At 33.0% G+C, this 57,671-nt stretch carries 54 protein-coding genes (1 of these 54 running past the window's edge); 3 read left to right on the top strand and 51 right to left on the bottom strand.

All coding sequences use genetic code 11. From position 1 onward, the window contains the following. Positions 1-723 carry the 5' end (the start) of a fatty acid kinase catalytic subunit FakA gene (gene fakA, locus HMPREF2586_RS08855; protein ID WP_070658409.1) on the bottom strand. It extends 939 nt beyond the left edge of the window, so only the first 723 of its 1,662 coding nucleotides appear in the window; its start codon is at positions 721-723; its stop codon lies off the left edge, out of view. Positions 724-737: 14 nt separating this feature from the next. After that, positions 738-1,109, bottom strand: a complete 372-nt coding sequence (locus HMPREF2586_RS08850; RefSeq protein ID WP_019467949.1) for an Asp23/Gls24 family envelope stress response protein — start codon at positions 1,107-1,109, stop codon at positions 738-740. A 239-nt stretch (positions 1,110-1,348) separates the two neighbouring features. Between HMPREF2586_RS08850 and rpmB the strand changes: the two genes are divergently transcribed. Continuing rightward, positions 1,349-1,537: a 50S ribosomal protein L28 gene (rpmB, locus tag HMPREF2586_RS08845; RefSeq protein WP_002483503.1), complete on the top strand. Its 189-nt coding sequence runs from the start codon at positions 1,349-1,351 to the stop codon at positions 1,535-1,537. Between the two features lie 81 nt (positions 1,538-1,618). Here rpmB and HMPREF2586_RS08840 read toward each other — a convergent pair whose 3' ends face one another. The 15 genes from HMPREF2586_RS08840 to gmk form a co-directional block, all read right to left on the bottom strand. Then, a complete protein-coding gene (locus tag HMPREF2586_RS08840) occupies positions 1,619-2,254 on the bottom strand; it encodes a thiamine diphosphokinase (protein WP_064209050.1) in 636 nt (211 codons plus the stop codon). A gap of 5 nt (positions 2,255-2,259) precedes the next feature. Further along, the gene (gene rpe / locus HMPREF2586_RS08835) at positions 2,260-2,904 is read right to left on the bottom strand and encodes a ribulose-phosphate 3-epimerase (RefSeq protein WP_046208671.1); all 645 of its coding nucleotides are present in this window, start codon (positions 2,902-2,904) and stop codon (positions 2,260-2,262) included. Continuing rightward, complete coding sequence (gene rsgA / locus HMPREF2586_RS08830) at positions 2,905-3,780, bottom strand: ribosome small subunit-dependent GTPase A (RefSeq protein ID WP_064209051.1); 876 nt, start codon at positions 3,778-3,780, stop codon at positions 2,905-2,907. Positions 3,781-4,009: 229 nt separating this feature from the next. After that, entirely contained in the window at positions 4,010-6,055 is a 2,046-nt protein-coding gene (gene pknB, locus HMPREF2586_RS08825; protein WP_070658407.1) for a Stk1 family PASTA domain-containing Ser/Thr kinase, read from the bottom strand. Continuing rightward, on the bottom strand, positions 6,052-6,795 hold the full coding sequence (locus tag HMPREF2586_RS08820; RefSeq protein ID WP_046208674.1) for a Stp1/IreP family PP2C-type Ser/Thr phosphatase: 744 nt from the start codon (positions 6,793-6,795) through the stop codon (positions 6,052-6,054). The genes pknB and HMPREF2586_RS08820 overlap by 4 nt, the downstream gene beginning before the upstream one ends. A 4-nt stretch (positions 6,796-6,799) precedes the next feature. Then, complete coding sequence (gene rlmN, locus HMPREF2586_RS08815) at positions 6,800-7,894, bottom strand: dual-specificity RNA methyltransferase RlmN (RefSeq protein WP_046208675.1); 1,095 nt, start codon at positions 7,892-7,894, stop codon at positions 6,800-6,802. Between the two features lie 3 nt (positions 7,895-7,897). Further along, positions 7,898-9,205 (bottom strand): 16S rRNA (cytosine(967)-C(5))-methyltransferase RsmB, encoded by a 1,308-nt coding sequence (gene rsmB / locus HMPREF2586_RS08810; RefSeq protein ID WP_225792175.1) that lies wholly within the window; start codon positions 9,203-9,205, stop codon positions 7,898-7,900. 2 nt (positions 9,206-9,207) lie between these two features. After that, the gene (gene fmt / locus HMPREF2586_RS08805; protein WP_070812749.1) at positions 9,208-10,140 is read right to left on the bottom strand and encodes a methionyl-tRNA formyltransferase; all 933 of its coding nucleotides are present in this window, start codon (positions 10,138-10,140) and stop codon (positions 9,208-9,210) included. Further along, positions 10,133-10,621 (bottom strand): peptide deformylase, encoded by a 489-nt coding sequence (locus HMPREF2586_RS08800; RefSeq protein ID WP_046208677.1) that lies wholly within the window; start codon positions 10,619-10,621, stop codon positions 10,133-10,135. Before HMPREF2586_RS08800 ends, fmt begins: the two co-directional genes overlap by 8 nt. Before the next feature lie 200 nt (positions 10,622-10,821). After that, the gene (locus tag HMPREF2586_RS08795) at positions 10,822-11,511 is read right to left on the bottom strand and encodes a GNAT family N-acetyltransferase (RefSeq protein WP_070658405.1); all 690 of its coding nucleotides are present in this window, start codon (positions 11,509-11,511) and stop codon (positions 10,822-10,824) included. A 438-nt stretch (positions 11,512-11,949) separates the two neighbouring features. Then, the gene (locus HMPREF2586_RS08790) at positions 11,950-12,417 is read right to left on the bottom strand and encodes a GNAT family N-acetyltransferase (RefSeq protein WP_046208679.1); all 468 of its coding nucleotides are present in this window, start codon (positions 12,415-12,417) and stop codon (positions 11,950-11,952) included. Positions 12,418-12,586: 169 nt separating this feature from the next. Continuing rightward, complete coding sequence (gene priA / locus HMPREF2586_RS08785) at positions 12,587-14,995, bottom strand: primosomal protein N' (RefSeq protein ID WP_070658403.1); 2,409 nt, start codon at positions 14,993-14,995, stop codon at positions 12,587-12,589. A 1-nt stretch (position 14,996) separates the two neighbouring features. Continuing rightward, positions 14,997-16,199: a bifunctional phosphopantothenoylcysteine decarboxylase/phosphopantothenate--cysteine ligase CoaBC gene (coaBC, locus tag HMPREF2586_RS08780; RefSeq protein ID WP_070658785.1), complete on the bottom strand. Its 1,203-nt coding sequence runs from the start codon at positions 16,197-16,199 to the stop codon at positions 14,997-14,999. A 369-nt stretch (positions 16,200-16,568) separates the two neighbouring features. Continuing rightward, entirely contained in the window at positions 16,569-16,769 is a 201-nt protein-coding gene (rpoZ, locus tag HMPREF2586_RS08775; RefSeq protein WP_046208682.1) for a DNA-directed RNA polymerase subunit omega, read from the bottom strand. Then, on the bottom strand, positions 16,769-17,392 hold the full coding sequence (gene gmk, locus HMPREF2586_RS08770) for a guanylate kinase (RefSeq protein WP_046208683.1): 624 nt from the start codon (positions 17,390-17,392) through the stop codon (positions 16,769-16,771). The genes rpoZ and gmk overlap by 1 nt, the downstream gene beginning before the upstream one ends. 159 nt (positions 17,393-17,551) lie before the next feature. Here gmk and HMPREF2586_RS08765 point away from each other — a divergent pair, with 159 nt between their 5' ends. Further along, positions 17,552-19,249 carry an Rqc2 family fibronectin-binding protein gene (locus HMPREF2586_RS08765; protein WP_070658401.1) on the top strand — a complete coding sequence of 566 codons (1,698 nt, stop codon included), beginning with the start codon at positions 17,552-17,554 and terminating at the stop codon, positions 19,247-19,249. A gap of 118 nt (positions 19,250-19,367) precedes the next feature. Here the strand turns inward: HMPREF2586_RS08765 and HMPREF2586_RS08760 are convergent, their stop codons facing one another. The 32 genes from HMPREF2586_RS08760 to bshC form a co-directional block, all read right to left on the bottom strand. Then, the gene (locus HMPREF2586_RS08760; protein WP_046208685.1) at positions 19,368-19,775 is read right to left on the bottom strand and encodes a VOC family protein; all 408 of its coding nucleotides are present in this window, start codon (positions 19,773-19,775) and stop codon (positions 19,368-19,370) included. Between the two features lie 118 nt (positions 19,776-19,893). Next, positions 19,894-20,748: a YitT family protein gene (locus HMPREF2586_RS08755; protein ID WP_046208686.1), complete on the bottom strand. Its 855-nt coding sequence runs from the start codon at positions 20,746-20,748 to the stop codon at positions 19,894-19,896. A gap of 628 nt (positions 20,749-21,376) precedes the next feature. Beyond that, positions 21,377-22,936 (bottom strand): MFS transporter, encoded by a 1,560-nt coding sequence (locus HMPREF2586_RS08750; protein WP_239991584.1) that lies wholly within the window; start codon positions 22,934-22,936, stop codon positions 21,377-21,379. Between the two features lie 211 nt (positions 22,937-23,147). Continuing rightward, the gene (locus tag HMPREF2586_RS08745; protein WP_070658399.1) at positions 23,148-23,333 is read right to left on the bottom strand and encodes a hypothetical protein; all 186 of its coding nucleotides are present in this window, start codon (positions 23,331-23,333) and stop codon (positions 23,148-23,150) included. Positions 23,334-23,355: 22 nt separating this feature from the next. Continuing rightward, positions 23,356-23,967: an orotate phosphoribosyltransferase gene (pyrE, locus tag HMPREF2586_RS08740; protein ID WP_070037932.1), complete on the bottom strand. Its 612-nt coding sequence runs from the start codon at positions 23,965-23,967 to the stop codon at positions 23,356-23,358. Next, positions 23,960-24,664, bottom strand: a complete 705-nt coding sequence (pyrF, locus tag HMPREF2586_RS08735) for an orotidine-5'-phosphate decarboxylase (RefSeq protein WP_046208690.1) — start codon at positions 24,662-24,664, stop codon at positions 23,960-23,962. Before pyrF ends, pyrE begins: the two co-directional genes overlap by 8 nt. Positions 24,665-24,872: 208 nt before the next feature. Continuing rightward, entirely contained in the window at positions 24,873-28,046 is a 3,174-nt protein-coding gene (gene carB, locus HMPREF2586_RS08730) for a carbamoyl-phosphate synthase large subunit (protein ID WP_070812717.1), read from the bottom strand. Next, the gene (locus tag HMPREF2586_RS08725) at positions 28,039-29,139 is read right to left on the bottom strand and encodes a carbamoyl phosphate synthase small subunit (RefSeq protein ID WP_046208692.1); all 1,101 of its coding nucleotides are present in this window, start codon (positions 29,137-29,139) and stop codon (positions 28,039-28,041) included. The genes carB and HMPREF2586_RS08725 overlap by 8 nt, the downstream gene beginning before the upstream one ends. Then, positions 29,139-30,413 carry a dihydroorotase gene (locus HMPREF2586_RS08720; RefSeq protein ID WP_070658394.1) on the bottom strand — a complete coding sequence of 425 codons (1,275 nt, stop codon included), beginning with the start codon at positions 30,411-30,413 and terminating at the stop codon, positions 29,139-29,141. Before HMPREF2586_RS08720 ends, HMPREF2586_RS08725 begins: the two co-directional genes overlap by 1 nt. Beyond that, positions 30,397-31,311 carry an aspartate carbamoyltransferase catalytic subunit gene (locus HMPREF2586_RS08715; protein WP_046208694.1) on the bottom strand — a complete coding sequence of 305 codons (915 nt, stop codon included), beginning with the start codon at positions 31,309-31,311 and terminating at the stop codon, positions 30,397-30,399. The genes HMPREF2586_RS08720 and HMPREF2586_RS08715 overlap by 17 nt, the downstream gene beginning before the upstream one ends. A gap of 31 nt (positions 31,312-31,342) precedes the next feature. Continuing rightward, the gene (locus tag HMPREF2586_RS08710; RefSeq protein WP_046208695.1) at positions 31,343-32,650 is read right to left on the bottom strand and encodes a uracil-xanthine permease family protein; all 1,308 of its coding nucleotides are present in this window, start codon (positions 32,648-32,650) and stop codon (positions 31,343-31,345) included. Between the two features lie 301 nt (positions 32,651-32,951). Next, positions 32,952-33,479, bottom strand: a complete 528-nt coding sequence (gene pyrR / locus HMPREF2586_RS08705) for a bifunctional pyr operon transcriptional regulator/uracil phosphoribosyltransferase PyrR (RefSeq protein ID WP_064209064.1) — start codon at positions 33,477-33,479, stop codon at positions 32,952-32,954. 518 nt (positions 33,480-33,997) lie between these two features. Continuing rightward, positions 33,998-34,915, bottom strand: a complete 918-nt coding sequence (locus tag HMPREF2586_RS08700) for an RluA family pseudouridine synthase (protein ID WP_070658392.1) — start codon at positions 34,913-34,915, stop codon at positions 33,998-34,000. A 12-nt stretch (positions 34,916-34,927) separates the two neighbouring features. Then, positions 34,928-35,404 (bottom strand): signal peptidase II, encoded by a 477-nt coding sequence (lspA, locus tag HMPREF2586_RS08695; protein WP_064209066.1) that lies wholly within the window; start codon positions 35,402-35,404, stop codon positions 34,928-34,930. 136 nt (positions 35,405-35,540) lie between these two features. After that, a complete protein-coding gene (locus HMPREF2586_RS08690) occupies positions 35,541-36,335 on the bottom strand; it encodes a VOC family protein (protein WP_070812716.1) in 795 nt (264 codons plus the stop codon). Between the two features lie 311 nt (positions 36,336-36,646). Further along, complete coding sequence (gene ileS, locus HMPREF2586_RS08685; protein ID WP_046208700.1) at positions 36,647-39,397, bottom strand: isoleucine--tRNA ligase; 2,751 nt, start codon at positions 39,395-39,397, stop codon at positions 36,647-36,649. Positions 39,398-39,636: 239 nt separating this feature from the next. Continuing rightward, entirely contained in the window at positions 39,637-40,272 is a 636-nt protein-coding gene (locus HMPREF2586_RS08680; protein ID WP_070658388.1) for a DivIVA domain-containing protein, read from the bottom strand. 134 nt (positions 40,273-40,406) lie between these two features. Next, positions 40,407-41,177, bottom strand: a complete 771-nt coding sequence (locus tag HMPREF2586_RS08675) for a YlmH family RNA-binding protein (RefSeq protein ID WP_070658386.1) — start codon at positions 41,175-41,177, stop codon at positions 40,407-40,409. A 106-nt stretch (positions 41,178-41,283) separates the two neighbouring features. Continuing rightward, entirely contained in the window at positions 41,284-41,574 is a 291-nt protein-coding gene (locus HMPREF2586_RS08670) for a YggT family protein (protein WP_070658384.1), read from the bottom strand. Between the two features lie 12 nt (positions 41,575-41,586). Beyond that, a complete protein-coding gene (locus HMPREF2586_RS08665; RefSeq protein ID WP_046208704.1) occupies positions 41,587-42,168 on the bottom strand; it encodes a cell division protein SepF in 582 nt (193 codons plus the stop codon). A 5-nt stretch (positions 42,169-42,173) separates the two neighbouring features. Continuing rightward, positions 42,174-42,848 carry a YggS family pyridoxal phosphate-dependent enzyme gene (locus tag HMPREF2586_RS08660; protein WP_070658382.1) on the bottom strand — a complete coding sequence of 225 codons (675 nt, stop codon included), beginning with the start codon at positions 42,846-42,848 and terminating at the stop codon, positions 42,174-42,176. A gap of 18 nt (positions 42,849-42,866) precedes the next feature. Further along, positions 42,867-43,655: a peptidoglycan editing factor PgeF gene (pgeF, locus tag HMPREF2586_RS08655; RefSeq protein WP_070658380.1), complete on the bottom strand. Its 789-nt coding sequence runs from the start codon at positions 43,653-43,655 to the stop codon at positions 42,867-42,869. A 238-nt stretch (positions 43,656-43,893) separates the two neighbouring features. Beyond that, positions 43,894-45,060 carry a cell division protein FtsZ gene (gene ftsZ, locus HMPREF2586_RS08650; RefSeq protein ID WP_046208707.1) on the bottom strand — a complete coding sequence of 389 codons (1,167 nt, stop codon included), beginning with the start codon at positions 45,058-45,060 and terminating at the stop codon, positions 43,894-43,896. 29 nt (positions 45,061-45,089) lie between these two features. Beyond that, positions 45,090-46,496, bottom strand: a complete 1,407-nt coding sequence (gene ftsA, locus HMPREF2586_RS08645; RefSeq protein WP_070658378.1) for a cell division protein FtsA — start codon at positions 46,494-46,496, stop codon at positions 45,090-45,092. Between the two features lie 105 nt (positions 46,497-46,601). Next, a complete protein-coding gene (locus tag HMPREF2586_RS08640) occupies positions 46,602-47,492 on the bottom strand; it encodes a cell division protein FtsQ/DivIB (RefSeq protein ID WP_070658376.1) in 891 nt (296 codons plus the stop codon). 14 nt (positions 47,493-47,506) lie between these two features. Then, positions 47,507-48,856, bottom strand: coding sequence for a UDP-N-acetylmuramoyl-L-alanine--D-glutamate ligase (murD, locus tag HMPREF2586_RS08635; RefSeq protein WP_064209076.1), 1,350 nt, complete (start codon positions 48,854-48,856; stop codon positions 47,507-47,509). A 1-nt stretch (position 48,857) separates the two neighbouring features. Then, on the bottom strand, positions 48,858-49,823 hold the full coding sequence (gene mraY, locus HMPREF2586_RS08630) for a phospho-N-acetylmuramoyl-pentapeptide-transferase (RefSeq protein WP_046208710.1): 966 nt from the start codon (positions 49,821-49,823) through the stop codon (positions 48,858-48,860). A 201-nt stretch (positions 49,824-50,024) separates the two neighbouring features. After that, positions 50,025-52,307: a penicillin-binding protein gene (locus tag HMPREF2586_RS08625; protein ID WP_070658374.1), complete on the bottom strand. Its 2,283-nt coding sequence runs from the start codon at positions 52,305-52,307 to the stop codon at positions 50,025-50,027. Continuing rightward, the gene (gene ftsL / locus HMPREF2586_RS08620; RefSeq protein ID WP_046208712.1) at positions 52,288-52,692 is read right to left on the bottom strand and encodes a cell division protein FtsL; all 405 of its coding nucleotides are present in this window, start codon (positions 52,690-52,692) and stop codon (positions 52,288-52,290) included. The genes HMPREF2586_RS08625 and ftsL overlap by 20 nt, the downstream gene beginning before the upstream one ends. Before the next feature lie 14 nt (positions 52,693-52,706). Further along, a complete protein-coding gene (rsmH, locus tag HMPREF2586_RS08615) occupies positions 52,707-53,642 on the bottom strand; it encodes a 16S rRNA (cytosine(1402)-N(4))-methyltransferase RsmH (protein ID WP_046208713.1) in 936 nt (311 codons plus the stop codon). Positions 53,643-53,656: 14 nt separating this feature from the next. Continuing rightward, positions 53,657-54,088 carry a division/cell wall cluster transcriptional repressor MraZ gene (mraZ, locus tag HMPREF2586_RS08610; RefSeq protein ID WP_046208714.1) on the bottom strand — a complete coding sequence of 144 codons (432 nt, stop codon included), beginning with the start codon at positions 54,086-54,088 and terminating at the stop codon, positions 53,657-53,659. 149 nt (positions 54,089-54,237) lie between these two features. Further along, entirely contained in the window at positions 54,238-55,851 is a 1,614-nt protein-coding gene (gene bshC / locus HMPREF2586_RS08605; RefSeq protein WP_070812715.1) for a bacillithiol biosynthesis cysteine-adding enzyme BshC, read from the bottom strand. A gap of 275 nt (positions 55,852-56,126) precedes the next feature. Between bshC and HMPREF2586_RS08600 the strand changes: the two genes are divergently transcribed. After that, on the top strand, positions 56,127-56,567 hold the full coding sequence (locus tag HMPREF2586_RS08600) for an N-acetyltransferase (RefSeq protein ID WP_046208716.1): 441 nt from the start codon (positions 56,127-56,129) through the stop codon (positions 56,565-56,567). 156 nt (positions 56,568-56,723) lie between these two features. Here HMPREF2586_RS08600 and HMPREF2586_RS08595 read toward each other — a convergent pair whose 3' ends face one another. Both HMPREF2586_RS08595 and HMPREF2586_RS08590 read right to left on the bottom strand, forming a co-directional pair. Further along, positions 56,724-57,410, bottom strand: a complete 687-nt coding sequence (locus HMPREF2586_RS08595; protein WP_070037968.1) for a YjjG family noncanonical pyrimidine nucleotidase — start codon at positions 57,408-57,410, stop codon at positions 56,724-56,726. 166 nt (positions 57,411-57,576) lie between these two features. After that, the coding region (locus HMPREF2586_RS08590; protein ID WP_070812714.1) for a beta-class phenol-soluble modulin at positions 57,577-57,671 on the bottom strand (95 nt) is incomplete at its 5' end.

Genomic DNA, 57,671 nt, shown 5'->3' with positions numbered 1-57,671 from the left:
GGTACAATATCCATAAACAATATCTTCAGTATTAATCACACCGTGGAAGTCATGTTCTTCATTCACTAAAGTTTCTGTATCTAATTTCGGAGTTTCTGCAGTTACAGTTTCACCTTTTAAAGCTTTTAGAAAACCTTCATAAACGATAACTAATCCTTTACCACCACTATCAACTACACCAACTTCTTTTAATACAGGTAATAAATTAGGCGTATTCTCTAAAGAAATTTGGGCTTGTTCTATAATATATGTCACAAGTTCAATGCAATCTTCTGTTTCTTGTGCCTTTTGTATACCTGCATCCGCAGCATCTCTAGCAACAGTTAAAATTGTGCCTTCTACGGGTTTCATAATTGCTTTATATGCAGTGTTAACACCAGCTTTAAAACTTTCTGCTAATTGCTCTGCATTAATTTCGCTAAAACTTTCTAAATTTTTGCTAAATCCTCTAAAAAGCTGTGATAAGATAACGCCAGAATTTCCACGTGCCCCCATTAATAAGCCTTTTGAAAATGTTTTACCTAACTCGCCAATATGCTGTGATAAATTCTCTTCTACTGCTTCTCTGCCTGATGTCATTGTTAAGTTCATATTTGTCCCTGTATCCCCATCTGGCACCGGGTATACATTTAATGAATCTACTAAATCTGAATGATTAGATAAATTTTGTGCCCCTTGAATAATCATTTCGGCAAATAATTTACCATTTATTTTACTAACCATCTCGTTATGTCCTCCTAGTTTTTCTTGCCATTATCCACTCGTACGCCTTGTACAAATATATTAATTGAATTTACTTTAACTTTTAATGTTTGTTCTAATGTATATTTGACAGTTGATTGAACATTGCTTGCAACTTCTGATATCTTTGTACCGTAACTTACAATGATATACATATCAACATCCAACACACTATTTTCTTCTCTCACAACAATGCCTTTTGCATAATTTTCATAACCTAAAATTTCAGCAATTCCGTCTCTTACTTGTTGTCTAGAAGCCATTCCTACAATGCCATAACATTCTACCGCTTTACTACCCACAACTGAAGCTATTACTTCGTTTGAAATGTCTATGCTACCATAATCATTTGTAATTTCTAATGTCATTTTATTGGGCCTCCTAGTTTATGGTTCTCACTTTATTTTGATACTTTAAAACTTTATATTAAGATTAAAAAATACAATATTATCCATAGTTTACAATTATATCATAAAATGAGTGTAACAAAAGTAGAAGCTATGTAAAGAAATTTTTTTCATTTTATTGCCATTATTTTTTTTATGTGGTACATTATTCAAGTATGTAGTAGATATGTGTATTTATATTTATTAAAGGAGGTACTTTCATGGGCAAACAATGTTTCGTAACAGGTCGCAAAGCTTCAACTGGAAACAATCGTTCACACGCTTTAAATTCTTCTAAAAGAAGATGGAATGCTAACCTTCAAAAAGTTAGAATTCTTGTAGACGGAAAACCTAAAAAAGTTTGGGTTTCTGCACGTGCTTTAAAATCTGGTAAAGTAACTAGAGTTTAATAAATATAATGCACGAAAAAGACCAATCCTTATGTGGAGGATTGGTCTTTTTTTGTTTATAATTAATTTTGCTACGATTTATCAATCTTTACTTTTAATCATTAATACGCTACCTGAATAAATAGAAACAGTACCTCGTGGTTTTATTAATTCATTAGATATTGTCAGCGTAGAACCGAGCTGTAAAGATGCTTGCTTCAATTCATATTTAAAATTGGCTAATGAAATAACTGTAGGATATGTAATTGGGATGAATGATATATATGGATAATTGAAGTCTCTTTCAACACAATGATCTTTAGCAGATAAATATGAAATTTCATTTTGTTGATCAATGATTTTAATATTAATTTTCTTTTTTGTATATTCTGGCTTCTCTAAAATTTGCAATGCACCCATAAAATGGTCTAAACGCCCACCGGTTGCTCCATAAACACATATTTCACTATAGCCTGAATGGATTGCTTGATCGATACCCAATGCTAAATCAGTGTCATCTTTTTCAGAATGATATGGATTAATTGCTAGTTTTTCAGCCAAATAATCCTTTTCTTCTTTAGTTATTGAATCAAAATCACCGACTGCAAATTGAGGCATAATACCTGATTCAATCAAAATTAATGCACCTCGGTCAATCCCTATCCATGACTCATTTGCCTTATTTTGTAAAATATTTTCTGGTAAATTTCTTGCACCACATAATAAATTGACTTTCATTGACTTCAACCTTTCAATGTTTGCGTCACTTGTTTATAATCTTTTTGTTTAAAGAAATATGAACCAGCTACCAACATAGTGGCACCATGTTCGATAACAGTTGCAACTGTTTCATCGTTAATGCCACCATCAACTTCGATTTCAAATGATAAGTTTAATGCTTTTTTTATCTTAACTAGTTCGTCCAATTTACTAATGCTATCTTGAATGAATGTTTGACCGCCAAATCCAGGATTAACTGTCATGACAAGTACATAATCCACCATTTTTAGCACTGGCATAATCGTATTCACCGATGTACCTGGGTTAATGACTACACCAGCTTTTACATTAGTATTTTTAATTTGTTGTATTACTCTATGAATATGCGGTGTTGCTTCCACATGTACTGAAATCATGTCTGCACCCTGTGCTGCAAAAAGCTCCACATATTTTTCTGGTTCTTCTATCATTAAATGCACATCTATTGGTAAATCAGTACCCTTTCTAACGGCTTCTAATATAGGCAATCCAATTGAAATATTTGGAACAAATTGACCGTCCATCACATCAAAGTGCACACCATCAACACCTGCATCTTCTAATGCTTTTAATTCCTTTTGTAATTGTAAAAAATCAGCTGATAATAATGATGGATATAATTTTGCCACTTAATATCTTTCCTTTCTGTTTGCAATTTCATTAAATAATTGTAAATAATGTTCATATCTAAAGTGAGCTATATTCCCTTTTTCTATTTCATGCTTAACGTTACACTTGGGTTCGTTTATATGGTTGCAATCTCTAAATTTACAAAGTTCACCATATTCATTGATTTCCATGAAATAATGTTTCACTTCATCTTTTTGAATATGATTAAAATCTAATGCGCTAAATCCAGGTGTGTCAGCTATAAAGCCATTATTCCGTTCAAATAATTCAACATGCCTTGTAGTATGTCTCCCTCTATTTAACGCTCTAGATATATGTTGTGTTTCAATATTCAATTCAGGAAAATATCGATTTAATAACGTAGATTTCCCAACACCTGATTGACCGCTTAATACTACTAGTCCTTCTCCCCATTGCATGAAAACTTCATCGATATGATCTTCAACACTTATAAATTGTGTATAATATCCCATATCTTCATAAACTTTTAGTGTCTGTAATATTTTGTTTTCCATGCTAGGTGGAGTAATATCACGTTTAGTTACTAATATGCGAGGTCTCATATGATACGAGTGTGCTATGACTAAAAATCTATCCAATAACTGAGTTGAAAATTCAGGTTCTACCGCACTCATCACTAATACTAGATGATCAACATTGCTAACTGGTGGTCTTTTTAATTCATTTTTTCGTTCGTGAACATGGTGAATATAACCTTCTGTAATATTTTCAACTTCAAAATCTACAACATCACCAACAATAGGTGAAAATTTATTTTTTCTAAATAATCCACGTGGTTTTGTGTCGTACATTTCGCCATTTACATCTACGCGATATACACCACTTAATGATTTTATGATGCGTCCTGTTTTCACTTAGGCACCCCTCTTTTAAAAGCTTTACATACTATATTATAGCAAAGGCTTTTTAATTTAAATACGATTTGAGACTATTTCAGTTAAAAATAAATAACAGAGCATTATTACTACATGGAATGATAGCAATAATACTCTGTTATAGTCATTTTTTATAAGCAGTTCGCAGAAGCCTTTGGCTTCTGCATAAGCGCAACTAAACTCCCTTCACTTTGTTCGTTAAGTTGCGCTAAAAATCATAAGGAATATCTTTATCAGCTACAATCTTGCCATCAACTCGAATCGTATAACCCGCCGTCTCTCCTTTTTCAATCGTCATTGGAATAGTAACGGTTTTATCATCTTTAATTTTGAAGCTTTGTGCAGCTGATGATCCTTTGTCATCCTTGTCTCTCACATATACTTTCACTTCTTGGCTTTCATCATCATCACCCGTATAGGGAACTTGATAGGTTTCTGTATATGTTTTAGTTTGAGGTTTATCATCTTCTTTAGATGACTTATCTTCTTGCTCCTCAGAATCTTTATCTTCTTTTTTCTCTGATGCTTTCGGTTTACCTGTAGATACTACGAATTCTACGGTAGAACCTTCATCTACTTCTTCGTCTTTAGGTGATTGACTAATGACATTGTCCTTTTTAACTGTTTTATCAGAGCGTTTTTCTACAGTAACTACTTTAAATCCTTTAGATTCTAGTTCAGATTTAGCTGTCTTGAATGATTTTTTCTCATAATCATCCACATAAACTTGTTTAACACCTAATGATTCAGTCAATTTAATGTCACTATCATTTATTTTCACTCTATCACCTGGCGAAACACTCTGTGCTTCAATTAAGCCTTTAGCTACATTTTGTTTCGTATAAGATTGATCTACTTTTGCATCATCAATTCCTAATTTTTTTAATTTATTTAATGCTTCTGCTTTTGGTAATCCATATAAATTTGGCATTTCTGCAGTTTTAGGTCCTTTTGATAATACAATGTCCACTTTACTTTGTTGTTCTAAACGTTCACCTTTACCAGGTGATGTTTTAATAATTTTATTCTCAGGATATTTATCACTATAAGCTCTTGTAGTTTTGCCTAATTCTAGTTTGTTATCCTTTAAAATACCTTCAGCTTCTTTTTCAGTCTTACCTATTAAATTAGGTGTTTCCAAATATTTATTACCAAACATTCCCATGGCCATAAAACCAAATAATCCAAACAACAGTAATACAATGATTAAACCATAGAAAAACTTTTTCTTTTTTGATCTTTTTTTCGGAGGCATTGTATATAATTGTTCCTCATTTGATTGAAAATATTGTTGATTAACAATTGGAATTTGCATGGTTTGATTCATGCTTTTTGCTTTATCTTCATCACGAGTCTGATTAGCAATCTCTGCTTTATCAATAGGCACTGTTTTAGTGTCAGCGTCAACAGAATGATAGGGTGATTCATTTTCACGCTCTTTTGTCAGGACAGTAGACAAGTCATCTTGCATTTCCTGAACCGATTGATAGCGATCTTTCTTATCTTTTTCAGTCGCTTTAAGCACGACGTTGCTCAATGATTGTGGGACTTCAGAACGTTTGCTAGAAACATTAGGCATCGGATCTTGGATATGTTTTATAGCGATGCTTACTGCTGTTTCACCGGAAAAAGGAGGTTGTCCTACTAACATTTCATACAGTACAACACCAATAGAATATATATCAGTGCCGTTATCTGTTACATCACCGCGCGCTTGTTCAGGAGAAAGGTATTGAACCGTCCCTAAAACATGATTTGTTTGGGTCATCGTCGTTTCGCTTAATGCTTTTGCAATACCAAAATCTAATATTTTTAGTGTTTGATCACGACTCACCAAAATATTTTGAGGTTTTACATCACGATGAACAATCTTTGTATCATGTGCATGCTTTATTCCTTCAATAATTTGTTCAGTAAATTTGATTACGGTTTTGATGTCTAGAGGTCGATGTTGTTGAATATATTCTGATAAAGTGGGACCTTCTATGTACTCCATCACTAAAAAGAAATTTTCATCATTTTCAGTGACATCAAAAACATTAACGATATTTTTATGTGAAAGTTGTGTTAAATTGTGGACTTCACGTTCAAAACGCTTAATTGTTTCTTCTTTTTCACCAGAAGGTATCCTAATAGCTTTAATTGCTACATTGCGATTTAAAATTGTGTCATCAGCCAAATATACTGTGCTCATGCCACCGCCGCCAAGCTTTTTTATCACTTTATAACGTTCGCTTATTAATTTTCCAATCATACCTTATCTCCTTCAATTTCTGCTAAAACAATACTCACATTATCATTCGTTTCTTGAGATATTGCTAATTCAATAAGATTCCGGCCGTGTGTTTCTAAATCATTTTCTTGCATTAATTCTTCTTGAATCATATGATTTCTCGCAAAATCTGTTAATCCATCCGAGTTAAGTAATAGAAAATCATAAAAATTAGTTCTTTTTACAAAAATATCTGGTGTTACTACCTTATCCGTACCCATAACTTTTGTAATAATATTTTTTTGTGGATGATTGAATGCTTCTTCAGCACTAATTTGACCAATCATCACTAAATGATTAACGAAAGAATGATCGTTTGTAATTTGTTCAATCTCTCTACTATTAACCAAATATCCTCTTGAATCACCAATATTTGCGACCACTACATAATCATCAAATACTAACGCACAAACACAAGTTGTTCCCATGCCATAATAGTCTGTATTATCAACAGAGAGTTGATATAATTCACGATTAATCGCTTTTAGTGTAGTTCTCAGCCAATCCTCGGCTTGGTTAGGTTCAATTAAATTTTCTTCTTCAAAACGACGTTGCAATTCATCTGTTACAAATTGACTTGCTACTTCTCCTGCTAAATGTCCACCCATACCATCACAGAGTACAAGTAATTGTTGTTCTGTTTTATTATAGAACACACCACCTGCATCTTCGTTCTTATCACGATATTGACCTGTGTCAGTAAAAAATTGTGCTTTTAGCATACTATTACCTCGTTTCTACTTTTCGTTCCTTAGCTCTTAATTGCCCACATGCTGCATCTATATCAGCACCTTGTTCTCTTCTTATAGTTGCATTAATACCTAGTCTCTTTAATTCTTTTTCAAATTTAAAGATATCTTCTTTAGGCGTCTTGACGTAATTTCTTTCTGGTACATGGTTCACAGGTATTAAATTTACATGACAGTTTAATTTTTGAATTAAATGTGCTAACTCTCTCGCATGCTCAACTTGGTCGTTGACGCCTCCAAATAGACCATATTCAAATGTAACACGTCTATTTGTTGTTTCTTGATAATATTTAATGGCTTCCATTAATTTTTCAACATTATACGCTCGGTTAATAGGCATTAATCGAGAACGAATTTCGTCATTAGCCCCATGTAAGCTTACTGCAAAATTGATTTGAATATCTTCGTCAGCAAAATCATAAATTCTAGGTATAATACCAGAAGTAGAAACAGTAATATGACGCGCACCTATATTTAAACCATTGTCATGATTAACAATCTTCAAAAAGTCCATCATTTCATCATAGTTTTCAAATGGCTCACCAATACCCATGATGACGATTTGAGATACACGTTCTTCGGTTTCATCTAATGCTTTTTGGACAGTAAGCACTTGAGATACAATTTCTCCCGCTTCTAAATTACGCTTTAAGCCACCTAGTGTAGATGCACAGAATGTACAACCTATACGGCAACCCACTTGAGTAGTAACACATACGGAATTACCATATTCATGTCTCATTAATACTGTTTCGATTGTGTACCCATCTTGTAATTCAAATAAGAATTTGATTGTACCATCTTTGCTTTCTTGTTTAACTACTGTCGTCATCACTGTCATTGCAAAATGATCTTTCAATAGTGCTCTTAACTCTTTAGACAAATTTGTCATTTCATCAATGCTGTCTACTCGTTTTTCATATAACCATTCAAAGATTTGTTTCGCTCTGAATTTTTGTTGCCCATTTTCCTTTAACCAATTTTCCATTTCATCATATCTTAAAGAGTATATAGATTGCTTTTCAAAATTGGGAAGAAATTTATTCTTTTTCTTCTTTTCTGCAGTTATCATTATTTATTGGTCCTTTCTTTTTATCCTAGTAATGAAAAAGCCATCAGAATTAAAATGCTGAGGTAACACTTGTAAAGTTTTTACCTTTTCTCCACTGATTGGATGTTCAAATAAATCAAATTCAAAATCTTTATTTTCTTTTAAAAATGTATATATTACATTTTCATTTTCTAACTGTTCTATTGTACAAGTTGAATAAACTAAAGTGCCTCCTGGACGTAAATGATGTTTCACATTATTTAAAATTTCTAGTTGAATATTCACTAAAGATTGAATACTTTGCTGACTTTGTTCGTATTTGATTTCTGGCTTATGTCTAAGTACACCTAAGCCACTACAAGGTGCATCTACTAAAATCTTATCATACACTTTATCATAATTTTCCGTCGCATCGTGACTAAAAGCGGAAATGTTAGATAATCGTAATTTTCGAATGTTAAAATCAATCAAATCAATTTTATGTTCATGGATGTCTGTCGCATCTACATGTCCAGTACCATGTAGCCTTTCTGCTATATGACATGCTTTTCCGCCAGGTGCACTACAAGCATCTAATACAAGGTCGCCATCTTGAAGATTCATCACGTCAGCTACAAACATAGAACTTTTATCTTGGATAGATACTAAACCATCTTTAAATACGCGTGACTCTATAATCGGTTTACCACTAATATGTAAACAAATTGTAATGTCATTATCTTGCGTTACAGTGTAACCTTCTTCTTCTAAACGTTGCATCACATGTTCAACTGAAATTCTTGTCAAATTAACCCTTACAGTTGTTGTCACTTTTGTTAAAAATGATTGTGCAATTGCTTCAGTTTCTTCTATTCCAAAGTGTGTCACCCAGTGATCAACAAGCCATTTGGGCAAACTATACTGAATAGCAATTCGCTTCTTATCGTCCGAAATTTCATTGAAATTTGGTAACTCACTGCGCATAAGAGTTCTCAAGATTCCATTAACCACATTACCGTTATGTGGGCCGCCTTTATATTTTGCTATATTAACAGCTTCATTAATAATCGCATGTTCAGGAACTTTATCCAAATACATATACTGATAGATACTCATCCATAGTAACTGTCTGACCCAACCTTTAAGTTTAGTTTGTACAAATGGTTTCAAATAATAATCTAGTGTATATTTTCTTTTTAACGTACCATATACTAATTCGGTTAATAAATTCTTATCAGCTCGATTTAACTCATTATTTGTTAATACCTCATTAATAATAATATTACTATAAGCTTTATCATTAATAATATCTTGTAGTGTTTCAAAAGCTAATAACCTTACATTAGTTTCAATTGTCATTTTAATACCTTCCCAACGAGTGTTGATTGTACACCACTTAAGTAATTAGCTGTAGGCATTCTCTTTTTACCAGCAACTTGAATCTCTGTTAATGCAATCGCATCACTAGAACCTGTAGCCACAATAATTGCTTTCTTAGTTGTCTCTATTATTGTACCTGGCTCACCGTTTTTATCTTTTTCAATGCGTGAAGCATAGACTTTTAAGTTTTCTCCATCCATAATTGTGTAGGCAACCGGCCATGGAGATAGACCTCTAATATGGTTATAAACTACTCCAGCAGGTTCTGACCAATCAATTTTTTCATCTTCTCGACGAATGTTAGATGCAAATGTTGCTTCGTCTTCATTTTGAACAATGCTTTCATTCGTACCATTAATGATAGAAGGAAGCGTTTCTTTTAATAATTCAGCACCTAAAAAGCTTAATTTATCATGCATTACACCAACGTCATCTTGTGGTTCAATATCGATCGCTTTTTGAGCTATAATATTTCCAGCATCCAATTTCTTAGCCATATACATGATAGAAATACCAGTTTGTGTTTCTCCATCTATAATCGCTTGATGTATCGGGGCTCCACCTCTATATTTAGGTAATAATGATGCATGCACATTGATAGCACCTAACTTTGGTGAATCCAATAAACGTTGTGGTAATAATTGGCCAAATGCCGCAGTAACAATTAAATCCGCGTTTAAATCAATCAACATCTCTAATTCTTCAGATTTTGACAGTTTTTCAGGCTGATATACAGGAATCGCATGTTCTATTGCAACTTGTTTCACTGGTGGTGGTGTTAATTTTCGTTTTCTGCCAACTGGTCGATCAGGTTGAGTAACGACTGCGATCACGTTATGTTCTGCAATTAACATTTCTAACACTTTTGTTGAAAAATCTGGTGTCCCCATAAAAATAATTTTACTCATTTTCAAAATACGCCTCCACTTCTGCTTCAGTCAAAATTTTATCTGCACGTTCTGTAAAAAGTTTACCTTCAAAATGATCAATCATATGCAATATCATGCGTGCAATATCATCATATGCAGTCATTTCTACTTCGTTTCCATTTTTATCGTTACTTTTAACAACAATCATTTTACTTCTTTCAACTTCACCATAAATGTCAGGTAATGAAATAGAGCCCTCTAACTCAGTTACTTTTTGGTCAGATTCTCGAATGATTTTTGGATTAATAAGTTGTAACAATCCATCTATTTCCATATCTATAATAGCTACCTTTTGTAAAATGCCAATTTGCGGGGCACATATAGCAGAAGCCTCAACTTCATACATTGTGTCTTCTAAATCGAGCAATAATTGAGCTAAGTTTTCGTCAAATCGTGATACATCCGGCACGTGCTTTTGCAAAATTGGATTTTCTGCTGTAACAAGTTGCTTTATTGTCATACAAATTACTCCTCATAAAAATTCATCATATCATTATAACTTATTTTAGTTAAATTTGCACCAAGCTTTGATGAAATACACGAACTGAAATCACATATATTTTCACTTTAATTTTATTCCGTCATCACAAATATAACCGTAAGCCTCCTATACAAGCTTACGGTTTACAAAATATTTATTATCCAGTTAATGTTGTAATATCATAATGATAACTTATTTATTTGATTGCCAGATTCATCAAAATTATATTCGTTCAACCAATTCTCAAACTTAGTTTTATATACTGACCACTCATCATCTAACATAGCGAGCCAGTATGTATCTCTACTTCTTTGTTTATAAATAGTATGATTTTTAAACAAACCTTCATATTTAAAGCCAAGTCGTTTGGCTGCTTTTATAGAAGGCTCATTGAATGCATCACATTTCCATTCATACCTTCTATATCCCAAAGTGTCAAAGATATATTTTGCTAATAAGTAGTGTGTTTCTGTAGCAATACGTGTTCGTTTCATTTTATTAGCATAATGAATATGACCAACTTCAATTGTTGCATTTGGTTCATTTATTCTAAGTAATGATAAAATACCTACTACATCATTATCAAATTGATCTATTATAGCAAAAAAATATGGATCCTTTGTTTGTACTTTATTTTTTATATAGGTTGCAAAATCATCATAACTTTTAGGCTGCGCGTCTGGTAAATACGTCCAATTAGGTGCATCTTCTTGCTCCTTAAAATGAGTGAATAAAGGGTTAATATGTTTTGAAGCTAATTTTTCTAATCTACAATACTTCCCTTCTAACACATTAGCCGTTGGTGTTTTGGGTTGAGAGAAATCGATTAATGACTTACCGATAGGTTGTTCAAACTGATTATATTCCATTTATATCCCCCCTTTTAATCAATGACTAGAGAACTTTATCGCATAATTTATCACGCTAAATATTAATCATTAAAATGTTTAGCAATTGCGTATAATACATCTATACCAATTTTTATAAATTAATATTATGTTATCATTGTAACTTATAATGCGAAAGCATTTTTATTAATCAGTTTATATTCTTTTTAATATTTTATAATATGAATTAATTAAAAAGTAGAAGTAAAAAGAAATAAATACTAGCTGAATGACATTCTTCTTACTTCTACTTTTTCATTTTATATTTAGATTTATTTTAACTATAGCAAGACATTACTTTATTATTTCTTCAATAAAATAAACCTTAAATTTATACCTTATATTAAAATTTAGTTTATTTAGAAACATCTAAAACGTTAAACTAAATAAACGATATAATAATAATTAGCTTTATATCTATTACTGTTTCGCTTCACTATTTGCTAACTCAATGGTCATGGATGATACATTTTTTATAAAACCAATTTTAGAATATAATGGCTCTGCTTGAGTCGAAGCTTTTAAATTAACGATATTCACCTGTTCTGTTTTACACTTTAATAAAAGCTCTTCTAGAATTTGTTTACTCAAACCTAATCCTCTATATAATTTAGTTGTATAAACATTAGTAATATAACCTTCTACACCATAATGATTATCATATGCAGGTGGTATCTGTTGGAAGACAACAGCTCCTGTTGCTACAACTTGATGATTATCTATCATAAATACTTGGTAGATGTTTCCTTTATCGAAAACATCTTTAAAATATGCTCTCATATTATCATCAATATCTTCAGTACCATGCATGCCTTGATCAAGTAATTGTTCTTTTCTTAATTTTATAATTGTTTCAATATCATTTTTATTTGCAATTCTCATCTCCATATCTAGTACTCCTTTAAAAAAATATGAGCAAATAAATTTACTATATCTATCAATCATATTCAACCATTAATATTTAATATTCAATAAAAAGAGAGCCTTAAAACCAATAAAATACTGATTTTAAGACTCCCCTTTTATACACTGCAATTAATCCATTTACAACAACAACCTACATCATCATTTGTGGATTGATGTCTATCTTCAGTGATAATTTGTCTTTTAAATACTGATCATGATAAAAATCATCTAAATACTTTAATGCTTCGTGCAATGAAGGTTCGCTTTTATATTTTATTAATATTTGGAAGCGATATTCATTATTAATCCGTGATAAAACTGCTGGAGAAGGGCCTAGAACTAATGCCTTATCTGATAAATGCTGTAACAATATTTTGTGTATATGTTTAGAAGCTTCCATTACTTTTTTCATATTATTATGCGCAATCGTAAAATTAATTAAAAAGAAATATGGTGGATATTTACCTAACTTTCTATAATTCATTTCTTTTTCGAAAAAGGAATGATAGTCATTATCTTGAACATCTTTAATAGCATAATGATCAGGATTATATGTTTGTATAATCACCTGTCCCTCTTTTTCATGACGGCCTGCACGTCCTGAAACTTGCGTCAACAATTGATATGTACGCTCACTAGCTCTAAAGTCAGGCAAGTTTAACATCGTATCAGCATTTAATACGCCAACCAAAGTAATATTTGGAAAGTCCAAACCTTTCGCTATCATCTGTGTCCCCAGTAAAATATCCCCTTTACCTGAACCAAAGTCATCTAATAATTGTTCGTGTGCACCTTTTCGAGAAGTGGTATCAACATCCATACGAATAATTTTTGCTTCCTGAAAATTTTCTTGTAATAGTTCTTCAACTCTTTGTGTACCTGTGCCTACCTGTCTGATATGTTCACTTTCACAGTTGGGACACTTATTAGGTGGTACTTCTTGATGACCACAATAATGGCATTTCAATTGATCCGTAGACTTATGATATGTGAGAGAAATATCACAGTTAGGACATTGAGGGACATGGCCACAATCTCGACACAACATAAATGACGCATATCCACGTCTGTTTAAAAATAAAACAACTTGTTCTTTTTTATCTAAACGCTCTTGAATCGCACTACGCAAATCTTCTGAAAACATAGAACGATTGCCAGAAGCAAGTTCAGCACGCATATCTACGATATTCACGTCTGGCAAAGCTTGCTGATTCACTCTATGAGGTAATGATAATAGTTCATAAACACCTTTAGTTGCACGTGCATATGTCTCTAAACTTGGTGTAGCACTGCCTAATACTAAAGGGCAATGATGATATTGGCTGCGCCATTGTGCAATATCTCTAGCATGGTATCTAGGATAATCCTCTTGTTTATAGGAAGACTCATGTTCTTCATCAATAATGATCATACCTAAATCTTTGAAAGGGGCAAATACACTTGAGCGAGCTCCTACACTCACACTCGCTTTTCCATCTCTAATTTTTTGCCATTCATCATAACGTTCCCCTTTAGATAATCCTGAGTGTAAAACTGCTACTTCGTCTCCAAATCTTCGTTTAAATCTTAATACCATTTGAGGAGTGAGTGCAATTTCTGGCACTAACATCATCGCTTGTTTACCTTGATTGAGTACATTTTCTATAGTTTGCAAGTAAACTTCCGTCTTACCAGAACCCGTTACGCCATGTAATAAAAATGTACGTTGTTCACCTTTATTAATCGTCTCGAGTATCGCATCATATGCATCTTGTTGTTCTTGCGTAAGTTGTTGCTTTTGATCTTGTTCAAATACCCGTGTTGCAAAAGGATCTCGCTCTACAGTTGTATCATATTTCTCAATAAAGCCTTTACGGACTAACGTCTCAATGCTAGATTTTGAAAAACCCATTTCTTCCAACTGTTTTAAAAAAACTACGTGATGATTTTCATCAATTAAATAAGCATATAATTCATATTGCTTTTTTGATTTTTCCAAAGATTCTAATACTGTATCATCATTAAAGCCTTCGACAATGCGCACTGCGCGTTGTTTCTTTTTCTTTAAACTTTGAGACAAAATCGTATCTTCAAGAATTGCACCTTGCTTTAAAAATGGTGCAATGAGCGTTAAGTCTTCATTTTTTTGTGCTACTTTATATGCATAATGTCCTTCCGAATCAAATCGTTTTAACAATTTTTCTGGTATGGCTTCAGTATCTTTAACTGCAAATACTTTAGTATATTTGGCTTTGATTGCGCTTGGAAGCATAACCTCTAACATAGAAATTCGTTTTGTAACAAAATACGTATGATACCAATCTGCAAGTTGTATTAATTCTTTCGTTAATTCAGGTTTAATATCTTGTATTTCTTTTATTGCTTTTAATTTTGATATGTCCATACTAGTGTCGGTTTGCTGAGTGATGTCCATAACATAACCTTGAATCGTTCTCGGTCCAAAAGGTACAATCACGCGCATACCAACTTCAACCATCGCTTGAAATTTTTGTGGAATTAAATAATCAAACGTAAAGTCAACACTTTTAGATGGTATATCTACGATTACTTTTGCTATCATTTTATTTCCACCTTGTTTCTAAACTGTCTAATATATGCTCCGCTAATATGACTTTTTTATGTTTCCCTAATGATATTGTTTCACCGTTTTTATAGTACATAGTATATGCATTATCATCAGAGCTAAACCCAATGGTACGATCGCCAACATTATTCGCTATGATGACATCTGCGTTTTTACTTTTTAGTTTTTTTTGAGCATATGATTCAATATTTTGTGTTTCTGCTGCAAAACCAACTAAAAATTGTTTATCTTTATGCTCACCCAAGTATTTTAAAATATCGGGTGTGCGTTTAAAAGTGACAGTCAAATCACCTTGTCGTTTTTTAAGTTTATGTTCTAATAATTCAGTTGGAGCATAATCTGATACCGCTGCAGATTTAAAGACAATATCCATCTTATTGAATCGCGTTTTAACCGCTTCAAACATCTGTTGTGCACTTTCTACTTGAATGACTTCTACATTCTTAGGTGGTGTTAGATGAGTTGGACCAGATATAAGTGTCACGGTCGCCCCTCTTTGAGCTAAAGATTCTGCGAGTGCATATCCCATTTTACCTGATGAGCGGTTGGATAAATAACGAACAGGGTCTAGCTCTTCTATGGTTGGCCCTGCTGTCACCAATGCTTGCATACCGTTAAATCTACTGTTTTTTGTCGCTGACGTGTTGTTTTTAAAATACTGATTTAATCTTTCTACAATTTGTAAAGGCTCTTCCATTCTTCCTTTTGCTACATAACCACAAGCTAGGAATCCTTCACCAGGTTCTAAGAAATAATAACCGTCCGAACTTAATGTTGCTAAGTTATGTTGCGTTCTTTTGTTCTCATACATATGTACATTCATTGCAGGAGCGATAAATTTGGGTGTCTCTGTAGCTAATAATGTTGATGTAACCATGTCATCAGCAATACCATTTGCTAGTTTAGCGATGGTATTTGCAGTTGCCGGTGCTACAACAATCGCATCTGCCCAATCTCCTAAAGCAACATGCTGAATTTCTTCTGGATTGTGTTCTCTAAAAGTACTCGTATAAACAGGATTTCTACCAATAGCCTGAAAAGCTAAAGGAGTTACAAACTCTTGTGCATGATCTGTTAACATCACTCTCACGTTATAATCAGCCTGTGTGAGTTTACTCGTTAAATCTATTGCTTTATACGCAGCGATACCACCAGTGACAGCAAGTAAAATATTTTTCATCATAGTTTTCCTCCAAATAATTTATATCTTTCTATTAATGGTTTAATATAGTAGTTTATATATTTAATCTTCAATATAACTAAATATATGCAAATGTTTTTATTCTGTATTAGGTTAATGTATTGGATTACATAGCATGTTTTTATTTTCATTAGTTAAATTAACTTTTAATATTTCAGCTTCATTGTTTTAAATATAAATATGATTACTGCTTATTATACACAAATTATTGCCCAAATTAAAAAAGCACACCTTGGCTATGAAACCTCAAAGTCATCACATGCGTCTGACTTTTGAAGTGCACATCATTAACCTGGTGTACTTTTCAAAAATATAAAATTATATGATTTAATATTCGCTTAGAAAGTGTTATTTTGTAGTTTCAGGATAAACTTCGCCGCCAGCTATTTCTTCCAAAGCTTTTCCCACTGCTTTTTCTGAATTATATTTGTTTAATAGTGTACTATTTGGATGCTCGTCCAACTCACGTGCACGTTTAGCTGCAGTTGTAGCGATTAAATATTTTGATGTGATTTTAGATGTTAAATCATTTAATGGTGGATATAACATTATTTTTTTGCCTCCAATATCATTTTTCTATATTTTGCTTCAATTCTTTCCCTTTTCAAATGCTCAGCTTCAACAATGGATTGAATACGTTGCTTAGCTAATTCTACTTCATCGTTAACGACAACATAATCGTATAAATTCATCATTTCAACTTCTTTACGAGCTTCAAGTACTCTGCTTTGAATTTTTTCGTCTGACTCAGTACCACGCCCTACTAAGCGCTCACGTAAATGATCTAAACTTGGTGGAGCTAGAAAAATAAATAATGCATCAGGGAATTTCTTTCGAACCTGTTTGGCACCTTCAACTTCAATTTCTAAAAATACATCATGTCCTTGGTCCATAGTATCTTTTACGTATTGCACTGGTGTACCGTAATAATTTCCCACATATTCTGCATATTCTATAAATTGATCTTGTTTAATTAACGCTTCAAACTCTGCCTTTGTTTTGAAGAAATAATCTACACCATCGACTTCACCTTCACGCATATTACGTGTCGTCATCGAGATAGAATATTTATAAGATGTGGTTGGGTCATCAAATATTTTTTTTCTAACTGTACCTTTTCCTACACCAGATGGTCCAGAAAGTACAATCAACAAACCTTTCTCATTATCCATGCCTTACTACCTCTCTAAGCTATTCTTCTATTATTAAACTATGATACCATAATGAGCGTTTGGTTGTATAGCATACGTTCAAACAAACTTTGCTCATGACCAAATCTTTTCACCATGTTACAATATGATGAATGACTAAAAATAAGGTGGCTGATAGTAATGGCATACGATGGTTTATTTACACGAAAAATGGTAGAATCTTTACAATTTCTCGTTGATGGTAGGATTCATAAAATCAATCAACCTGAAAACGATACAATCATCATGGTAATACGTCAAAATCGTAAAAACCATCAACTTCTACTCTCGATCCATCCTAGTTTTGCTAGAATGCATTTAATGAATAAAAAATATGATAATCCATTTGAACCACCAATGTTTGCAAGAGTATTCCGTAAACATTTAGAGGGTGGTTTCATTAAAGCTATAAGACAAATCGGAAACGATAGACGTGTAGAAATAGATATTCACAGTAAAGATGAAATCGGTGATACCACATACCGCACAGTTATTTTAGAAATAATGGGTAAACACAGTAATTTAATGTTAGTAGATGATCAACGCAAGATTATTGAAGGTTTTAAACATTTAACTCCAAATACAAATCAATATCGTACAGTTATGCCTGGGTTTCAATATGAAGCGCCCCCTACCCAAAATAAAACAAATCCATATAGTATTACGGGTACAGAAGTTTTAAAATTCATCGATTTCAATAGTGGAAAAATCGCTAGGCAACTGCTAAATCAATTTGAAGGCTTTAGTCCTTTAATTACAAATGAAATTGTCAATCGTAAACAATTTATGACGACCGACACGTTACCAGAGGCATTTAATTCAGTTATGAATGAGACAATGGAATTACCTACTCCTGTATTTCATAAGAATCATGAAACAGGAAAAGAAGATTTCTATTTTATGCACTTAAATCAATTTTACGATGATATGGTTGAATATGATTCTCTACATGATTTATTAGATAGATATTACGATGCTAGAGGAGAAAGAGAACGCGTTAAACAACGTGCAAATGATTTAGTCAAATTTGTACAGCAACAACTGCATAAATATCAAAATAAACTCAGTAAATTAATCGACGAACAAGAAGGTACTAAGGATAAAGAAATACAGCAATTATACGGTGAATTAATCACTGCAAATATTTATAGAATTAAACAAGGTGATAAGTATCTGACGACTACCAATTATTATGATGGTCAGGAAGTAACCATTCCCTTAGATACAACAAAGTCACCAGCTACAAACGCTCAAATGTATTATAAAAAATATAATAAATTGAAAACACGTGCACATGAATTAACGCGACAAATCGATTTAACAAAAGAAAACATCACATATTTTGAAAATATAGAACAACAACTCGCACACATATCTGTGGATGACATTGATGATATTAGAGAAGAGCTTGCTGAACAAGGTTATATGAAACAGCGGAAGCAAAAAAATAAGAAAAAGAAACCGACCATTCAATTGCAATCGTATGTTTCAACTGATGGAGATACCATACTTGTAGGAAAAAATAATAAGCAAAATGATTATTTAACGAATAAAAAAGCAAGCAAACAGCATCTTTGGTTTCATACGAAAGAGATCCCAGGGTCTCATGTGGTTATCTTAAATGATGCGCCAAGTGAAAATACTATTAAAGAAGCGGCTATGCTAGCCGGTTATTTTTCAAAAGCTGGTAATTCTGGTCAAATACCAGTTGATTACACTGAAATTAGACACGTTCACAAACCTTCTGGCGCAAAACCAGGATTTGTAACATATGATCACCAAAAAACACTCTATGCTACACCTGATTACGATCACATTCAAAAAATGAAGGTGACATGATAACACCAAATACTTTAAAGCATTAGTAACATGCTTCAATCTAAAAAACAAGGCTAAGATTATGAGTAAGCAGCACATGTAACACGTGCATGATACTTTATCTTAGCCTTTTTAATATTTATTTTTTATCTGGTAATGCAAGCTGAAAATTAACGCCAAATCTATCTACAATCCATGTAAATTCTCTGAATGGTGGCATTTCCGTTTTAGGCATTAAAATTGCTCCACCACTTTTCAATTTACTGAATAATCTTTCCATTTCTAACGGACTATCTACAGTGACATATAAAGACATTGCTGGATTCATATCTACATCGACACCATTCATATTATCAATCGCCATAAAAACTTGATCTTTTAAGCGAAAGATAGCATGTTGTACGGCACCAGTGGGTTCTTTATCATCTTCTTCATATTTGACCATCGCTAATATTTCTGCATCTTCAAATGCATCTACATATAAATTGATTGCTTCTTCTGCTTGTCCATTGAACATTAGAAATGTCGTTATTTTGGGAATTGCCATTTAACTGCCTCCTTAAAACATCTTAATTCTAGAATAAAACAAATGCTTAAAAAAATCGAACGAATAAAATTTGCAATTAGCAACACGTCATATGAAGTGCTCCTTTGCCAATCTATCATTAAGATAAATTTATAAATCCATTACCTAATACATCTCTCACATCATGAATGACTAAAAAGGCATTTTCATCTACCTCATTTACAAGCTTTTTAACTCTAGTTACTTGTGATTGTGGAACTACAACATACAACATGCTTGTTTCATGTTTACCATAACCACCTTTACCCTTTAAAAGTGTTGAACCTCTACCTGTAAAGCTATTGATTTCATCACTTATAATCTCATTTCTACTTGATATCACAGTCACCGCTTTTTTAGGATGGAACCCTTCTATAATGAATGCAGTAGCACGTTCAGTTATAAATATCATAATTACAGTAAATAAGACGTTTTCTAAAGGTAAGACAAATAAAAAAGACAAGACAACTAATCCATCTAAAACAAAAATGCCTTGCGATGTTTTGATGTCAAAGTATTTATTTAGCATCTTAGCAATGACTGATGTCCCACCTATCACACCACCAGAAGCAATTACTAATCCAATACCTACACCTACTAAAACGCCACCAAACGAAGCATTTATTACAAAATTATCAATACCTGTCTTAAAATTTTCAGTTAAATCTAAAAAGATTGAAATCGCTGTATTAGCAATAAACGTATATACTGCTGTTCTGGTACTTAAAAAACGCCAGCCTACAATAATGACCAATGTGTTAATAATTAATGAGGATATCGCTGGTGAAAAACCAAAGGCATATTTTAATGCTAATGACATACCCACAGTACCCCCATCACCTAAATTAGACTCTAATATAAATGAATTTACAGCAATCGCACTTACAAATGCGCCAATTAAGCATACAATAATATTTTTAGTATGGTTTTTTAAAAGTTGCTTCATACGTTTCATATCATATCCCCTTACATTTGATAATATAAAATTAAATAAGGTAAGCTAAAAAAGTGTATTCAAATCATGCCTCATTTTAATTTTACAAATTTGTTTTTTATACTCACAAATCTATTTAAAACCAAAATAAATGAAAATATAACATTTGTTACAGTTACATAGTATAATTGCAAATGTAACACAACCCATTTCAATATACCACTTCATGTAGTTTGCAACATTAATTTGTAAAGTGTGTAATATTGAAAGCTTTGACGGCTTAAAACCATAAAATCACTTTACTTTTAAATATTTATAGTTAAAATAAATACAAATATAATTGGAGGTATTTCATGTTTTATTACATTATTCCATTACTGATTGCCGCTTTAGTGATACTCATTGGCTTTATCATCATTAAAATTATGATTCGTTAATCCATTTTATATCATAACTTTATAACGATACTTTTTAATCATTTTAATAACATTAATCATTTCAATCATTTTTGTATTATATTAAACAAAACACGCAGTAAAGTAGACATTAAAACCTTGTCTACCATACTGCGTTGCTGTTTTTTACGTTACTTTCTACAATTAATCTTTTTTTAATCTTTCTTTACGATTTCACCAGTTTATCAAATTTTTTATTTAAATTCTTTACTAAAGAGCGTTACAAGTAGCAAAATAATAAAAGCTGCAATAACTGCAGTTAAAAATATAGGCATATACGCTAGGTGTGTAGCATCCTCAATGCCATTTGTAATTGCATGTCTTAATGTATCATTAGAAATTTGATTCACTTGTTCTAATATTTTAGTAAGATTGCCTGAATTATGTTCCATCGTTTTCATTAACGAAACGGGTATATCTTTGAAACCAAAATGGGCTGAATTTATACTTTCTTTAATTTTACTACCCATTTGGCTATATCCGAATTGAATGAATGTCGTAAACATAGTCGGTGCAATTGTTATGCCGACTTGTCTAGAAACGGATAATGTTCCAATTACAGTACTATTATTTTTATCTGAATGTGCTGATCTAGTTGCTAATACAGTCATTGGTGCACCAATAGTAAAACCAAAACCTAAACCTGCGATAATTGAAAATATTAAAAATGGCGTACTTGAATAAGTTAAAAAGGCTAAGCCTCCATACCCAATCATGCTAATGATACTCGCAATCACTAATGCAAATATCGGGCCTTTTTTATCAACAATCTTCCCGCCCATTGACGCGCCAATACCTGAAGCTAACGCTAAGGGTGTCATCCAATAGCCACTGTTCTCAGCTTTAACATGCAATACATTTTCAACAAAGGAAGGAATGAAAATAATGGAACCAATTAACATCCCTGATAAAACGCCCATAATCAATACTACTGAAAAAGCTGGTTTTTTTAATAAATAGAAAGGTAAGAATGCATCTATATCAGTTGCTTCGTTTTTATATTCTACTAAAATCAAAATACCATAACCAATGATTGCCAATATAAATAAACCAATCACTGAAAAGCTAAGTATACTATTAGCAATGTTATTCGTTTGTATATTATTAATCGCAAACATCATCAGCAATGTTGAAAATGAAAATATAATGATGGCGTACTTATCAATTTTAGTTTTAACTTTTTCTTGTGTTTCTGGCATTTTAAGAATCATAAAAATAACAATCATTACTGCCACTGGCACATTGATTAGGAATAGCCAATGCCATGTTCCACTTAAGTTAATTAATAAACTTCCTATATTTGGCCCTAATACCGAAGCAATACCATTCATTGCACCTAACCCACCAAGCATGCTACCTTGTTTTTCCTTGGTGTAAGTAGCTATAATATGTGAACTAGCGATTACAAATAAACCGCCTCCACCAAATGATTGAATTAATCGTGCAATAATAAATATTGTATAATTTGGACTTAAAGCAACTAACAATGATCCTAAACCAAATAAAATGACTTCAATAACAAATATTTTTTTACGACCATACATATCAGCAAGTTTACCCGCTATAGGTGTAGTTACAGCCATACCTAATGTGTAAATCGTTATGCCCCATGATCCCATTTGTGCTGAAATTTCAAAAGATTGATTTATTGTGGTTAACGCTGCACTAATAATGCCGTTGTCTAAAGCTGCCATAAACACACCAATGAGTAAAAATAGTGCAACAATATCAAATTTTTTTTGATTCAAGTTCATTCATTCCTTTCTATCTTGAAATTTCATATGATACTCATTATTTAAAACCTATTTTGTGAACTAAATATGAACAAAATATATTTATATATTAAAAAATGCCTAAAAGACCTTTTATCAATATATAAAAGTCTTTTAAGCATTTTTTAACCAATTTAATTAAATAAATTTTTTATGTTGTTTCAAATTCATATAATATATTTACATATATCGTTTATTTAATATGTCCTTTTTGCTTTAGATTTAATTTTGATTTTTTATAAATATTTGATTCTGTAGCGTTAAACAACCATTTATTTTCGTCTTCTGAAGTTGATTGTGCTCTATAGTCTTCTGATTTTTTGAGGAATTTATTTAAATGAGCAAAATGATTATAAGCTACATTTGAGTCTTTTGTCATAACATCCCCTCCATCTAACATTTTATGACAAGTTATCTCTCCAATCAACTAATGTAGTAATATCATTTTCAGAAATTTCTCCATTTTCTCTAGCAACCTCAATTAGTTCATTATAATTGCTTAATGTATAGAAGGGTATATCAGCTCGTGTAAATTGGTCATCTGCTTTTTTCAAACCATAAGTAAAGATTGCTACTACACCTAATACATTTGCACCTGCAGCTTTTAGTGCATCTACTGCAGTTATTGAAGAGCCACCTGTAGATATTAAATCTTCTATAACTACTACATTTTTACCTTCACTTGATGCACCTTCAATTTGATTCTGTTTACCATGACTTTTGCTTTTTGATCTAACGTAATTCATCGGTAAGTTCATCACTTCTGAGACATATGCTGCATGTGGAATCCCGGCTGTTGCAGTTCCTGATATAACTTCAATATCTTTAAAATGTGTTTCAATCAATGCTTGCAGGCCATCTCTAATATGAGTACGTACATCAGGAAAACCTAGTGTGATGCGATTATCACAGTATATTGGCGATTTAATACCTGAACTCCAAGTAAACGGATCATTGGGAGATAATGATACAGCTTTTATATCTAACAATGCTTGTGCAATTGATTTAGTCATGTGATTTCAACCAACTTTCTTTAATTTTTTGATAACTCGTTACCGGATTTTCACTTTGTGTAATCGGTCGTCCTACAACAATGTGTGTAGCGCCTAAAACACTTGCTTTTTCTGGTGTTGTAATACGTTGTTGATCATCTGAAGAAGTGTTTTCTGGTCTGATGCCTGGTGTCACTTTCAAGAAAGATTCACCTAATTCCTGTTTTACTAAATTTGCTTCAAGTGGTGAACATACAACGCCATCTAATCCTGATAATTGAGCTAGACGAGCATAATTCAACACTGCTTCATCCATTGTACTTTGGATATTTTGTTCATCACGCAACATTGTTTCTGTAGTCGACGTTAATTGTGTAACCGCAATAATTTTAATATTACTGTTATATTTTCTAATACCTTCTACAGCACGTTTCATCATTTCTGAACCACCAGCTGCGTGTACATTTACTAAATCGACATCTAATTTGCTTAAGCCTTCCATTGCTTTACCAACAGTGTTAGGAATATCATGCAATTTTAAATCTAAGAATATGCTATGACCACGTTTCTTAATATCAGTGATTAATGAAGGCCCAGTTTGATAAAAAAGTTCCATTCCAACTTTGACAAATAAAGGTTCATCAAATTGATTTAAAAATTGTGTAACCGCTTCTGCTGATTCAAAATCTAAAGCAATGATAGGTAGATTATTTTGCATATATATCGCCTCTCATCTATAGCTATTTTATTATATTTGCCAAGCGTGTATGGACATATGACAGCAATAATATTTTGGAATTTTTTTCATACTGACAAGGACGACTAAGAGAAAAATTTCATAAATATATTTTTATCCTAGCCGTCTATTGCCAATAGCATTTCTTTGCATTAAAGCATAAAAATTATTTCAGTTTTTTAATTATATTTTACATATTTTTCATCGTGAAAGTCATGCTTTCTATAACGGATGTTAATGCTTCTGCAGTATCTAATGAAGTTAGACATGGTACGCCATTTTCAACAGAGGCACGTCTAATTTGAAAACCATCACGTTCAACTTCTTTCCCTTTTGTCATCGTATTGATCACAATTTGAACATCATTCGTTTGTATACGTGATAATAAATCGTTTTCTCCACCAATTTTACCTACAGTTTCTGCAGTGATATGGTTACTTTCTAATTTTTTAGCAGTACCTTCCGTAGCTAATATTTTATAGCCGACTTCATTTAAGCGAGCCGCGATATTCACAATTTCATCTTTGTCTTTATCACTTACGGTCATCAATACCGTACCATAATCTTTTACTTCCATACCACTTGCTGTCAAACCTTTATATAATGCTTTTTCCATGGTTAAATCTTTCCCCATGACTTCCCCAGTTGATTTCATTTCAGGTCCTAAGGTAATATCTACATTTTTCAATTTGTTAAAGCTAAATACCGGAGCTTTAACAAAGACACCTTCACTATATGGTTGAACGCCCTCGTTATAACCTAAATCCTTAAGTTTCTCACCTACAATAGCGCGCATGGCCAACTGTGCCATTTGAATATGCGTAATTTTACTTAAGAAAGGAACTGTACGACTCGCACGAGGATTCACTTCTAAAACATAAACACCATCATGTGCAATGACAAATTGTATATTGATTAGACCTATGATATTTAGCCCTTTCGCTAAGCGAATTGTATAATCTTCTAATGTTTTAAGTTCATTTGGTGTCAAAGATTGTGGAGGATATACCGCAATCGAATCACCTGAATGGACACCAGCGCGTTCAATATGTTCCATAATCCCTGGAATAATTACCGTTTCACCATCAGAAATAGCATCGACTTCAATTTCTTTACCTGTGAGATATCTATCAACTAATACTGGATGATCCGGACTCGCTTTCACTGCTTGATTCATATAATTGGTTAACTCTTCATCGTTATACACGATTTCCATTGCACGTCCACCTAATACATACGAAGGTCTAACTACTACAGGATAACCGATTGTACGTGCATTATTGAGCGCTTCATCAGTTGACGTTGCTGTCTTGCCTTTAGGTTGAGGCACATCAATTTTATGTAACAGTGCCTCAAATTCTTTACGATCTTCCGCACGATTCAAATCTTCGAGTGACGTTCCTAAAATTTTCACACCATACTTTTCAATTTTATCTGCTAAATTAATCGCAGTTTGACCACCAAACTGTACTACTACACCTTTTGGCTGTTCAATATTTATAATATTCATGACATCTTCTTCTGTTAATGGCTCAAAATATAATTTGTCTGAAATTGAAAAGTCTGTAGATACTGTTTCAGGGTTATTATTGACGATAATAGCTTCATAACCAGCTTGTTGAATAGCCCACACAGCATGCACAGTTGCATAATCAAATTCGACACCTTGACCGATTCTTATTGGCCCTGATCCCAAGACTAATATTTTTTCTTTTTCAGTGATAATGGATTCATTTTCTTGTTCATACGTGCCATAGTAATATGGTGTAGCTGATTCAAATTCTGCTGCGCATGTATCTACCATTTTATATACTGGTGAAATATTATGTTGTTTTCTTAAGTTATAAACTTCTGATTCTGACATATCAAAACGATGTGCAATAACGCGATCACTAAACCCATAACTCTTAGCAAATTTTAAATAATCTATATCTCCTTTGTGTACTTTTAAGTCATGTTCTATATCAATGATGTGCAAGAATTTATTTAAGAAGAAGTAATCAATCTTAGTCATTTCGTGTATTTCTTCTAAAGATGTACCTCTTCTTATCGCTTCTCCTATAAAGAATAAGCGCTCATCATCTTGGTCTTGTATACGCGCTTTTATATAATCTAAATCGTATGTTTCACCATTTGGTAATCCCAAATGATGCACGCCATATTCGAGTGAGCGAATTGCTTTTAATAAAGACTCTTCATATGTTCGGCCAATCGCCATTACCTCACCAGTTGCTTTCATTTGTGTACCGAGCACACGTTCACCCTTTTCAAATTTATCGAAAGGAAAACGTGGGATTTTTGAAATAACATAGTCCAACGTCGGTTCAAATGCAGCATAAGAGGTTTTAGTGATTGGATTCAACATTTCATCTAATGATAAACCTATCGCTATTTTTGCAGCTAATTTTGCAATCGGATAGCCTGTAGCCTTAGAAGCTAAAGCTGATGAACGTGACACACGTGGGTTCACTTCAATTATATAATATTTCATTGAGTGTGGGTCTAATGCCAGTTGTACATTACAACCACCTTCAATGCCTAAAGCACGAATAACTTTTAACGACACATCACGTAACATTTGATATTCAACATCTGATAAAGTTTGACTAGGTGCTACTACAATTGAATCGCCAGTATGTATGCCGACTGGGTCTATATTTTCCATGTTACATACAACAATGGCATTATCATTTTTATCTCGCATCACTTCATATTCAATCTCTTTAAAACCTGCGATTGATTTTTCAATTAAGCATTGTGTTGCCGGACTGTAATGTAAGCCATTCGTTACCACTTGTTTAAACTCTTCATCATTATGGCAAATACCACCACCAGTACCGCCCATCGTGAAAGCCGGTCTCACAATTAATGGGTACCCTACCGCTTCTTTAAATTCAAACGCCTGTTCTAGAGTATTGACGATATCGCTTTCTGGAACTGAAACATCTAGCTCATTCATTAAGTCTCTAAATAATTCTCTATCTTCCGCTTGTTGAATAGAAGCCAATTTAGTACCTAGTAATTGTACGTTGTTCGCTTCTAATACACCGCTATCATGTAATTGAATCGCCATATTAAGCCCTGTTTGACCACCTAATGTTGGTAACAGCGCATCAGGTTGTTCTTTACGAATAATACGTGCAATAAAGTCATGCGTTAAAGGTTCAATGTAGACTTTGTCAGCAATTTCATTATCTGTCATGATTGTAGCTGGATTTGAATTTACTAATATAACGCGATAACCTTCTTCTCGTAATGCTAAGCATGCTTGTGTCCCCGCATAATCAAATTCTGCAGCTTGGCCTATAATAATGGGTCCAGATCCTATAACTAAAATCGTTTTAATATCGTTACGTTTAGGCATTTGTCAAAATCTCCTTTTCTTTAAAGTCATGCATCATTTTAATAAATTCATCAAACAAATAATTTGAATCTGTAGGTCCAGGACTTGCTTCAGGATGATATTGTACTGAAAACGCAGGTAATGATTGGTGTCTTAAACCTTCAACTGTACCGTCATTAATCGCTATATGTGTTATTTCTAAAGGTGTACTGGCTAATGAATCTTTATCGATCGCATAACCATGATTTTGGCTAGTTAATGCTATTTTCCCACTCTTTAAATCTTTCACAGGATGGTTTGCCCCTCTATGTCCAAATTTCATTTTAAACGATGTAGCGCCTTGTGAAAGTGCAAATAATTGATGGCCTAAACAGATACCAAAGAAAGGAATTTTTCCTAAAATACCATTAATCATATTAATTGCAACTTTGACTTCTTCTGGATCACCAGGTCCATTAGACAACATGACTCCATCTGGTGACATTCTAATAATTTCTTCTGCTGTCGAATCATAAGGTACAACTGTAACATTACAACCACGTAAATTAAGTTCTCTCACAATATTTTGTTTTTTACCAAAATCTACAAGTACAACACTTAAATCATAACCCGTAGAGACATATGGTGTTTTGGTAGACACTGTTTTCACTTCATCTCTAGGTAATTCAATTACTTTCAACTCTTCTATTAATTGTGGAATATCTGCCTTATCATCTGTAAAAGCTGCTTTTAAAACGCCATAGTTTCTAATTTTTCGAGTAATACTACGTGTATCCACACCTGAAATACCTGGGATATCATAATCTTTTAACACTTCGTGGAATGTTTTTTGCATGCGAAAATGACTCGGATATGTGCTTGCTTCTTTGACAACAACACCATTCAATGTTGGTATCAAAGATTCAAAATCATCTCGATTAATTCCGTAGTTTCCTATTAATGGATAAGTAAACGTAATAATTTGCCCTGTATAAGATGGATCTGATATCGTTTCTTGATACCCAGTCATAGCCGTATTAAATACTATTTCGCCTTTCGTTAAATGGTCCGATCCTAATGGATAACCTTCATAATATGTTCCATCTTCTAAAACTAAATAGCGTTTTTGCAACATTACTTTTCCTCCTTAAATTTAACTTCACCTTCTACCAATGTTAATACTGGAGTTCCGTATACTTTTTCACCTATAAATGGTGTGTTTGACCCTTTTGACGCAAAATCTTCTGCCCTAATCTCTTTCTCGTCTTCTAAATTAATGGCAGTAAGGTCAGCTAAACCGCCCTCTTCTAATCTTCCATATGGTAAATCAAATATTTGAGATGGTTTAATCGTTAAATAGTCAACCAATTGTTGCAATGACCAGTTACCATTTTTTACAAAGTGTGTATACAATAATGGAAATGCTGTTTCACTACCAACAATGCCGAAAGGCGCTTTTGTCATTGGTTGTGCTTTTTCTTCTTTCGCATGTGGCGCATGGTCTGTAGCAATACAATCAATTGTCCCATCTAATAATCCTTCGATTAGTGCAGATCGATCTGCTTTACTTCTTAAAGGTGGATTCATTTTATAAATTGCATCATCACCAGGCACATCATCTTCTGTTAATAATAAATGATGCGGTGTCACTTCTGCTGTTACATGAATTCCTGCCTTTTTAGCATCTCTTATAGCTCGTACACTTTCTTTTGTAGATACGTGACAGACATGGTAATGTGCACCTGCTGCTTCAGCTAGCAAAACATCTCTCGCAATTTGTACCGCTTCACAAATATTAGGTATCCCCGGTATGCCTAATGCTTTACTACGTTCCCCTTCATGCATAGCGCCGCCATATATCAAGCTATTATCCTCACAATGAGCAACGACTGCTTTATTCACTTTAGCTGCTTGTTGCATAGCTTCATACATCATATTTGCTTGTTGTACACCTACGCCATCATCAGTAAAAGCAAATGTGCCTAACTGGGCTAAAGCTTCAAAATCAACATGTTCAGTACCTGCTTGCCTAACTGTGATTGCACTATATGGTAAAACTCTGACGTGTGCATTTTCGTCGATTAATTTGTTTAAACGTTCTAAATTTTCAACAGAGTCAGGTACAGGTCGTGTATTTGGCATTGGACAAACTGTCGTAAAACCGCCTCTTGCAGCTGCTTGTGTTCCCGTTGCAATTGTTTCTTTATGTTCACCGCCTGGTTCACGCAAATGTACATGAACATCAACTAAACCTGGAGCAACAAAGTGTCCTTTTAAATCAATGATTTCAACATCGGCATCAACCTCTATGTCTGACGCAATTTTTTTTATGGTTTTACCTTCTATTAAAATTGAAGTGGTTTTAAGTTCACCATTTTCTAAGATTTTCGCATTAGTTAGCAATTTCATTTATTGCTGCCTCCTTTGTTTGTAATATATACTCAATTACTGCCATACGTGTATACATACCATTTTCCATCTGTTTAAAGATGCGAGATTTTTCTGCTTCTACTAAGCAATCATCTATTTCAACACCGCGATTGACAGGCGCGGGATGCATAACAATTGCAGATGACTTCAATCGATTATAACGCGCTTTTGTCAAACCAAAATTTTCATGATAATTTTGATTTTCAAAATTCATTGTTTCTTCATCACCATGTCTTTCATGCTGTACTCTTAGTAGCATGACAATGTCTATGTCCTCTATGACTTTATCTATATCAACATAAGGTGCTTCTAAAGTGTCATCTCTCCACGCTTCTGGACTTGAGAACATCACATTTGCACCGAGTGCGGTTAAACTTTGAAAGTTACTTCTCGCTACACGGGAGTTTTTAATATCTCCACATATTAATATATTTAAATCTTTAAAGGTTTCATACTCTTCGTATATTGTCATTAGGTCTAATAAACTTTGTGTTGGATGCTGTCCACTACCATCACCTGCATTAATAATCGGTAACTTAAGTGAATTTAAATCATTATAGTATGTTGTATCTGAATGTCTAATTACTAGAACATCTGCACCTACTTGTTCTAATGTTTTACACGTATCGTATAAGCTCTCACCTTTTTGAACAGAAGAAGTGCTCGTTTCGAAATCAATCAGTTTTAATCCTAATTTTTGCTCTGCTACTAAAAAGCTACTTTTCGTACGGGTAGAATTTTCAAAAAATAAGTTTGCTACAAATTTGTCTTCATAATTATGTGGTTTAAATGATCCATTTTTAATACCACTTGCAATTTCTATTAGTTCATAAATCTCATTTGTAGTTAGATGTTCCATTGATAGTAAGTTATCCATTTTTTCAGCCTCCTAGTATTGAAATAGACGTTTATTTATTTGACTCAATCTCTTGCGGTAAAATTAAGTTTAGTAGAATACCTGCCAATGCTGCTAATGCCATCCCTTCAATTTCTAAATTTATACCTATACCATTCAGATTGAAGACTAGGTTGCCAATACCTATAACTAATATGACTGATGCGATGACTAGATTTCGGTTACTTGCAAAATCAACTTCACTTTCTACAAGCATTCGCAGACCACTTGCTGCAATAATTCCGAAAAGTAATATCGATACACCTCCCATAACAGGGGTTGGTATAGATGAAACTAATGCTGTGAATTTGCCTACAAAACCTAATATTATAGCGATGACTGCAGCACCTCCAATAACATATATACTATAAATTTTCGTGATAGCTAAAACACCTATATTTTCTCCGTATGTTGTACTTGGTGGGCCACCTATAATACTTGCAAACATCGTTGACACTCCGTCACCAATAATTGATTTGTCTAATCCTGGATCTTTAAAGAAATTTCTTCCTACGATTTTGTTAATCACCATTTGATGTCCAATGTGCTCACTAACTGTCACAAAAACGATTGGTATTAAGACAAGTACTAAACCTAGATGAAATGATGGTGTGTAATCTTTAAATGGTAGGTACACTTCAGGAAGTTGCAGCCATTTTGCTTCAGCTACAGGTTTAAAATTAACAAGCCCCATAAATATTGACACAATGTACCCCGTTATAATGCCGATTAATACAGGTATAAGGGACAAGAAACCTTTAAAGTATCCTTGAACTATAATCGTCACCAGCAGCGTAATCATTGCTACTACTAAATAACTTAAGTTATAGCCTTTCATATCTCCTGAATTTTCAAACATCGCCATATTGACTGCAGTAGGAGCCAGACTCAAACCAATCACCATAATAACTGGTCCAACAACAACCGGGGGAAGTAAGTGCATAAGCCACCCTGTTCCACTTAACCTAATAGCTAATCCAATAAGCACATACATCACTCCGCTCATAAACAATGCTACTAACATGTCACCTAAGCTATGTGAATTCAATCCAGTTATGATTGGTGTGATAAATGCGAAACTTGAACCTAAATATGCGGGTATTTTCGCTTGTGTAATTAATATATATAATAATGTCCCTATCCCTGATGCTAGTAAAGCAGATGATATCGGTAATCCAGTTAAAAATGGTACGAGGACAGTCGATCCAAACATTGCAAATAAATGTTGAGTGCTTAGAAATGCCCATTGTCCTAACTTAGGTTTATCTCGTACATCTAATACTGGTTTAGCTGTCCGTTCAAACATTGTTTCATTTTCCATGACTTTCCGCTTCCTCTCATAAAAAAGTCCCTTTACATTGTTTTCATGTAAAGAGACTTAAAAAGTATCTATCCTCAAATCAAAATTCAGCTTGTTCAAACAACATTACGACTTAAATCGTTAGCATTGCTGTTTGAATACTTAGCTTAAATTAAGTTCAGATGATATGGAGAGAATCTATAGTATATGTTTTTATAATATAACTATATTTTGAAGTGTGGCTTCCTAGAAACTTGCCTTTGACTTCCACATGATTCTCTTCCCTTTTTCAGTCTCTCGTACTGAATTAAAAGGTGTTGATTTATTCAATTACAACTGCATTTCTACTATCTATTTCACTAAGAAAAACCGAGACAGCTTCTTCTCTAGCGGTCGGTATATTTTTACCAACAAAGTCTGCGCGTATTGGAAGCTCCCTATGTCCACGATCAATAAGCGTTGCTAATCCTATTTTACTAGGTCTTGCATATTGAAGTACTGCATCAAGCGATGCTCTAACTGTACGCCCAGTATATAGAACATCATCCACAATAATCACGACTTGATTTGTTATATTGACATCAATTTCATACGTCTGTTCTGCAACTTGATCTATTGTCTGTTCTAAATCATCTCTAAATTGTGTAATATCAATCGTACCTGTTGGGACAGTTATTTCCTCAATTTGTTCAATTTTTTGTTGGATACGTCGTGCTAAAAATGCCCCTCTTGTTTTAATGCCTAATAAAATTAATTCATCAGTACCTTTGTTGTATTCTAAGATTTCGTGTGCAATACGTGTAACGGTTCTTTGTATTGCTGCTTCATCCATAATTACGCGTTCTGACATTTTGGGCACCTACCTTAATCTTAATGATATTAAAAAACCTCACATCTTCAGAAGACATGAGGTAGCGTAATAAAATATTACAAACAAAATGTAGAGACATATCTAAAACTTAGATGATTTCTCCATCATAACCATTTTTGTACTTGTGATTATGACTTTTATCGCGTTTTACGAAAAACTACGATGGCTTTAGCTATTGTTATAACTTAAATACTTTGTTTGTATATTCTATTTTCATTACATGTCTTCGAAGCCTCTCTGGACTTTCAATTAAAGACGTTCGTTCTTTATTAAACTGTCATTATATTATCATGAATAACATATCGTTGCAAGTCTATATTAGAATATCGTTCGTTTTATAAAAGCGATCGTTTGCCTTTAAATCATTTTTTCACTTCTAGTCATCCTTGTTGGGGTGAGATAACGAAATCTAATTAATAAAATTAGATTTCTGTTCCAATCCTATTTATATATCATGGTATTATCTAAAATTCACGATATAACTTAGCAAAGCATTATTAATTATCAGATTTACGAACATCATTTAAGAGTTGCTCAAATTCCTCTGGTAAAGGTGCTGTCTTTTCAATATACGCTTGTGTAACTGGATGTTCAAAACCGATTACTGCAGCATGCAATGCTTGACCACCAATATCTAATGTTTTTTTCTGACCATATTTGGGATCTCCTACTAAAGGGTAACCAATGTATTTCATATGCACACGAATTTGGTGAGTACGGCCTGTTTCTAACTGACATTCTATTAACGTATATTTATTAAAATGTTCTAATACATTAAAGTGAGTAATCGCGTCTTTACCATCATCAACTACAGCCATAGATTGGCGGTCATTCTTATTTCTACCAATAGGTGCATCAACAGTACCATAATCATGTGGAATGTTACCATGTACCAATGCAATATATTTACGCGTTACTGATTTATCTATCAACTGTTCTACTAAACTACGATGTGCAACATCATTTTTTGCAATCATTAATAACCCGGAAGTGTCTTTGTCAATACGATGTACAATTCCTGGACGTATCTCTCCGTTTATACCAGATAAGTCTTTCATTTGATACATTAGTCCATTTACTAATGTACCCGTATAATGACCTGCTGATGGATGTACTACCATCCCTTTAGGTTTATATACAATTGCGACATCATCGTCTTCATAATAAAAATTCAGATTAAGATTTTCTGGTTTAATATCTGCCTCAACAATTTCTTTCTCAGTTACTATAATTTTATCATTTGACTTAGTTTTATAATTGGATTTTATCACTTTACCATTGACTTTAACCAGGCCTTCTTTAATCCAATCTTGCATTTGAGTACGTGACCATTCAGTATTAAATTCAGGCAATAATTTATCTATTCGTTGTCCTACATTAGCTGGGTCATCTATATTAAACTCATGAAATTCCATACACTATCTCTCCTATTCTTCTGTCCTCATATCCCTTAATAATGCGATTATTACTAAAACGACGCCTATAGTTAAACTAGAATCAGCTACGTTAAATATTGGAAAATTATAACTAAATATATAAGTATCAACAAAGTCTACAACTTCACCATTTAATACGCGGTCAATAAAGTTACCTAAAGCACCAGCAAACAATAAACTTATAGCAATTTGCATTAACAAATTATGCTTCGCTTCTTTTATAAAAAAGACAATGAGTATGATCAGAATAATGACAGTTATAATATAGAAAAAAGCCATCTTTCCACTTAAAATTCCCCATGCTGCACCATTATTTCTATGTGAAGTGATACTCAAAAAATTAGGGATTACTTCAAATGAGTCACCAATTTGCATTGTTTTAGTTATTATAAATTTTGTGATTTGATCTAATATAAGTATAACAATTGTTATAAATATAGAAATACCAATATAGTACTGACGTTTCATGTCTGTACCTCCTATTTGTTCTTCGTGCGGTCGCTTTTTACAACAACTCTCATTATATCCTAATCAAACTTATAAAAAAAGTTACAGTTCAAATAATAAGTTGATTTTTTAAAATGTTATTAAAATAGACATTATTCTAGAGTACGGAATAATAATTAAACCTAAATTGAATACCATCAGGTCCAGCTAATAATTTATGTGTTGTTTCTGGAAAATGAAAATCTACACACGCTAAACCATAAGTTCTATGATTTTCTATACGTTTTACACTTGATAACCAATTATTCACTACGAGATGTTGGTGATAACCATTTGAAGCTAAATAAACCGCACTGTCAGTTTCTACAGAAGAAGGTACCAAACCAAAGTAATTTTTATAATATTGCTTAACTCTATTTAATCGAATTGTTTTTAAATTTATATATCCAATAATACTTTCATCAGGAATACCTTGCCACTTCTCATCTGAGACATAAGTTAGTAATTTAGGTACATTTAATGGTTTTGTTTCTAAAACTGCTTTTTCATTTTCAATAGACCATTCATCAATGGGATTATCTACATAAAACTCCAAGCCGTTTCCTTCCGTATCTACTAAATATAATGAAGTTGAAATGTCGTGTTCGCCACCATTGATAGGTATTTTATATTCACTGAATTGCACAAGCAAGTCTGCTAAGTCTGTTTTAGATGGTAATTTTATCGCTAAGTGAAATAAACCTGCTTCTGAAACAAGAGGTTCTCTTCCCATATTGATTTGATTAAGTGTCATGAAGTGATTCAGATTACCAACCTCATATTGAATTGTAGAATATGATTCATTTACTACATTTAATCCAATAATATCTCCATAAAATTTTTTCATTTCATCTTTATCTCTTACATTTAATATAATGCCATTTACAAAATGGGCACTTTCGTTATGGAACATATTTAACACCTTTCTAATTGCTTATTGCATCCATTATATCTGATTTATTTAATTTTAAATTTTAATATGCTCATTTTAATCTTACTTTTGGATTCGTGAAATAACTCGTTTCATTTTTATATTAGCGAAAAGAAAACCTGGGACATCGTACTGATGTCTCAGGTTTTTCAAAAATATTAGTCATAACTTGTTTTAATGTAAAAATACATATCGCACTTTTTATAATTCTATTTAAATACATCAGAACAAAACCGTTTAATATTTTATGAATAACGTATTTGCCATGTTCTTACTTTAACATTTATCAATATTTAAACAAGTGTTTTAACTACTGCTTGACAACGCGGACATAGGTTATCTAATTCACCTACTGAACCCAATGATTCACTATAGTTCCAACAACGTTCACACTTTTCTCCGTGAGCATGTTCAATGTGGATATCACCATATTGATATGATTCTCCATTTTCAACTTTATCAACTACCTCCGCTTGTGAAGTAATAAATAATTGTTGTAAGTCAGAGAATTGTTGTAAAAATGTAGTCGCATCAAAGTTATCATTGCTACCGATTACCACTTTGGCTTCTAATGATTTACCAATTACTTTTTCATTACGCGCAACTTCTAAAGCACGGTTCACATCGTCACGCAATTTCATAAATGTATTCCATTTTTCCATGAATTCAGCATCAACTGCTACACGTTCAGGCATACGTGTTAAATGAACACTTTCTTCCTCTACATGTGGGATATGTGACCACACTTCTTCAGACGTATGCGCTAGGATAGGCGCTAATAATTTTGTCATGTCTACTACAATTTGGTACAACACTGTTTGCATACTGCGACGTTTATGTGCATTCTGCTCTTCAATGTACAAGATATCTTTACCGTAATCTAAATAGAAATTACTTAATTCAACGTTAATGAAATTTTGTAATTCTTGATATATATCTAAATAATCATAATTATCATAATTGTCTAGCGTATTCGCAGTAAATTCACGTAATCTATTTAATAAATATTTATCTACTTCTAATAGCTCAGATTCTGCAATTGCATCTGTTGAAGGATTATAATCATTTAAATTACCTAACATAAATCTTAAGGTATTTCTAATTTTACGATATACATCAGAAGTTTGTTTTAAAATTTCATCAGAAATACGCACATCTGATAAATAATCTACACTACTTACCCAAAGACGCGCAATATCTGCACCTTTTTGTTTGACGATTTGATCAGGTACAATAACATTACCTAATGATTTACTCATCTTTTTACCTTCACCATCCATCACAAATCCATGTGAAAGTAACATTTTATATGGTGAAATTCCTCTCGTAGCAACAGAAGTTGTAATTGAAGAGTTAAACCAACCTCGGTACTGGTCACTACCTTCTAGATATAAATCAGCAGGATATGATAGTTCCGGACGTTCTTCTAATACACCACGGTGTGATGATCCAGAATCGAACCAAACGTCCATGATATCTGTTTCTTTTGTAAACACACCATTTGGACTGCTTGGATGTGTGAACCCTTCAGGTAGTAACTCTGCAGCTTCTCGCTCAAACCATACATTTGAACCATGTTCTTGGAATAAATCTGCAACATGATTAACAGTTTCCTTAGTCATAATAATATCGCCATTTTCCGCATAAAATACTGGTAATGGTACACCCCAAACACGTTGACGTGATATAACCCATTCGCCACGATCTCTTACCATGTTATAAATACGAGTTCTACCCCAATCAACCTTGAAGTGTGTATCTTCGATTGCATCTAAAATATCTTGACGTACTTTATCAATAGAGGCAAACCATTGTGGTGTTGCACGGAAAATTACAGGTTTTTTAGTACGCCAATCATGTGGGTAACTATGAGTAATAAATTCTAATTTTAATAATGAACCATTTTCTTTTAATAAATCTGTAATTTCTTTGTTCGCTTTATCGTAGAACATACCTTCAAATTGACCGGCTTCTTCTGTAAATACACCTTTATCATCTACAGGGCTAATAACAGGCAAGTTATATTTTTGACCTACTACAAAGTCGTCTTCCCCATGTCCAGGTGCCGTATGGACACACCCTGTACCAGCATCTGTTGTCACATGTAATCCATTAATCACGAGTGACACACGATCAACAAAAGGATGTTGTGTTTCGATATACTCTAAGTCACTACCTTTGAATTCTTTTTCTAATTCAATGGCATCTTCGTTCCATCCTAATGCTTCAGCAACATTAGCAACTAAGTCTTTACCGATGATATATTTGTCACCATTCACATTATATTGACCATAAATTAAATCTGGGTGTACTGTGATCGCAACATTCGATGGTAATGTCCAAGGTGTAGTAGTCCAAATAACGAATTTTGCATCTTCATCAACAATACCTTTGCTATCTTTAACATCAAATGCTACATAAATAGATGGCGAACGCTTATCTTGATATTCAATTTCTGCTTCAGCAAGTGATGATTCACTAGATGGTGACCAATAAACTGGTTTTTTACCTTTGTAAATAAGACCTTTATCAGCCATTTCACCAAATAAACGAATTTGTGCAGCTTCATATTCCGGTTTTAATGTAATATATGGATCAGCAAAATCTCCTTTAACACCAAGGCGTTTAAAATCTTTTTTTTGATTTTCTATTTGTTCTAACGCAAATGCTTCACATTTTCTTCTAAATTCAGCAATTGATAATTCTTTACGCTTAACACCTTTTTTAGTAAGCGCTTGTTCGATTGGTAACCCATGTGTATCCCAACCAGGAACATATGGTGTATAGAAACCTTGCATTGTTTTATAACGCGTAATAAAATCCTTCAAAATTTTATTTAACGCATGTCCCATATGTAAGTTACCATTTGCATATGGTGGACCATCATGTAAAATATAATGTTCGTTATCTTTATTTTTGTCTAATGCTTTTTGATAAATATCATTAGCATCCCATTCTTCTTGGATTTTTGGCTCTTTATTCGGTAATCCTCCACGCATTGGAAAATTCGTTTTCGGCATTAATAACGTATCTTTGTAGTCCATTTCCTACACTCCTTATTACAATATTCTGACTTGTTTAGTATTTAACAATAAAAAGAACTCTAAGTTCAATTAACAGGGACGATATATACCGCGTTACCACCCTGATTAACTCAACTTAGAGTTCTCTCATTGCATGTTATTCAGTTAAAACTACAGTGATATAAGAAACAAATATATATTAGGCTCACACTATCCCTAACTCGCTTGAATATATCGACTGTTTCTTACGCGTCTGCTGTTTATTGTTTATTATTCTCATTATCTGTTGAACCGCTGTTATCTGTTGCTTCTGCATCCACCTCTGCCGTACTATCTGCTTCAGCTTTTGCTTTCATCGCTTTTTCTTCTTCAGTTAATTCATTTTCATTTAAATGATTAATATTCTCTTGTGTTACTTGTTCAGAATCAAGGTCATAATTTAATAAATAATCCCAATCATCATTTTTAAGTAAATCTAACTGTGCTTCTACTAACATACGGAAACGAGATCTAAATATTTTAGATTGGCGTTTCATATCTTCTGTTTGGAAAGAAAGGCGGCGAGCTTTTTCAACTGCATCATTGACAATACGATCTGCTTCGCTTTTTGCTTTAGCAATTGTTGCCTCTGCATCTTTATTGGCTGCTGCTTTCGTCTCTTCTCCAGCTTGTTTCGCTTGAACTAATGCATCGCTCACAGATTGATGCACATCTTTATAAGATTGAATATTTGTTTCTTTATCTTCGACAACTTTTTCTAGTTGTGCTTTATCTTCTTTTAAACGTTCAATTTCATTACTGAGCTGTTCTAGATAACTTTCAACTTCAGTTGGTTCAAAACCCGTTTTCACACGAGTAAAGGATTTGTTTTTTATTTCACTTGGTGTAAAAGCCATGCGTCATTATCCTCCTTCTATCATACACTATTTTGTAATTTCATTAAATATCATAAATAAAATTTCATCTTATATGGTATCATTGCTTATTTTAGTCGTTAAAATTCGGTTGTTCTACACTTTATAAGTATAACTTATTTAAATAAAGTTTTGTAGGAAATTCGTACTTTATCTTTTTTTGTTTTTCCACCAATATCAGTAATCATTGCTCTGCCATAACCTTGAATAGATAGTAAGTCTCCTTTATCCAGTTGGAAATCTGCAGAATCAATAATCGTATGATTAACTTTAACACGTTTCTTTTCGATTAACTGTTTGCTAATAGAACGAGATTTACGAATCATTTCTTTTAGAACGACATCTAAACGTAAACCAGATACGGTTGTTTCGGATGAGTGCCAGTTCTCTACTGATTGTATCATATCTTTTATTGGTAGCGCATTTAGTTTAACTGTCGCGCCTTTAATTTTATTTAATTCCAATATAATATATGATTCTAATTGCTTTGTCAAAGTAAATTGTATGCGATTATCTACAACAATATCACCTAATTGGTCTCTTTCGATTCCCAATGACATAATTGTGCCCAAGACATGTTGGTGTTGAAGTGTGACAAATTTTTGAGGATAATCGATTTCAAAAAGAATGATTTCAAAATCTTCCACCTCAGGATGAAAGTAATCTGGTGCTATGATGGCTCTTTGTCTCTCAGCATATGGCCCACCATAAAAAGTAACTTCTAAATCTTGAAAACTACCAACTACAACATTTAATATATATTGCCCTCTAGGATCTAAAAAGGAAGTTAATACAGGTGCAAATTGGTTGTTGGCACGATAACACTTATCGATGAGTTGATCGATTAATTCATGTTCTTCTTTTCTAAAATGTTGATAAATATCGATGTGATTTCACTCCAAATATAAGTTAAAGCACCTCGCGTTTTTAACGTTAGGTGCTTAACATTTATTTAATAATTTATTCAAATATCATTTATCCTCAATACAAAACTTACACTAAATAATTTAAAATTAAATTAAAAATATTTTTTAAACCAGTTTGGAATAATACAAGTACAATTATTGCAACAATGGATGAAATATCAATCATGCCAATAGGTGGAATAATTTTACGGAATGGTTCTAAAAACGGTTCATACAATTTTGATAAAAATTGACCGAATTTATTTTCACGTGCGCCTGGAAGCCATGACATAAAGAAATATACAATCATCCCAAAGTAATAAATTTGAACCAAGAATAAAATAAATTGAAATATATTTGCTAATAAACCTATATCCATGAATGTTTACCTCTATTCACCTTGGTATTCCATATTTTCGATTTGGTCTGTTATGCTTCCTGCAACTTCAACATTATCTGGCGTACATAAGAATATGTCAGAACCTACACGTTGAATGTCTCCACCAATTGCATAAACGGTACCACTTAGAAAATCGATAATTCTTTTTGCAGATACTTTATCAATACGTTGTAAGTTCACTAAAGTTGCTCTGCGATTTTTTAATTCGTCCGCAATGTCTTGAGTATCTGAAAAGACGCGTGGTTCAAATAAACACATTTTAGAACTTTCTTGCGTAAAACCATAATTGTTTTGATCTTGATTATTCATGTTCACAACGTTCCTAGTATTATTTTTAGGTGCACTGTTATTCATTTGATACTTCCTTTCCCCGGTTGATTGTTGTAATCTTGTTGGTTGTTTTTTGGGTACGGACTGTATGCGTTGTCTTTCTGTATTGTCATTTTGTTGATTATTATAATTTGTTTGAGACTGCGCTTGTTGTCTATCTTGTTCTTCTTCAGGTGGCGCTTGTAAATCATCGTCTTCCTCTTCAACTACGAAAAAACCACTAAATAAATCTTTTAAAGCCACGGGGCTCACTCCTCTTTTCCTACAAGTTTAGTCCCAATTCTCACAAATGATGCACCTTCTTCGGCTGCTAAATGGTAATCATTACTCATTCCCATTGACAATTCTGTGCATGGTGCATAATTTAAATTGAGCGCTTTAATTTCATCTCTCTTTGCTCTTAATGATTTGAATAAATCTTTAATATACGGTTCATCATGCGTATAAGGTGCCATCGTCATAAGACCAATTATTTCTATGTTTTCATATTGCTCTAAATCCTTAATAAACGTATCTACCTCATCTAAAGCGATACCTTGTTTTGACGTTTCTCCAGAAACGTTGACTTGAACAAAACATTTCACTTTATGTTCAGCTCTTTTATTAATCTCTTTTGCTAATTTCAGACGATCTAAAGCGTGAAAATAGTCGATATCGTTAATGACCTCTTTAACTTTTCTTGTTTGTAAAGAACCGATAAAATGCATGACTACATCGTCTGGTAAAGCTGCTTTCTTTTGTTGAAAACCTTCTAAACGATTCTCACCAAAATGTCTAATACCTGCTTGATAAGCATCATTAGCTCGCTCTATTGTAACATATTTTGTCACTGCTATCACGTGCGGGACTGTTGTAATATTACCTTTTTCGCAATGTATTTTCAATTGTTCATTTATTTGCGCTAAACTTTGTTGTACATCCAATTTTTATACACCTCTTAGTTATTGACCAATATAAGCTAACATACGACCTGTATCGCCTTTCTCTACTCTATATGAAAAGAACAAATTTAAATCTTCCGATGTCGCATAATTCGTTATATAAATATTATTTTTCGGAACACCATCATACTCTAACAACATAGCATTCGCCTTTTTTAGGTCTATGCCATGACGATTGTCACCTCTTGTTTCGATATATTGATGAGCATCTATAGGTAATTGCTCAAACTTGCTTTTAATATCATCATTAATTTCATATGAATTTGCAGTTGCTGGTCCAATAACAACGCTTAAGTCGTTCCAATCAAATGGTATACATTTTAACATTTGATTGACAATTTGACCTACTGTGCCACGCCAACCTGCATGAGCTAAGCCTACAAAGTGATGTTTTTCGCTATAAAAATAAATTGGTACACAATCTGCATAACACATAGTTAATAAAATGTCATTTTCAAATGTATACATACCATCTATACCATGTAATGCATTAGAAAGACTATCAATATTAGTACCTTTATCTTTGTTTGTAATTTCAACTACCTTATTTTCATGTGTTTGAATCGGGAAAACCCATTGATTTCTCGGAAACTGAATTACAGAAGCAAGTAACGCTTGGTGCCTCGTTACATTATCTTGATCATCATTAATGTATCTAGCCATATTAAATGCATCTTTCGGGTAATGGCTGTATCCTTCTTCTCTTGTTGTTATACCCAATTTCACATTCTTTAATTGATTATCGTCATATTTTAAAATATGACGATCTTTGATAAATTTCTCTTGCATGCTATAAACCTCCAGCTATTCAACATTTATAAACTATCTAAAGACATTCGGGAGATTCTAAATAATTGAAAACTATATTTTTCTACATAATAATGTAGTTCACAACAAATGATATGCCAACTTCTAAATTCAAAAAAGTCATCAGATCTTTGGACCTGATGACATTTATATATTTTATATTGTCTAAATTATTATTAATTATTATGAAAAACTAACAGAAGAAGAAGTCCATTCGAGATTAACGTCTAGTTCTTCTAGAACGTCTTTCTTCACGATTTCTGATAAAGCTAGGAATATCATCTTCATTTGTAGTATGTGTTCTACCTTCATTTGCACTGTCTGTCGTTTGTGATGCACTAGAAGAGAATGAATCTTCTTTTGCAGTTGTACTTCCAGATGATGCACTGTTGCCAAATCCAGTATTTGAAGCTTTGCGACCTTGAGATGAAGGTTTATCTTCAAATCCAGTAGCAATGACTGTTACTACGATTTCATCTTGTAATTCTGGGTTAATCACAGTACCGAAAATCATATTAACATCTTCATCAGCTGCATCTTGAACAATGTCTGCTGCTTCTTGTGCTTCAAATAATGATAATGACTCTCCACCAGTAATGTTCATTAGCACACCTTGTGCACCTACAATAGAAGTTTCTAATAATGGAGAAGAAATAGCTTTTTTAGCAGCTTCTACAGCACGGTTTTCACCAGAAGATACACCGATACCCATTAATGCAGAACCTTGGTTAGACATAATTGTTTTAACGTCTGCAAAGTCAAGGTTAACTTCACCTGAAACAGCGATTAAGTCTGAAATACCTTGAACACCTTGACGTAATACATTGTCTGCTTCTTTAAATGCTTCCATCATTGGTGTTGACTTATCAACAATATCTAATAAACGGTCGTTAGGGATGACGATTAATGTATCAACAGCAGCTTTCATTGATTCTACACCAGCAGCTGCTTGTGTTTGACGCTTACGGCCTTCAAACCCGAATGGACGTGTAACAACACCAACTGTTAACGCTCCCATTTCTTTTGCAATTTTTGCTACAACTGGAGCAGCACCTGTACCAGTACCGCCGCCCATTCCTGCTGTTACGAATACCATATCAGCACCTTGGATTGCATCTTCAATTTGCTCACGAGATTCTTCGGCAGCTTTTTTACCAATTTCAGGGTTTGCACCAGCGCCTAAACCACGTGTTAATTTTTCACCAATTTGGATTTTAGACTCAGCTTTAGATAAGTTTAAAGCTTGTCCATCCGTATTGATTGAAATAAATTCAACATTATTCATACCATGATCAATCATTCGGTTAACAGCGTTATTTCCGCCGCCCCCTACACCGATGACTTTTAACGTCGCTAAATGATTAAATCCTTGTTCAAATTCTAACATTTAAATTTCCTCCTAGTTTTAGTGGCCAATCAATCGAATAGAGATTTCATAAGTTTCTTGAACTTACTTTCTTCTTTGTCTTGAGGTTTACTTTCTTCTTCTTGTTCTATGTTGTCTTCATGTTCGTATGCCTCAGACGCTTCTGGTTCTTCTATATCAGAAGTTGATGTATGTGGCTCTTCTTGTTTGTTTGATTTCTTTTTGAACCAATCAAATCCGCTTGACTTCGTACTATTTTCTCGATCATTTGATTCTATGACTTCTTCTTCAAATTCTTCACTGTCATGATTATTTATTGTAACATAATCTAGTAATTCGTCGAAAGTAATGCTACTAGAAATCGTTGAAATCGCTGAAGAAAACTCTGGTTTTCTTATACCCATTTGGGATGGCGTATGAATTCTTACTTTTTCACTTACCATGTCTTGCAGCAATTCTTTAACGCCTAGTAAATTGGCCGAACCACCTGTTACAACGAAACCACCATTTACTTTTGTAAGACCTAACTCTTGTAATACATCAAACACATTAAAGAATATATCTTCCACACGTGCTTCTATCACATCTGCCAAATCTTTTTGAGTAAATTGTGCTTCTTCTTCGCTATTTATTTGATCAATAGTAAACACATCATGATCCGACGCTGAATCAAAGAAAGCGTGACCATATTGATGTTTGATTTTTTCAGCCGTTTCATAAGAAGTATTTAAACCTTTTGCAATATCTTCCGTTATATCTCTACCAGCCATTTCTATAGCATCAGCATCTACAAGCTCTCCTCTTTCGTAAAATGCCAATTGTGTTATATCCTCACCAATGTCAATAATGCATGCGCCAAGTTCTTTCTCAGTTGCCGAAAGTACTGAGCCATAGTTATATGCATCAGAGTATACATCTAATACATCTACACCACAAGATTCTACACATTTAATCATGTTTATTAAAATTGATTTTTGAATCGCAATAACACCAGCTTCAACTTTCAAACTATGTCTTGCAATGAGTTCTTTAGGATCTGACACTTCATTATCGCCATCCACAACAAATTTAATTGGGAAAGCGTTTATTATTTCTGTTTCGGGTACATCATTTTTTTCACGAATACCTTCAAGTACACGCTCAATGTGTGTACCATCTAGTTCAGTATCTTCATAAAATTCAATTTCATTTGACTCATCAAATACCTCAGTTCCGATAATTGGAAGTTTTAAAAATACTTCTTTAACATCGACGCCTGATGCAATAGAGGCTTTTTTGATTGTATCTTTAACCGCTTGTTTTGCGATGTCGAAATCATCAATAAGACCATTTTTTATACCACTTGTGTAGGTCTGTCCTGTACCTATCACATTTATTCCATTGTGAAATTTTTCGCCCACTATCGCTTTAACACTTGACGAACCGATATCTATACTTACATAATAATGCTCTTCCATAGATAGGCACCTCCTGACAATAACTTATTCATGTTCACACTATTAACAGTTTACAATACGTTTTGACGCTTGTGAACTATAAACACATGTATTTGTCTAAATTTTTTAATTATTTTTGTCTGATTCTTTATTTATCTTATTTAAGGCACTTTGTAACTCGTCTTTCGCCTTATCTTCTTCTGTGTTTCCTTTGTCAACATTTTGATCACTTGTTGATTTAGTAGTACTTCCACCACTATAAGGAATAAAAGAAGCACCAACAGACAAATCAATGTAGCCTGATTTTTTTAAGCTTCCTGATTCATCACGTTCTAACGACTGTGACATTTGAGGATAATACTTCATTTTATTTGCAATAGTATTCAAATTACCCACAATTTGAATCTCATCTGTCGTATATAACTTGATTTGGTTTTGTAAATTTTCTTGCGGGTCATATTGCACTTCGGCGATCATGCTACGCACTTTTGTAGGCATTTTTGCTAATTCTTGTATTATTTTTTCTTTTTTCTCTTTTTTGAATCCTTCAAGGACGGGACCGTCATTTGTTACATTACTTTCTTCATAATTTTCTAATTCTGTTCCATCTTCAAGAATCGGTACATAATGATCTTTCTTTTTAACTAAACCAACGATTTGGCTTTCTGTCACTTTAACCTTCACCTTATTCGGCAATACTTTAGTTACTTCTGCATGCTTTATTAATTTATTCTTTTTTAAATTATTAACAGCTGATGAAGTACTATAGGTATACATTCTAGAGTCATCTTTTACATCTATCGCTTTTTTTATAGAAGCTTTAGATACATTGTCATTACCTTCAATTGTCACCGAGTTGATTTTACTCAATGGCGTGAACATATAAATAAGAATCAGTAAAATAATAAATAGCAAAATACCGAAGATTGCGTATTGGATTTGTTTTTGTTTTTTACGTCGTTTTGCACGTTTCTCTTTTAAATATTCAGAATCAAATTCACTAACTTTATCTGACATTTATTTCACAACCTTTAAAGTGAAGGTAAGTGCGCTTGGAAGCTCTTAATAAACTTATTTCCGCGCTCTTCAAATGTATTGTATTGATCCCAACTTGCACAAGCTGGTGATAATAATACAACGTCATTAGGCTCAATAACTGATTGTACTTTATCGACTGCGTCTTCTACATCTGTGGCCTTTATTACATATTTACCTTGATTCTCACCTAATTTCACAAATTTTTCTTGCGTCTCACCAAAGGTCACCATCACTCTGACGTTATTCATATATGGAATCAATTCATCAAATCCATTGCCTCTGTCTAAACCACCACACAACCAAATAATGGGTTGCTCAAATGAATTTAGAGCAAACTGTGTCGCTAAAGTATTGGTAGCCTTAGAATCATTATAATATTTATTGGTTTTGTTTGAACCTACATATTGAAGTCTATGCTCTATACCAGAAAAAGTTGTCAAACTATCTATTATGGCTCTTACTGAAACCCCTGCTAATAGTGCCGCTAACACAGCTGCGAGTATATTTTCTAAATTGTGTTCACCAGGTAATACTAAGTCATCTTTATGAATAAGTCGGAAACCTTTAAATGTAATATAACCATCTTTTACGTATATACCATCAACCTCTTGTTGTGTAGAAAAGTAATACACTTTTGCTTTTAAGGATTCTGATTCAATCAGGTGACGTTGATGATAATTACATATTAAATAATCCTCTTCAGTTTGATTTTTATATATTTGTTTTTTTGCATTTTGATAATTCTCTAAATTCTCATGATAATCCAAATGTGCAGAATAAATATTTGTAATAATCGATATATGTGGCTTATATTGATCGATACCTAGTAATTGAAATGAAGAGAGTTCAGTTATAAGGTAATCCTCTTCTTCTACTTCTTGTGCCACTTTTGAAGCTACATAACCTATATTGCCAGATAATTTACCAGTAATTCTACTTTTTTTAAACATATCACCTATTAAAGAAGTGACCGTTGTTTTTCCATTTGTTCCAGTCACGCCAATAATGGGCGCTTTGGAAACTAAATAACTTAGTTCTACTTCAGTAAGTATGTGTAATCCTCGACGTTCCGCTTCTTGAATTAACGGAACCGTGTATGGAATACCTGGATTTTTAAAAATGAGGGGTTCATTATCAAGTAAGGAAAATGGATGCGCTCCACCAACAACTTTGACACCCATATTTTCTAAATCGATTGCATGTGCATCTTGGCTTAAATCTTTGCCATCGTTAACAACGACATTTGCACCAAGTTTTTGTAACAATTTCGCAGCTTCATACCCACTTTTTGCTAATCCTATTACTAATACATTTTTATTTTCTAAACCTGTATATTTCAGCAATTTAATTCACTCCAATCCATAAGCCAATAAGACCTGAAATAATACCAACTGTCCAAAATACAGTAACAACTTTTCTTTCATTCCAACCTACTAGCTCAAAGTGGTGATGTAGTGGTGACATTTTGAAAACTCTTTTTCCTGTAAGCTTATATGATGTGACTTGAATCATAACTGATAATGTTTCAGCTACAAATACAAAACCGATAAAAATAAGTGACAATTCTTGATTTAGCATAATTGAAATTGTAGCAAAAATACCGCCTAGAGCTAAACTACCTGTATCTCCCATAAATACCTTAGCGGGATTTAAATTAAAAGGTAAGAATCCAAGTAATGCGAAAATCATGATAATACAAAACAAGCCAATAGAATTTGCACCTTGGATATATGCCATAAGCGCATACATAATAAATCCAATAATAGAAAGCCCAGTAGAAAGTCCATCTAATCCATCTGTTAAATTGACCGCATTAGAAAAACCAACCTGCCAAAATACAATGAAAATTACATATGCAATTGATAATGGTACTTCTAAACCTGTAAATGGAATATGAATTCCCGTTGAAAAGTCTGTTAGATTAAACACTTGGCTTAATATGAAGAAAACAACTGCAATAGCGATTTGAGCAAGGAATTTTTGTTTACTCGTTAATCCTTGATTGTTCTTTTTAACAACAATGATATAGTCATCAATAAAACCAATTAATCCAAAACCAATCGTCACAAACAACAACAATATAATCGGATTTGCATTATCCATAAAAATAATAGCTAATATTGATGTGACAATGATACTAAGTAGGAAAGTTAATCCTCCCATCGTCGGTGTACCTGTTTTTTTCATATGGCTTTGAGGGCCTTCTTCTCTTATACTTTGTCCAAATTTCATTCGCTTTAGTGTTGGTATCAATACAGGGACTAATATAAATGTTATTAGTAGTGCAATGATCGCTAGTAAATAAACCATATTATGCTCCTTTAATATTAAATTGGATTGATGTCGTTAATGCTAAGTGCAACTTATAAATCATATGTAACGAGGCAGTAAGTATGTTTCAAATTTCAAAATTATATTTTGTATTCAACATTTAAATTACTACCTCGCATCAATTTTCAAATGATACATTTTAACATGTTTTACCAGTGACGTCAGAAATACAATAAATTTTTATTCACTTTGTTTATCACTGTTTGAATCTGAGTTATTATCATCTTTTTTATTAGAATCATCTTTGGACGATTCTTTTTCTTTGGATGATGTCGTCGAAGACTCACCATTAACCGCTTCTGCAGATAACGTCACTTCTACTTTATCTTTTTTATCAACTTTTTGTCCTTTACTAACAGATTGATTAGAAACGAAGCCACTTCCTTTTGTAGTTACTTTTGTTTGCGTCAAGGTTTCAAAAGCAATCACTTCTTCTTTTGTCCAACCTGTCATGTCTGGCATAGTTATATCCCCATCTGTCAGTAATAATACCTTACTATTCGGTAGCACTTCTTTATCTGGTGATACTGATTGTTTAACAACTTTATCTCCACTTCCTATGACAATTGGTTCGAGAGACTTACCATTCACCTTATCTTGTGCTTTTTGCGTTTCCTGACCTTGAACATCTGGCACTTTACTATACTTCACATCAGATTTATCTTTAGAGTTTTTATCTCCTACGTTTAAGTATTTCAATGTGTTTTCCATAATAGGTTTAAACGCTTTACTTACACCCATTTCATAAGCTTCTTGGTCATTTTTTTGTGCTAAACTCATACCAGCATACACTATTACTTCTGGATCATCTTTAGGTGCATCACCAATAAAACTTACAAAGTATGGATTTTCCCCTTGAACATAACCACCATTATCAGAGTCAGCAACTTGTGCTGTACCTGTTTTACCTGCTACGTCATAACCATCAATTTGATAGTTTTTAGCATGACTATCTTCACTGTTTACAACTTTGTCTAATTCAGTACGCACTTTCTTAGCAGTGTCTTTCGTAATTGGTTTTCCTGCAAACTCTTTTTTACCCTTATAAAAAGTATCATCAGTAACAGGATTGCTCACGCTATCTACAAACCATGGTTGCAGCATTTTACCTTCATTATTAAAAGCGGATTGCGCTCTTAACATTTGAACTGGTGTTACAGTTGTAGATTGACCAAATGAGGATGTTTTTTGCTGTGCTTCATTATCCCAAGCTATACCGCCCGTAGATTCACCATCAAACATACTCTTAGTAGATTTACCAAAACCAAATTTTTCATACCATTCTTTCATCTTATCTGAGCCAACTAAATCTTGTAAGTGCATCATTAAAGTGTTTGAAGAATACGTGAAACCAGTAGACATTGAGATTTTTCCCCAACCTACTTTATTCCAGTCAGATATTTTAGAGCCCATTACTTCTCTAGGTTCAGCAGTATATTTTTTATCAGGTTTAAATTTGCCTTCTTGAATTGCTGCCGCTAGACCATAAGATTTAAAAGTTGACCCTGGTTCATATGTGTTTTGATATAAATCATTTGCCCATTTTTTCCCAAAATCTTTACCAGTTTCTGGATTAAAAGTTGGTCTTTGACTAAATGCCAAGATTTCTCCTGTTTTCGCATCCATCACTACGGCAAACAAATCTTTTGGCTTATAATGTTCAACCATGCCATCTAACGCTTCTTCAACGAAAACCTGTATATTTGAATCAAGTGTTAAATGTACGTCATCTCCACGTTTAGGCACTTTTTCTTTTTTAGTGTTTGGTGCAATATACCCCCAAATATCATGAATATACGATAAAGCACCTTTTTGTCCTGAAAGATAGCTATCAAATATTTTTTCAACACCTAAAGCACCTTTTAATTCTCCACTATCTGGATCTTTTTGAGCTATACCTATCAAGTGAGATGCAAAGTTTCCATTAGGATAAAATCTTTCAGTTTCTGGATATAACGTCACACCAGGAAGTTTCATTTTTTCAATTTTTTCTTTCTCTTGATACGTTAAATCTGTGCCTTTTTGACCAAATTCAACTTGAAAGGCTTTTTTATTATCTAGTTTTTTCTCAATTTCTTTTGCTGACATATCAATCACTGTCGCAAGTTTTTTTGCAGTTTCTTTTTTGTCTTTTACATGCTTAGGTTTATCGCTGCCTTCGCTTGCTTTTTTATCAACAACTGCCACAACTTTATACCGTTCCACATCTTCCGCTAACACTTTGCCATTTCTGTCATAAATCTTACCTCGTTCTGGTTGCTGCTGACTATTTACTAAGTATTTTTCGTTCGCTTTCATAATTAAATCTTCACCAGAAGAGTGTCCTGTCAACATAATATATGAGTATCTTAAAACCAACGTAAAAAAGAGCAGTCCAAATCCAAGAATGAGTAGGACTGCCCCTATTTTACTTTTTTTAATTGAAAACTTCGGTTTTTTTAATTTAATTCTTCGCTTCGCCATTATTACGCACTACCTTTACATTATCGTTCTTAAGGCTCATTCCATCTTTTTTGGCCTTATCGTAAATGCGTTCATATGAGGAGTTCTTTTTAATTTCAGATTTTATTGCGCTGTTTTCACTAGATTGTTTTTCAATTTTTGTATCTAAATCTGCAATTTTTTCTCGAGTTTCATACGCATCCATTTTTAAAGATAGCATATAAATACTTATTAAAGCAATCACTGTTATAAGTCCTATGTATAACATCTTTTCAAACTTAGTTAGCTTGACAATTACTTTACGCTTAACTGTCTGGGGTTGACTCTGGGGATGAGGCGACGGTTGCGTTTGTGGTATTTGTTGTTCTGCTCCACTATACGGTTGGTATATCTTCTCTACTGCCACTCAAAAATCACTCCTTATTTTAGTATTTCAGCTATACGTAACTTGGCACTACGCGCTCGATTATTTTTTTCTAAATCTTCATCTGTAGCAATAATTGGTTTTCGATTAACTCTTTTCAATTTTGGTGTATAAGCTTCTGGAATAACTGGTAAGCCTCTTGGCACTTCGGGGCCTTTTTCATATTCTTGGAACATTTGTTTACAAAGGCGATCTTCTAACGAGTGGAACGTAATCACAGATATTCTTCCGTTCACTTTCACAAGCTCGATTGCTTGTTCTAATGAATTTTCAAATGCAGACAATTCATCATTAACTGCAATTCTAATTGCTTGGAAAATCCTTTTAGCAGGATGCCCGCCTTTTCGTCTTGCCTTAGCAGGTATTCCTTCTTTAATAACATCCACCAGTTCTAAAGTTGTTTCAATTGGCTTTTGTGCTCTATTTTGTTCTATTCGTCTAGCAATTTGTTTCGAAAATTTTTCTTCGCCATAACGATGAAAAATTCTCACTAATTTTTCAAATGACCAATCATTAACTACTTCATACGCTGATAATGATTGGGTTTGATCCATACGCATATCTAATTTCGCATCATTATGATAACTAAAACCTCTTTCAGGTACGTCTAATTGGGGGCTAGACACACCCAAGTCATAATAAATGCCATCTACTTTTTCAATATTTAAATCATCTAAAATTTCAGTTAATTTTCTAAAGTTGCTATGGACGAAGGTAACTTTATGTATATGGTCTTTCAATACTTCTTTTGCATTTTCAAGTGCTGTTGTATCTTGATCAATTGCAATAAGTCTACCTTCGTCTCCAATTTGATTTAATAAATAGAGGGCATGGCCTGCTCCACCTAATGTACAGTCGACATATATGCCATCTTCTTTAATATCTAAATAATCTATAGTTTCTTTTAGCATAACGCTGACATGATGAAACAATTTAACGCCTCCATTTAAAAATCAAAGTCAATTAAGTCTTCGGCAATATCTTCAAAACTATCTTCTGATTCATCATAAAAATCATTCCAAGTTTCTCTATCCCAAATTTCAATACGGTTTGAGACACCTATTACCGTACATTCCTTACTCAAATTGGCATATTTCCTCAAATTTTGAGGAATATTTATACGCCCTTGCTTATCTAATTCCACTTCAACAGCACCTGAAAAGAACATACGCATGAATTTACGCGCATCTTTTTTTGTCATTGGTAAGGTTTTCATTTTCTCTTCAATTACTTGCCATTCTTCTAAAGTGTAACCAAATAAGCATTTATCAAGGCCACGGGTAATTATAAAACGCTCATTTAGGTCATAACGAAATTTGGACGGAACAATCATACGTCCCTTAGTATCCAATTGATGCTCGTATTCACCCATGAACATTTATAATCACCTCACCTTCTTATATATATAATTTACCACATCTCACCACTATCCTCCACTAATTATACAAATTTCACCAAAATTTCTTGAAACATAGAAAAAAACACCCGATTCATCTTTTAAATGAACCGGGTGCTTCCCTTGATACTCTAAGTTTTTATCAATATATGATCAAATGTGTATGAAAGTGGTGGATAAGTGGAGGGACTAAACACATCTATCCCAAAATCATTCATAATTTGAAGTGGATTCCAAATTCTTTCTTGTAATCCACCCATTGGATGGAGTGTTTGACTTATGAGCTCAAAATGTTTCATGCTAATGTCATTTTCTCTTTCAACATTCAATAAATACCGTTTTATTAAATAATCAAATTGCTTTTGGTGAATTTCGTTATTTTTGTTCAACAATACCTTATTATCATGATTGTCTTTAACTTCTGCCTGAAGAGATTGAAACAAATCATTTTGCTGTTCTTTTAAAGCTTCAATCTGTTCTATAAAAGATTGCGAAGCTTTAGATCTAATAAACTTTGTTTTATCTGCTTCAATTCCTTTTTCAATGATATTATTACAATTCAATCGATATTGTGCTACTAATTTTTCTATTCTGGTATTTAAATACGTAATCCTTAATCGTGGTAAAACGATAGGCATATCTACTTGTAATGTTCGAAAAACTTCACTTAATTCTGTCCAATATTTAATTTCACTAGGGCCGCCTATGAATGCTACTGTATTAAATAGCCATTCTTCCATTACTGGTCTCGTAACGACATTATTAGAAAATTTTTCTGGGTCTGTTTCTACCATATTAAGAAGTTCTTGTTCCGAAAACGATTTCTCTGATTTATTTAAATAGAAACTTCCATTTTCAAAAGTTAATAGTTGTCTTACACCACCATCATCCATAAACAAATGTACATTCGTCTCTGTCTGTATCATTTGATCTAAACCGTCAGTGATAGTTTGAGCCTGTGTTTGCCTAAAGGCATCGTCAACTAAATTATGATTTTTAATAATGTCCTTGAACATTGGCTTTTCTAAACGACGCAATGCTTTATCATTTGCATCTATCAGTAATAATCCGTAATGTTTGAAAACTTCGTGTAATAACGCTTTAAACATGTCAGTCCAACCATCATAGTTATCGATAATCTTTCTACACATGTTTAGTAGTTTTGGAGAAGCCTCAGTTTCTTTTAATTCTTTGAAAAATTGATTTAATGCTTTATGTAACGCTTCTTTATCTGGCGTATACTTTGAAACACTAGATTCTGGAGGCGTCATAGTACTATATTTTATTTTTTGTAACGTTGCCGTATGTTCATTAAAAACATAAGTATGATTTACTTCATCAAAATCATGATCTTCACCTGCAATCCAAAAAACAGGAACAACATGTGTATCGTAATCTTTCGATAGTTTTTCACTTAATGTAATAATCGAAAATATTTTATGAAACGTATATAAAGGTCCACCAAACAAACCAGCTTGTTGACCACCGATTACAACTTTCGCACCTTTACTAAGTGCTTTTAAATTTTTATTTTGTTGATAATCTAATGTTAAATCATCCATATATGCTTCAATGATTTTGGCTAGAGACGCTTCTCTTCCGTTATTTTCTGAAAGTAGTCTTTTTTTATAATTTTGTTCATCCATTGCATCAAGATGATAATACTTAGCTAAAGTTGAATCACTATTTTTAATATTCGCTATAAATTGATCTTTTTCATTAAGTTTCGTTGTCATACAATCCATTCGTAATTCTCCTTACGTTACTCTATTCCTATTTAGTATAAAGTTTATATTCAACATTGACAATTTTACGGCTTATAAATTTATTAGAAATTATACTTACTCTCTTTCAACATTGTAATCCAATGCTTATACATACGATCAGTACCTTTAAATATATTAAAACAAAGCACAAATTAATATTGATTTTACATAAAATGTTTTAAGCATTCATTTTTGTGAAATATCCAATAAAATAAGGTATAATAGTTAGTAATAAAGCAAAGGGGGAAGCTAAAGTGAGTAATGTTAAACGACTAGATATTAATTACAAAACAGATGAATTATTTGAAGATTTTAGGAACTTCGGAAATGAAGATTTATATTTAGTAGATGAATTACGCGGTGAAATGATAGACGCTAGTTCGGACTCACCATTTTATGGCATATATGTCGGTGATAGGTTAGGTGCTCGTATGGCTTTATACCGTAAAGGAGAAGTTGAAGAAGTATACTTCTCAGATTTTGATGATTATAATATTTTATGGAAATTAGAAGTTTTACGTGATTTCCAAGGTCGTGGTTACGGCGAAGCACTGCTAGATTTTGCTAAGGAACAAGGTCAACCTATTAAAGTCATTGCTCGTAATCAATCAAAAAATTTCTTCATTAAACATGGATTTAAAGATATCGAACAACAAAATAAAGACGGTCACGATATACTTATTTGGACACCATGATTTTCCTGTCCAATGCCACTAAAAAATGATACACGCATTTTTAATATATAGTATATGTTTTTTAATAAAATAAACTTTTTCATTTCTTAAATTATCATTAACATAATATGAAGCGTGAATTACAATCAATTTTTCTGATTATAATTCACGCTTCTTTTATTTTGCTATATCTAACAATTGATCAAGCGATTCGATAGTATAATCTGGATTAATTTCTGTATCATTTATTTTATTTCTTGGATTAAACCAACATGTTTTTATTGCCGCATTTTTTCCACCTAAAATATCTGATGTTATTGAATCGCCAACAATCATTGCATGAGCTCTTTTGTCATGACCGATTTTATTAAAAACAAAATCAAAAAATTCTGGCATAGGTTTTTGATATCCAGTTTGTTCAGATACAAACACACCTTTAAACCAATCTCCCATTTCTGTTTTTGCTATACGTCTTTGTTGTGTTTCTAAAACTCCATTGGTAACAATATATAGATCGTGAGTGTTTTTGAGCATACCCAATGTTTCCACCGTATTCATAAAATACTTTATTGGGGCATTTGCGAGTTCATCCCGAAAGATTACATCCGCTTCTTGCCCATTCACATTGATTTGATGTAAATCAAAATACACTTCAAACCTTTTACTTAACACTTCAGTTTTTGTTAATTGATTTTGTTGAAACGCTTCCCAATGTGCTTGATTTACAGTTATAAATTGATTTAAATCATTTTGATCTGTCTCTAAATTATATTTTTTTGTAAGTTGATGAAATGCATATGCTTCAGCATCATGAAAATCTACAATTGTATCGTCAAAATCGATAAGCAAACATCTTTTATTCATAGTATTTTCTAACCCCTTAATGAATTCACTTAATAAAGTCAATTAATTATGTCATCGTTAATGTATAAACATAGTCGAATTTTATTTCATCATACCATATTTCAAATATTAGCAAACAAAAAAGGCCAAGGTTATTACCTTGGCCAGTCCGTCATAGAAATTCAAATTAAAATCCGAATAATTTACTTGCTAAACCTACACCATTTTCTACGATATCTACAATACTAGTACCTAATTTAGCACCGTCTCCTGCTATGCCAG

The sequence above is a fragment of the Staphylococcus sp. HMSC034G07 genome, assembly GCF_001835975.1.
Lineage (GTDB): Bacteria > Bacillota > Bacilli > Staphylococcales > Staphylococcaceae > Staphylococcus > Staphylococcus ureilyticus.
The sequence above is the reverse complement of the archived record's forward strand: the minus strand, read 5'-3'. Positions and strand labels throughout refer to the sequence as shown.

Bases quoted from the DNA above. Each gene is read 5' to 3' on its own strand.
- HMPREF2586_RS08850 (WP_019467949.1), bottom strand. From the start codon at position 1,109: ATGACATTAGAAATTACAAATGATTATGGTAGCATAGACATTTCAAAC.
- rpmB (WP_002483503.1), top strand. From the start codon at position 1,349: ATGGGCAAACAATGTTTCGTAACAGGTCGCAAAGCTTCAACTGGAAAC.
- HMPREF2586_RS08840 (WP_064209050.1), bottom strand. From the start codon at position 2,254: ATGAAAGTCAATTTATTATGTGGTGCAAGAAATTTACCAGAAAATATT.
- pknB (WP_070658407.1), bottom strand. From the start codon at position 6,055: ATGATTGGAAAATTAATAAGCGAACGTTATAAAGTGATAAAAAAGCTT.
- HMPREF2586_RS08820 (WP_046208674.1), bottom strand. From the start codon at position 6,795: ATGCTAAAAGCACAATTTTTTACTGACACAGGTCAATATCGTGATAAG.
- rlmN (WP_046208675.1), bottom strand. From the start codon at position 7,894: ATGATAACTGCAGAAAAGAAGAAAAAGAATAAATTTCTTCCCAATTTT.
- fmt (WP_070812749.1), bottom strand. From the start codon at position 10,140: ATGAGTAAAATTATTTTTATGGGGACACCAGATTTTTCAACAAAAGTG.
- HMPREF2586_RS08800 (WP_046208677.1), bottom strand. From the start codon at position 10,621: ATGACAATAAAGCAACTTGTTACAGCAGAAAATCCAATTTTGCAAAAG.
- HMPREF2586_RS08795 (WP_070658405.1), bottom strand. From the start codon at position 11,511: ATGGAATATAATCAGTTTGAACAACCTATCGGTAAGTCATTAATCGAT.
- HMPREF2586_RS08790 (WP_046208679.1), bottom strand. From the start codon at position 12,417: ATGGAGATGAGAATTGCAAATAAAAATGATATTGAAACAATTATAAAA.
- priA (WP_070658403.1), bottom strand. From the start codon at position 14,995: ATGATAGCAAAAGTAATCGTAGATATACCATCTAAAAGTGTTGACTTT.
- coaBC (WP_070658785.1), bottom strand. From the start codon at position 16,199: ATGAAAAATATTTTACTTGCTGTCACTGGTGGTATCGCTGCGTATAAA.
- rpoZ (WP_046208682.1), bottom strand. From the start codon at position 16,769: ATGTTATATCCACCATTAAATGATTTAACATCTAAAATCACATCAAAA.
- gmk (WP_046208683.1), bottom strand. From the start codon at position 17,392: ATGGATAATGAGAAAGGTTTGTTGATTGTACTTTCTGGACCATCTGGT.
- HMPREF2586_RS08765 (WP_070658401.1), top strand. From the start codon at position 17,552: ATGGCATACGATGGTTTATTTACACGAAAAATGGTAGAATCTTTACAA.
- HMPREF2586_RS08760 (WP_046208685.1), bottom strand. From the start codon at position 19,775: ATGGCAATTCCCAAAATAACGACATTTCTAATGTTCAATGGACAAGCA.
- HMPREF2586_RS08755 (WP_046208686.1), bottom strand. From the start codon at position 20,748: ATGAAACGTATGAAGCAACTTTTAAAAAACCATACTAAAAATATTATT.
- HMPREF2586_RS08750 (WP_239991584.1), bottom strand. From the start codon at position 22,936: ATGAACTTGAATCAAAAAAAATTTGATATTGTTGCACTATTTTTACTC.
- HMPREF2586_RS08745 (WP_070658399.1), bottom strand. From the start codon at position 23,333: ATGACAAAAGACTCAAATGTAGCTTATAATCATTTTGCTCATTTAAAT.
- pyrE (WP_070037932.1), bottom strand. From the start codon at position 23,967: ATGACTAAATCAATTGCACAAGCATTGTTAGATATAAAAGCTGTATCA.
- pyrF (WP_046208690.1), bottom strand. From the start codon at position 24,664: ATGCAAAATAATCTACCTATCATTGCTTTAGATTTTGAATCAGCAGAA.
- carB (WP_070812717.1), bottom strand. From the start codon at position 28,046: ATGCCTAAACGTAACGATATTAAAACGATTTTAGTTATAGGATCTGGA.
- HMPREF2586_RS08725 (WP_046208692.1), bottom strand. From the start codon at position 29,139: ATGTTGCAAAAACGCTATTTAGTTTTAGAAGATGGAACATATTATGAA.
- HMPREF2586_RS08720 (WP_070658394.1), bottom strand. From the start codon at position 30,413: ATGAAATTGCTAACTAATGCGAAAATCTTAGAAAATGGTGAACTTAAA.
- HMPREF2586_RS08715 (WP_046208694.1), bottom strand. From the start codon at position 31,311: ATGGATAACTTACTATCAATGGAACATCTAACTACAAATGAGATTTAT.
- HMPREF2586_RS08710 (WP_046208695.1), bottom strand. From the start codon at position 32,650: ATGGAAAATGAAACAATGTTTGAACGGACAGCTAAACCAGTATTAGAT.
- pyrR (WP_064209064.1), bottom strand. From the start codon at position 33,479: ATGTCAGAACGCGTAATTATGGATGAAGCAGCAATACAAAGAACCGTT.
- HMPREF2586_RS08700 (WP_070658392.1), bottom strand. From the start codon at position 34,915: ATGGAATTTCATGAGTTTAATATAGATGACCCAGCTAATGTAGGACAA.
- lspA (WP_064209066.1), bottom strand. From the start codon at position 35,404: ATGAAACGTCAGTACTATATTGGTATTTCTATATTTATAACAATTGTT.
- HMPREF2586_RS08690 (WP_070812716.1), bottom strand. From the start codon at position 36,335: ATGTTCCATAACGAAAGTGCCCATTTTGTAAATGGCATTATATTAAAT.
- ileS (WP_046208700.1), bottom strand. From the start codon at position 39,397: ATGGACTACAAAGATACGTTATTAATGCCGAAAACGAATTTTCCAATG.
- HMPREF2586_RS08680 (WP_070658388.1), bottom strand. From the start codon at position 40,272: ATGGCTTTTACACCAAGTGAAATAAAAAACAAATCCTTTACTCGTGTG.
- HMPREF2586_RS08670 (WP_070658384.1), bottom strand. From the start codon at position 41,574: ATGGATATAGGTTTATTAGCAAATATATTTCAATTTATTTTATTCTTG.
- pgeF (WP_070658380.1), bottom strand. From the start codon at position 43,655: ATGCAAGAGAAATTTATCAAAGATCGTCATATTTTAAAATATGACGAT.
- ftsZ (WP_046208707.1), bottom strand. From the start codon at position 45,060: ATGTTAGAATTTGAACAAGGATTTAATCATTTAGCGACGTTAAAAGTC.
- ftsA (WP_070658378.1), bottom strand. From the start codon at position 46,496: ATGGAAGAGCATTATTATGTAAGTATAGATATCGGTTCGTCAAGTGTT.
- HMPREF2586_RS08640 (WP_070658376.1), bottom strand. From the start codon at position 47,492: ATGTCAGATAAAGTTAGTGAATTTGATTCTGAATATTTAAAAGAGAAA.
- mraY (WP_046208710.1), bottom strand. From the start codon at position 49,823: ATGGTTTATTTACTAGCGATCATTGCACTACTAATAACATTTATATTA.
- HMPREF2586_RS08625 (WP_070658374.1), bottom strand. From the start codon at position 52,307: ATGGCGAAGCGAAGAATTAAATTAAAAAAACCGAAGTTTTCAATTAAA.
- mraZ (WP_046208714.1), bottom strand. From the start codon at position 54,088: ATGTTCATGGGTGAATACGAGCATCAATTGGATACTAAGGGACGTATG.
- bshC (WP_070812715.1), bottom strand. From the start codon at position 55,851: ATGGATTGTATGACAACGAAACTTAATGAAAAAGATCAATTTATAGCG.
- HMPREF2586_RS08595 (WP_070037968.1), bottom strand. From the start codon at position 57,410: ATGAATAAAAGATGTTTGCTTATCGATTTTGACGATACAATTGTAGAT.